56 protein-coding genes and 1 pseudogene (2 of these 57 running past the window's edge) are annotated in these 57671 nt (G+C 39.9%); 8 read left to right on the top strand and 49 right to left on the bottom strand.

The window, feature by feature from the left end:
* Together AB3I34_RS11055 and AB3I34_RS11050 are read right to left on the bottom strand one after the other, a co-directional pair.
* A protein-coding gene (locus AB3I34_RS11055; protein WP_002375557.1) for an ABC transporter permease crosses the window boundary here: on the bottom strand, positions 1 to 202 show its beginning. 1040 nt of this gene lie to the left of the window's left edge; only the first 202 of its 1242 coding nucleotides appear in the window; the start codon lies at positions 200 to 202; the stop codon falls past the left edge of the window.
* A complete protein-coding gene (locus AB3I34_RS11050; RefSeq protein ID WP_002415653.1) occupies positions 195 to 1085 on the bottom strand; it encodes an ABC transporter ATP-binding protein in 891 nt (296 codons plus the stop codon). The genes AB3I34_RS11055 and AB3I34_RS11050 overlap by 8 nt, the downstream gene beginning before the upstream one ends.
* 284 nt (positions 1086 to 1369) lie before the next feature.
* Here AB3I34_RS11050 and rpmB point away from each other — a divergent pair, with 284 nt between their 5' ends.
* The gene (rpmB, locus tag AB3I34_RS11045; RefSeq protein WP_002354928.1) at positions 1370 to 1558 is read left to right on the top strand and encodes a 50S ribosomal protein L28; all 189 of its coding nucleotides are present in this window, start codon (positions 1370 to 1372) and stop codon (positions 1556 to 1558) included.
* A gap of 100 nt (positions 1559 to 1658) precedes the next feature.
* On the opposite strand, the gene AB3I34_RS11040 is transcribed toward rpmB, so the two are convergent.
* The 11 genes from AB3I34_RS11040 to gmk form a co-directional block, all read right to left on the bottom strand.
* Positions 1659 to 2303, bottom strand: a complete 645-nt coding sequence (locus AB3I34_RS11040) for a thiamine diphosphokinase (protein WP_002415652.1) — start codon at positions 2301 to 2303, stop codon at positions 1659 to 1661.
* Complete coding sequence (rpe, locus tag AB3I34_RS11035; protein ID WP_002354925.1) at positions 2300 to 2953, bottom strand: ribulose-phosphate 3-epimerase; 654 nt, start codon at positions 2951 to 2953, stop codon at positions 2300 to 2302. The genes AB3I34_RS11040 and rpe overlap by 4 nt, the downstream gene beginning before the upstream one ends.
* Before the next feature lie 23 nt (positions 2954 to 2976).
* Complete coding sequence (gene rsgA, locus AB3I34_RS11030; RefSeq protein WP_002359046.1) at positions 2977 to 3870, bottom strand: ribosome small subunit-dependent GTPase A; 894 nt, start codon at positions 3868 to 3870, stop codon at positions 2977 to 2979.
* 248 nt (positions 3871 to 4118) lie between these two features.
* Positions 4119 to 6275, bottom strand: coding sequence for a serine/threonine protein kinase IreK (gene ireK, locus AB3I34_RS11025; protein WP_002370103.1), 2157 nt, complete (start codon positions 6273 to 6275; stop codon positions 4119 to 4121).
* Positions 6272 to 7021: a Stp1/IreP family PP2C-type Ser/Thr phosphatase gene (locus AB3I34_RS11020; protein WP_002375547.1), complete on the bottom strand. Its 750-nt coding sequence runs from the start codon at positions 7019 to 7021 to the stop codon at positions 6272 to 6274. The genes ireK and AB3I34_RS11020 overlap by 4 nt, the downstream gene beginning before the upstream one ends.
* A 1-nt stretch (position 7022) precedes the next feature.
* Positions 7023 to 8402 carry a 16S rRNA (cytosine(967)-C(5))-methyltransferase RsmB gene (rsmB, locus tag AB3I34_RS11015; protein WP_002354921.1) on the bottom strand — a complete coding sequence of 460 codons (1380 nt, stop codon included), beginning with the start codon at positions 8400 to 8402 and terminating at the stop codon, positions 7023 to 7025.
* Positions 8403 to 8407: 5 nt separating this feature from the next.
* Positions 8408 to 9349 carry a methionyl-tRNA formyltransferase gene (gene fmt / locus AB3I34_RS11010; RefSeq protein WP_002365369.1) on the bottom strand — a complete coding sequence of 314 codons (942 nt, stop codon included), beginning with the start codon at positions 9347 to 9349 and terminating at the stop codon, positions 8408 to 8410.
* Positions 9342 to 9836, bottom strand: a complete 495-nt coding sequence (def, locus tag AB3I34_RS11005; protein WP_002371656.1) for a peptide deformylase — start codon at positions 9834 to 9836, stop codon at positions 9342 to 9344. Before def ends, fmt begins: the two co-directional genes overlap by 8 nt.
* A 26-nt stretch (positions 9837 to 9862) precedes the next feature.
* Complete coding sequence (gene priA / locus AB3I34_RS11000) at positions 9863 to 12295, bottom strand: primosomal protein N' (RefSeq protein WP_085444182.1); 2433 nt, start codon at positions 12293 to 12295, stop codon at positions 9863 to 9865.
* Positions 12296 to 12449: 154 nt separating this feature from the next.
* Positions 12450 to 12752 carry a DNA-directed RNA polymerase subunit omega gene (gene rpoZ, locus AB3I34_RS10995; RefSeq protein ID WP_002354916.1) on the bottom strand — a complete coding sequence of 101 codons (303 nt, stop codon included), beginning with the start codon at positions 12750 to 12752 and terminating at the stop codon, positions 12450 to 12452.
* Positions 12753 to 12756: 4 nt separating this feature from the next.
* Entirely contained in the window at positions 12757 to 13371 is a 615-nt protein-coding gene (gene gmk / locus AB3I34_RS10990; protein ID WP_002354915.1) for a guanylate kinase, read from the bottom strand.
* Between the two features lie 222 nt (positions 13372 to 13593).
* Between gmk and AB3I34_RS10985 the strand changes: the two genes are divergently transcribed.
* Entirely contained in the window at positions 13594 to 15075 is a 1482-nt protein-coding gene (locus AB3I34_RS10985; protein ID WP_002415650.1) for a DUF1958 domain-containing protein, read from the top strand.
* 43 nt (positions 15076 to 15118) lie between these two features.
* Here the strand turns inward: AB3I34_RS10985 and AB3I34_RS10980 are convergent, their stop codons facing one another.
* From AB3I34_RS10980 to gnd, 13 genes are all read right to left on the bottom strand, one after another.
* On the bottom strand, positions 15119 to 15424 hold the full coding sequence (locus AB3I34_RS10980; protein ID WP_002383233.1) for a hypothetical protein: 306 nt from the start codon (positions 15422 to 15424) through the stop codon (positions 15119 to 15121).
* Positions 15425 to 15479: 55 nt separating this feature from the next.
* Positions 15480 to 16364 carry a YicC/YloC family endoribonuclease gene (locus tag AB3I34_RS10975; protein ID WP_002367442.1) on the bottom strand — a complete coding sequence of 295 codons (885 nt, stop codon included), beginning with the start codon at positions 16362 to 16364 and terminating at the stop codon, positions 15480 to 15482.
* A gap of 16 nt (positions 16365 to 16380) precedes the next feature.
* Positions 16381 to 16599 (bottom strand): YdbC family protein, encoded by a 219-nt coding sequence (locus tag AB3I34_RS10970; RefSeq protein ID WP_002381076.1) that lies wholly within the window; start codon positions 16597 to 16599, stop codon positions 16381 to 16383.
* Positions 16600 to 16774: 175 nt separating this feature from the next.
* Entirely contained in the window at positions 16775 to 17245 is a 471-nt protein-coding gene (locus tag AB3I34_RS10965) for an ASCH domain-containing protein (RefSeq protein WP_002368453.1), read from the bottom strand.
* A gap of 168 nt (positions 17246 to 17413) precedes the next feature.
* Entirely contained in the window at positions 17414 to 18067 is a 654-nt protein-coding gene (locus AB3I34_RS10960) for a bifunctional 4-hydroxy-2-oxoglutarate aldolase/2-dehydro-3-deoxy-phosphogluconate aldolase (RefSeq protein ID WP_002354907.1), read from the bottom strand.
* A gap of 4 nt (positions 18068 to 18071) precedes the next feature.
* Positions 18072 to 19145, bottom strand: coding sequence for a mannonate dehydratase (gene uxuA / locus AB3I34_RS10955; protein ID WP_010712897.1), 1074 nt, complete (start codon positions 19143 to 19145; stop codon positions 18072 to 18074).
* Between the two features lie 23 nt (positions 19146 to 19168).
* Positions 19169 to 19621, bottom strand: a complete 453-nt coding sequence (locus tag AB3I34_RS10950; RefSeq protein WP_002381074.1) for a PTS sugar transporter subunit IIA — start codon at positions 19619 to 19621, stop codon at positions 19169 to 19171.
* A gap of 77 nt (positions 19622 to 19698) precedes the next feature.
* Positions 19699 to 20205 (bottom strand): PTS sugar transporter subunit IIB, encoded by a 507-nt coding sequence (locus AB3I34_RS10945; RefSeq protein ID WP_002354904.1) that lies wholly within the window; start codon positions 20203 to 20205, stop codon positions 19699 to 19701.
* 21 nt (positions 20206 to 20226) lie between these two features.
* Positions 20227 to 21099, bottom strand: coding sequence for a PTS system mannose/fructose/sorbose family transporter subunit IID (locus AB3I34_RS10940; protein ID WP_002354903.1), 873 nt, complete (start codon positions 21097 to 21099; stop codon positions 20227 to 20229).
* A 20-nt stretch (positions 21100 to 21119) separates the two neighbouring features.
* Entirely contained in the window at positions 21120 to 21956 is an 837-nt protein-coding gene (locus AB3I34_RS10935; protein ID WP_002354902.1) for a PTS sugar transporter subunit IIC, read from the bottom strand.
* A gap of 12 nt (positions 21957 to 21968) precedes the next feature.
* Entirely contained in the window at positions 21969 to 23075 is a 1107-nt protein-coding gene (locus AB3I34_RS10930; protein WP_002359028.1) for an iron-containing alcohol dehydrogenase family protein, read from the bottom strand.
* Positions 23076 to 23089: 14 nt separating this feature from the next.
* A complete protein-coding gene (locus AB3I34_RS10925; protein ID WP_002375530.1) occupies positions 23090 to 24091 on the bottom strand; it encodes a D-isomer specific 2-hydroxyacid dehydrogenase family protein in 1002 nt (333 codons plus the stop codon).
* Between the two features lie 12 nt (positions 24092 to 24103).
* A complete protein-coding gene (gnd, locus tag AB3I34_RS10920; protein WP_002415649.1) occupies positions 24104 to 25039 on the bottom strand; it encodes a phosphogluconate dehydrogenase (NAD(+)-dependent, decarboxylating) in 936 nt (311 codons plus the stop codon).
* A gap of 375 nt (positions 25040 to 25414) precedes the next feature.
* Here gnd and AB3I34_RS10915 point away from each other — a divergent pair, with 375 nt between their 5' ends.
* Positions 25415 to 26302, top strand: coding sequence for a MurR/RpiR family transcriptional regulator (locus tag AB3I34_RS10915; RefSeq protein WP_002383224.1), 888 nt, complete (start codon positions 25415 to 25417; stop codon positions 26300 to 26302).
* Positions 26303 to 26817: 515 nt separating this feature from the next.
* On the opposite strand, the gene AB3I34_RS10910 is transcribed toward AB3I34_RS10915, so the two are convergent.
* The 8 genes and pseudogenes from AB3I34_RS10910 to AB3I34_RS10875 form a co-directional block, all read right to left on the bottom strand.
* Positions 26818 to 28602 carry an ABC transporter ATP-binding protein gene (locus tag AB3I34_RS10910; RefSeq protein ID WP_002370114.1) on the bottom strand — a complete coding sequence of 595 codons (1785 nt, stop codon included), beginning with the start codon at positions 28600 to 28602 and terminating at the stop codon, positions 26818 to 26820.
* Entirely contained in the window at positions 28602 to 29201 is a 600-nt protein-coding gene (locus AB3I34_RS10905) for a MarR family winged helix-turn-helix transcriptional regulator (RefSeq protein WP_002359022.1), read from the bottom strand. The genes AB3I34_RS10910 and AB3I34_RS10905 overlap by 1 nt, the downstream gene beginning before the upstream one ends.
* A gap of 248 nt (positions 29202 to 29449) precedes the next feature.
* On the bottom strand, positions 29450 to 30028 hold the full coding sequence (gene pgsA, locus AB3I34_RS10900) for a CDP-diacylglycerol--glycerol-3-phosphate 3-phosphatidyltransferase (RefSeq protein ID WP_002365382.1): 579 nt from the start codon (positions 30026 to 30028) through the stop codon (positions 29450 to 29452).
* 124 nt (positions 30029 to 30152) lie between these two features.
* On the bottom strand, positions 30153 to 31019 hold the full coding sequence (locus AB3I34_RS10895; protein WP_002415636.1) for a RodZ family helix-turn-helix domain-containing protein: 867 nt from the start codon (positions 31017 to 31019) through the stop codon (positions 30153 to 30155).
* Between the two features lie 167 nt (positions 31020 to 31186).
* The gene (locus AB3I34_RS10890; protein ID WP_002415635.1) at positions 31187 to 32491 is read right to left on the bottom strand and encodes a pitrilysin family protein; all 1305 of its coding nucleotides are present in this window, start codon (positions 32489 to 32491) and stop codon (positions 31187 to 31189) included.
* Between the two features lie 202 nt (positions 32492 to 32693).
* Positions 32694 to 33830: an RNA-guided endonuclease TnpB family protein gene (locus tag AB3I34_RS10885; RefSeq protein WP_002375521.1), complete on the bottom strand. Its 1137-nt coding sequence runs from the start codon at positions 33828 to 33830 to the stop codon at positions 32694 to 32696.
* Positions 33793 to 34421, bottom strand: a pseudogene (locus AB3I34_RS10880) (IS607 family transposase). The gene AB3I34_RS10885 and the pseudogene AB3I34_RS10880 overlap by 38 nt, the downstream one beginning before the upstream one ends.
* Positions 34422 to 34506: 85 nt before the next feature.
* Entirely contained in the window at positions 34507 to 35760 is a 1254-nt protein-coding gene (locus AB3I34_RS10875) for a pitrilysin family protein (protein WP_002415632.1), read from the bottom strand.
* A 208-nt stretch (positions 35761 to 35968) separates the two neighbouring features.
* Between AB3I34_RS10875 and mscL the strand changes: the two genes are divergently transcribed.
* Entirely contained in the window at positions 35969 to 36418 is a 450-nt protein-coding gene (mscL, locus tag AB3I34_RS10870) for a large conductance mechanosensitive channel protein MscL (RefSeq protein WP_002354883.1), read from the top strand.
* Positions 36419 to 36458: 40 nt separating this feature from the next.
* Here mscL and AB3I34_RS10865 read toward each other — a convergent pair whose 3' ends face one another.
* The 3 genes from AB3I34_RS10865 to AB3I34_RS10855 form a co-directional block, all read right to left on the bottom strand.
* Positions 36459 to 37175 (bottom strand): WxL domain-containing protein, encoded by a 717-nt coding sequence (locus tag AB3I34_RS10865; RefSeq protein ID WP_010712899.1) that lies wholly within the window; start codon positions 37173 to 37175, stop codon positions 36459 to 36461.
* A gap of 396 nt (positions 37176 to 37571) precedes the next feature.
* Positions 37572 to 38285: a trehalose operon repressor gene (gene treR, locus AB3I34_RS10860; RefSeq protein ID WP_002415630.1), complete on the bottom strand. Its 714-nt coding sequence runs from the start codon at positions 38283 to 38285 to the stop codon at positions 37572 to 37574.
* Positions 38286 to 38387: 102 nt separating this feature from the next.
* The gene (locus tag AB3I34_RS10855) at positions 38388 to 38522 is read right to left on the bottom strand and encodes a hypothetical protein (protein ID WP_002415629.1); all 135 of its coding nucleotides are present in this window, start codon (positions 38520 to 38522) and stop codon (positions 38388 to 38390) included.
* Between the two features lie 55 nt (positions 38523 to 38577).
* Here AB3I34_RS10855 and AB3I34_RS10850 point away from each other — a divergent pair, with 55 nt between their 5' ends.
* Positions 38578 to 41289, top strand: a complete 2712-nt coding sequence (locus AB3I34_RS10850) for a glycoside hydrolase family 65 protein (RefSeq protein WP_010712900.1) — start codon at positions 38578 to 38580, stop codon at positions 41287 to 41289.
* Between the two features lie 14 nt (positions 41290 to 41303).
* Positions 41304 to 41954 (top strand): beta-phosphoglucomutase, encoded by a 651-nt coding sequence (gene pgmB, locus AB3I34_RS10845; RefSeq protein WP_002415627.1) that lies wholly within the window; start codon positions 41304 to 41306, stop codon positions 41952 to 41954.
* Positions 41955 to 42278: 324 nt separating this feature from the next.
* Here pgmB and pepG1 read toward each other — a convergent pair whose 3' ends face one another.
* Together pepG1 and AB3I34_RS10835 are read right to left on the bottom strand one after the other, a co-directional pair.
* A complete protein-coding gene (gene pepG1 / locus AB3I34_RS10840; protein ID WP_002367458.1) occupies positions 42279 to 42422 on the bottom strand; it encodes a type I toxin-antitoxin system toxin PepG1 in 144 nt (47 codons plus the stop codon).
* A gap of 343 nt (positions 42423 to 42765) precedes the next feature.
* A complete protein-coding gene (locus tag AB3I34_RS10835) occupies positions 42766 to 42891 on the bottom strand; it encodes a hypothetical protein (RefSeq protein WP_002383214.1) in 126 nt (41 codons plus the stop codon).
* 438 nt (positions 42892 to 43329) lie between these two features.
* Between AB3I34_RS10835 and AB3I34_RS10830 the strand changes: the two genes are divergently transcribed.
* The gene (locus AB3I34_RS10830; protein WP_368027847.1) at positions 43330 to 43707 is read left to right on the top strand and encodes a CPBP family intramembrane glutamic endopeptidase; all 378 of its coding nucleotides are present in this window, start codon (positions 43330 to 43332) and stop codon (positions 43705 to 43707) included.
* Between the two features lie 53 nt (positions 43708 to 43760).
* Here AB3I34_RS10830 and AB3I34_RS10825 read toward each other — a convergent pair whose 3' ends face one another.
* From AB3I34_RS10825 to AB3I34_RS10780, 10 genes are all read right to left on the bottom strand, one after another.
* Complete coding sequence (locus tag AB3I34_RS10825; RefSeq protein WP_002381060.1) at positions 43761 to 44732, bottom strand: ribose-phosphate diphosphokinase; 972 nt, start codon at positions 44730 to 44732, stop codon at positions 43761 to 43763.
* Positions 44733 to 44906: 174 nt separating this feature from the next.
* Complete coding sequence (msrB, locus tag AB3I34_RS10820; protein WP_002354871.1) at positions 44907 to 45344, bottom strand: peptide-methionine (R)-S-oxide reductase MsrB; 438 nt, start codon at positions 45342 to 45344, stop codon at positions 44907 to 44909.
* A 132-nt stretch (positions 45345 to 45476) separates the two neighbouring features.
* Complete coding sequence (locus AB3I34_RS10815) at positions 45477 to 46031, bottom strand: nucleoside triphosphate pyrophosphatase (protein ID WP_002354869.1); 555 nt, start codon at positions 46029 to 46031, stop codon at positions 45477 to 45479.
* Positions 46032 to 46055: 24 nt separating this feature from the next.
* A complete protein-coding gene (mutL, locus tag AB3I34_RS10810) occupies positions 46056 to 48188 on the bottom strand; it encodes a DNA mismatch repair endonuclease MutL (protein ID WP_002415625.1) in 2133 nt (710 codons plus the stop codon).
* A gap of 31 nt (positions 48189 to 48219) precedes the next feature.
* Positions 48220 to 50796 carry a DNA mismatch repair protein MutS gene (gene mutS / locus AB3I34_RS10805; protein ID WP_002354867.1) on the bottom strand — a complete coding sequence of 859 codons (2577 nt, stop codon included), beginning with the start codon at positions 50794 to 50796 and terminating at the stop codon, positions 48220 to 48222.
* Positions 50797 to 51183: a RicAFT regulatory complex protein RicA family protein gene (locus AB3I34_RS10800; protein ID WP_002359008.1), complete on the bottom strand. Its 387-nt coding sequence runs from the start codon at positions 51181 to 51183 to the stop codon at positions 50797 to 50799.
* 73 nt (positions 51184 to 51256) lie between these two features.
* Entirely contained in the window at positions 51257 to 52054 is a 798-nt protein-coding gene (locus tag AB3I34_RS10795; protein WP_002354864.1) for a TIGR00282 family metallophosphoesterase, read from the bottom strand.
* A gap of 159 nt (positions 52055 to 52213) precedes the next feature.
* A complete protein-coding gene (gene rny / locus AB3I34_RS10790; RefSeq protein ID WP_002354863.1) occupies positions 52214 to 53770 on the bottom strand; it encodes a ribonuclease Y in 1557 nt (518 codons plus the stop codon).
* A gap of 396 nt (positions 53771 to 54166) precedes the next feature.
* Positions 54167 to 55213: a recombinase RecA gene (recA, locus tag AB3I34_RS10785; RefSeq protein ID WP_002354860.1), complete on the bottom strand. Its 1047-nt coding sequence runs from the start codon at positions 55211 to 55213 to the stop codon at positions 54167 to 54169.
* Between the two features lie 113 nt (positions 55214 to 55326).
* Positions 55327 to 56571, bottom strand: coding sequence for a competence/damage-inducible protein A (locus tag AB3I34_RS10780; protein WP_010712903.1), 1245 nt, complete (start codon positions 56569 to 56571; stop codon positions 55327 to 55329).
* 191 nt (positions 56572 to 56762) lie between these two features.
* On the opposite strand from AB3I34_RS10780, the gene AB3I34_RS10775 reads away from it, so the two are divergent.
* Positions 56763 to 57671, top strand: the 5' portion of a protein-coding gene (locus tag AB3I34_RS10775; protein WP_002415623.1) for a hypothetical protein. It continues 291 nt past the right edge of the window; 909 of the gene's 1200 nt are visible here — the first part of the coding sequence; it begins with the start codon at positions 56763 to 56765; its stop codon lies beyond the right edge, outside the window.

Genomic DNA, 57671 nt, shown 5'->3' with positions numbered 1-57671 from the left:
GCATAGTAACAGTCTCTTGATTATTTGAAACAACAAGGATGGTTTCTTTACTTGGTTCCTCTTTTTTTAGAATCCCTTCATAATTCATTCCCAAAAATGTCCCTACCATCAAAACCAACAGTATAATAACAAACACTTTTGACACGACTTTTTGTTTGTATGTTTCTAAAGCAATCGTCACTATATTTTTCACTTTACTCACCCACTCTTTCTAGAAAAATATCATTTAACGAAATTGGCTCAATTCTGAATTGCTGAATATTTTCTGATTGAAAAATAAATTTTTGAATTTTCTTCGCAGTACATTCATCTTTTACATAAAAAGAAATAACATCATTTTCTTCTTTATACGATTCTATTTCAAAATCTTGCTTTAATATTTCTCTGTCAAAATCAGCCTGAACAATCACTTTTCTTTTATCCGTTTCATCTTTGATTTCTTTTAAATTTCCTTCTAAAAGAACCTCACCCTTTTTCATCATACAAATGTTTTCACAGATTTCTTCTACGTTTGCCATTTGATGAGAGCTGAAAATTATCGTAGCACTATTTTCCTTCAAAAAAAGAATTGCTTCTTTTAGTTGATTCGCATTAATCGGGTCTAGCCCAGAGAATGGTTCATCCAAAATGACAAGCTTGGGTCCATGAATGATCGACGCAATAAATTGAATCTTTTGTTGATTCCCTTTTGACAATTCACTAATTTTTCGATCTACGTTCTTTTGTATCTTAAAAAAATCCAGCCAAAAGAGGATACTTTTTTCAATTTCTTTCTTTTTCATTTTACGGAGCTTCCCAAAGAAAGTTAATTGTTGTCTCACCGTTCTTTTCGGATATAGTCCACGCTCTTCTGGAAGATAACCGACTTCTTTAGCATCAAAGCGATCAACTTTACGTCCCTGCCATGTTATTTCCCCTTCATCAGGAGAGTAGATGCCTAAAATATGGCGGAAAATAGTAGTTTTACCTGCACCGTTTGCGCCTAAGAAGCCATAAATTTCTCCTTCTGGAATAGTCAAATTGATTCCTTTAATAATTTCCTGCTCATCCATTTTCTTTTTCAACTTTTTGATTTCTAAGCTCATATTTTCCTCCTTTTTCAATTATCTAAGTACTTTAATTATATTAATCAAACACGAACCACTACATTTTTTTCTTGAACTCTTAAATTTTCGTCTTTATCGTCTTACGTTTGTGCATGGATTTCTTAAGTATTTAAAATCAGACAATGAAAAACTATCACCTGACAAGCTACTTTTGTTGTTAGTCACTAAAAATCTTCTTGCAAATCAGTGCCTAATATGATAAATTAAGTTAGTATGAGCTGAATATTATCGCTCCAAGATCAAGGCAAAGGAGGAAACTTAAAATGGCAAAAGTATGTTACTTCACTGGTCGTAAGACTTCAAGTGGTAATAACCGTTCACATGCGATGAACTCAACAAAACGCACTGTGAAACCTAACTTACAAAAAGTTCGCGTATTAATCGATGGTAAACCTAAAAAAGTTTGGGTGTCAACTCGTGCTTTGAAATCTGGTAAAATCGAACGTGTTTAATAAACTTAAATAAGCAAAGCTGGACGTTCGTTGTTCGGCTTTTTTTATTGCATAAAAAGAAGTTGGACCTTCATCACTTTGATGAAGGTCCAACTTCTTTTTACTTGTCTTTACTTTGAATAACTGCAATCATCCCTGCATCGAAGGAAAAAGCAGCGGCTTCTTCGATAAATTCATTACTTGCATACGATGTTGGATAAGGAACATCTTGATTGGTTAATAAATATTTACTGCGTCGTAGCGTCAAGTTTTCTACAGGCGTCAAACAGCAGTAGGCCAGATATTCTTTATCTGGCTCTTTCGGTACGATATACGAACCAGGGGCGTAATACTGGATGCTATTTTGACGATCGCATAGACGGATTTGGCGAAGTACGCCTTGAAATCGTGGTTCAAAGGGTAACCAAAGATTGGCTAATAAGTGGTCAATTCTGCCCCCTGTCGCACCGATAATCGTCATCTCTGCTTGTGGAAATCGTTGTAAAGCTTCTTGAAGCGCTAATTGTGTATCTGTATCATCTTTTTCAGCAGGTGCTTGGATAAGTGTTTCGGCAGTTTCTTGGACAAAATGGTATTCTTCTCGTGATAATGAATCAAAATCGCCCACTGCTAATTGTAACGGTAAATCGGCCTCTAATAAATGGAGACAGCCGCGATCAATACCTACGAAATAATCATACGTAGCTGGTTCAATGGTTGGCCAATCACTTGGCTCGCCGCCAGCTACCAGTAAGACACGACTCATTTGTCTAGCACTGCTCTCAGTGCATCGATTCGTTCTTGAGGATTTTCAGCATTATAAATGTAGGAGCCTGCAACAAACACTTCCGCACCGGCTTCTTTACAGCGTGCGGCAGTTTCAGGAACAATCCCGCCATCGACTTCAATTTCATAGGTGTATCCTTTTGTTTCTTTCCATTCTTTTAATTGAGCAATTTTTTCTAGTGAGTTTTCAATAAATGATTGTCCGCCAAAGCCTGGATTGACAGTCATTACCAAGACTTGGTCTGCTAAGTCTAATACATTTTCAATCATCGAAAGTGGTGTCCCAGGATTGATGGTTACGCCAGCTTTCACACCCGCATTTTTAATCATTTGTAAGGCACGATGAATATGGGGTGTTGCTTCTTGATGGACAGTAATAATATCCGCACCGGCTTCCGCAAAGGCATTGATATAGTTTTCAGGTTGTACAATCATCAAATGAACATCCAATGGTAGTTTTGTCACTGGACGAATCGCTGAAACGATATTCGGTCCTAAGGTAATGTTGGGCACAAATTGACCGTCCATGACATCAACATGAATATAATCTGCTCCTAATTCTTCTACTAAACGGATATCTCTTTCTAAATTGGCAAAATCGGCACTTAAAATGGATGGTGCTAGTTTCATTTGGCTCGCTCCCTTTATATTTGCTATGATTTTTTCTTATAAACAGGTCGTCGATTCTCGATTTCCATTAAAAACTGTAAATAATTTTCGTAACGACTCGTCGCAATGGTTCCCGCTTCCACTTGGCGTTTCACTTCACAACCAGGTTCTTTGTGGTGCATACATTCACGAAACTTACAGTGAGAGGCCGCGGCAACAAATTCAGGAAATTGCTTTGGTAATTCCACTGCTTCCATCTCCAAGAAATCGATGGCACTAAATCCTGGTGTATCAGCAACCAAACCGTCGTATAACGGAATCAATTCCACGTGACGGGTCGTATGTTTGCCCCGTCCTAAAGATTGGGAAATTTCCGCAGTTGCTAGTTGTAATTCTGGTGAAATTTGATTCAACAATGTTGATTTTCCAGCGCCTGATTGTCCCATAAAAACAGTCAACCGTTCTGGGAAAAAGCGTTCTAATTCTTTGGTGGCTTCTACGTCTTCCGAAGCGATCACCGCATAACCTAACGCTTCATAAATCTGTTTAATTTCAGTGACTTCTTGACGTTGCGGCTCATCTAATAGATCAACTTTCGTTAAATAAATAACTGGTTCTATATCCTTATACTCTAAGCTGACTAAGAAACGATCCAACAAATTAAACGAAAAATTTGGCGAAACCATACTCATGACAACCACACCTAGATCCACATTTGCAACAGGCGGGCGCACTAATTCATTTCGTCTTGGTAAAATTTCCAACACATAACCATCTGTTAAATTATCGCTTTCAAAAAGTACTTCATCTCCCACGAGTGGCGTAATTTTTCGATTACGAAAATTCCCTCGCGCTCTTGTTTGATATGTTTCTCCATCTGCGTATACATAATAAAAACCGCTTAACGCTTTTCTGATTTGACCTTTCAGATAAACCACTCCTAACTACTTTCGAATATACAGGATAGTGGCAGAGAAATCAAGGGAGCCTCTCGATTCTATTAATTAAAAAGAGCCTAGGACATAAGTCGAAATGACTTACCTTCCTAGACCTAAATCTTAAGATAAATGGCGGGGCAGGAGCGGCTTCTTCTTATTGCTGAGAAACACTATTTGAAAAGCAAATAGATGTTAAACAGTACCTACTTGGTTCTTGAAGCTAAACACTCCTGTCCCAACCTCTTGTCTTAATTACTCGTACTACTTTCACTAGTGGTGCTTTTTGAATCATTTGCTTTTGAATAATAAACCGTAACAGAGTCGCCTTTTTTGACTTTGCTGCCAGCGGATGGGCTAGTTCGTTCAACGACTTGGCCATCGCCAGAGCCAGATAATCCTTGTTCATTGATTTTAAGGCCAGCGTTATTGATGCTGTCTTCTGCAGCTTTTGGCGAATAACCTGAAATATCGGGAACAGTTACTGAGTCGCTGCCTTTGCTGACATGTAAAGTAATCGTGTCATTTTTCGGATCAACAGCGGTACCAGAAGCTGGCTCTTGACTAATCACGGTATCTTTTTCAACTTTGTCGCTTTCTTCGTCCACTCGTTTAATTTGAGATTCTGGGATACCTAAAGCAATTAAGCGACTTACCGCATTATCGTAAGAAATTCCGCTATAATCAGAAAGTGTCACTTTGTCGCTACCTTTACTTACATATAACGTCACTTGACCATTTTTAGGTGTCACGGTGCCCCCTGGTGCGGGGTCTTGCGTAATGACTAAACCTGGTTCTACCGTATCGCTTGCTTGGTCGACACGCGTAATTTGAGATTCAGAAATACCTAATTGTGCCAGTGCATTTACTGCATTTGTGTAAGAATAACCGGCGTAACTAGGCAAAGTAACCGCTTCTGGTCCTTCACTGACCGTTAAAGTGACGTTGTCTTTTTTCGGATCAACTTTTTTACCTGCAGCTGGTTTTTGTTTAATAATGTTATCTGTAGACACAGAATCACTGTATTCTTTTTTTGTTGTAATTTGGTCTTCTGAAAACCCTAGTTTTTTCAAGGCTTCGACAGCAGATTCATACGATTCGTTTGTATAATCGGCCATCTCAATTTTTTCTGTTCCAGAGCTGATGTATAAAGTAACAGATCGGCCTTTTTTCACAGATGATTTTGCTTCGGGGTCTGTTTTGACCACCTTGCCTTCTTCAATCTTATCGTCGGGAATTTTTTTGGTCTCACTATCGACTTTCAGCCCGGCACTTTGTAGCGCTTGTGAAGCGTCCGCTTTCGTTTCATTTGTAACATCAGGAACTTCAACGTCTTTACCACCCGACATTGCAAAGGCTAAGCCACCTATTGCTAAAGCAATTAATGCCGCAATTGCTAAGCCAATCCACAATTTTTTGCGGTTTTTCTTCGGTGGTTGTTCAGCTAAAATGTCATCTGCGATATCTTCTGGGACTTCGACAGGCGTTGTCTCTTCCGGTTCAGCGATATCTTCGGGAATCGGAGTTAGTACTTTCGTTTCTCCTAATAAAGCCGTTGGTTCCCACGCAGGTTCGTTTAAACGACTGGCTGACAAGGACGTGTATAAGTCTTCTGCCATCTCATTCGCTGTTTTGTAGCGGTCGCTTGGGTCTTTTGCGGTTGCGTGACGAACCACATTTTCCAATGATTGAGGAATCCCTGGATCAAACATTTTAACAGAGGGAATTTCTTCTTGAAAATGTTTTAAGGCAATCGTTACGGCTGATTCACCATCAAAAGGTACATTCCCTGTTAGCATTTCATAGAGAATAATTCCCACAGCGTAAATATCTGATTGGTTGGTCGCCATGCTTCCGCGCGCTTGTTCTGGCGATAAGTAATGCACCGAACCTAACATTGTGTTCGTTTGCGTAATTGACGTTTCTGACAAAGCAATCGCAATCCCAAAGTCAGTAATTTTGACTGTGCCGTGTTCGTCAATCAGAATGTTTTGCGGTTTTAAATCCCGGTGAATAATTCTATGTTCATGTGCCATTGCGACAGCAGATAAAATTTGTTGCGTAATGTCCACAACTGTGGAATAAGGGATTGGGAAATGCGTTTGGATGTAACGTTTTAAGTCCATTCCTTTCACATATTCCATGACTAAATATTGTAGTCCATCTTCTTCGCCTACATCGTACACACTGACGATATTCGGGTGAACCAGCTCAGTTGCGGCTAGTGCTTCACGCTGAAAACGTCGGATGGCGGCTTGATCGTTTTGGAAGTCAAAGCGCAAGACTTTTACTGCAACGTCTCGGTCTAAAATTAAATCGTGTGCTAAATAGACGTTGGCCATGCCGCCGCTTCCGATGCTGCCAATAATGTGATATCGACCATTCAGCTTCTTGCCGATTTCTATCATTGGTTTTCCTCCTTCTGTTCGTCAAAGTGTATCACTAACACGGTAATGTTATCTAAACCACCCGCTTCATTTGCTTGGGCAACGAGTTGGCTTAATTTGGATTCTAAGGGGTCTGACGTCTCTAAAATTTCTAAAATTTTTGTCTCAGAAACCATATTGGTTAAGCCGTCCGAACATAACAGTAAATAGTCATTAGGCAGCCATTCATGATTGGTTACATCGACTTCGACAGTACCAGGCATTCCCAAAGAACGTGTTAGGACATTTTTTCGTGGATGATTTGCAGCCATCTCACGAGTAATCTCCCCTGATTTTACTAGTTCATTCACTAAAGAATGATCTTCTGTTAATTGTAACATGTGTTGGTCACGAACTAAATAAGCACGACTGTCCCCCACATTTGCTAAGACAAATGAATCCGGTAAAAGGATGGCACCAACCACGGTTGTCCCCATTCCTAAATACTCTGGTTTCGATTGTCCGCGTTCATAAATTTTTTCATTTTCCTTTTGAATTGCTTGAATTAACCACTGTGCAGATTTTTCAGCTGAGTCGACAGACGCATTGGACCAACTCTCACCTAAATTATTGACTGCCATTTGGCTAGCGACATCACCTGCTTGGTGACCACCCATGCCATCTGCTAAAACAGCAAAGGTTATGTGTTGTTGGTTCTCAAAAACGTTGGCATAATCTTGGTTCGTATTTCTTTTGCGACCGACATCTGATTGAACGTTGATTTCCAAATTATTTCACCTCATTTGAACTAACTTTCCGCATACAGCAAATAAAGAAGCCATCTGTCATGTATTGATGGGGATACAGAACCAGTTCTTGCTCTTTTACTACTGCTTGGACGTTTTCATTTGCAACAATTTCAATTTTTTCAAATTCAGGGTGTTTGGCTAAAAAGGCTGCCACCACTTCCTGATTTTCTTCTGGCGTAATAGTACAAGTGCTATAGACCATTATACCCCATTGTTTTAGTGTTGGGGCAACACTTTCTAAGATTTCTAACTGAATTTTAGGTAAATTTTGAAAATCATTGGCCGTTTTATGGTATTTAATGTCTGGTTTACGGCGCATCAGCCCTAAGCCTGAACATGGCGCATCAACTAAAATCCGATCAAAGGTTTCTGCGGGAAATTCTTCTGCCACTTGTCGCGCATCAAGCTTTTCTGCTTGGACGACATCCGCCACATGGAGGCGCTGCGCATTTTCATTAATTAGCTTAATTTTGTGCGCATGAATATCTAAAGAAGTCACACGACCACCTGCTTCAGCCTCTAAAAAAGTTGCGATATGAGTCGTTTTGCCACCAGGAGCCGCGCAGGCATCCAAAACACGATGATGCGGTTCAATTTGCATCGCTGGAGCCACGAGCATAGAGCTTTCATCTTGAATGGTTAAACAACCGTTAATAAACAGTTCACTGCCAGCTAAGTAGCCTTTTTCAGCGACAACACCATAAGGGGAAAGTTGACTTTCCTTCGCGGCAATCCCTGTTTCTTGTAATTCTTCCAGCGCTTCTTCTCGTGAAATAAACCGTGTGTTTACTCGGCCACTCGCATGGCTTTTTTCAAATAATGACAAACCCAACTGCCGTGTTTCTTCTTCGCCTAATTGGGCAAGTAATTTTTCTGTTAACCAACGTGGCATGCTAATTTCCGTGGCTAAACGATCAACTGGATCGCTAATTGCGGCCAAACTAGGTGCTCCATTTCGTTGGAACGCCCGCAGCACGCCATTCACGAATTTACCAATCCCAGGATTGCCACGACGTTTGCCAATTTCAACCGCTTCATTAATGACTGCATGATCGGGTACTTTATCTAAATAAAGTAATTGATATAACGATAAAATCAATAAATTTTTCACCCAATTATCGACTTTTTGCGGTTTCTTAACAAATGGTGTTAAGTAGTATTCCAACAATAATTTGCGACTAATTGTGCCGTAGACAAGTTCTGTAAACAAGCGGCCATCTTTCTCGCTTAGTTCTGATTTTGTCATCATTTCATTAAGTAAAAGATTGGAGTACGCCCCACCTTTATCCACACGTTCGATGGTTTCTAAAGCAACGTATCGAACAGAACGTTTTAATTTCTTGGGGATTTTTTCAGCCATTTTTGTTAGTCCACCTTATCTTTTTCTGCGACATTTTGACCAACGCCATTTAAAAATTCTTGAATCGTTAATTGACCTTTACCTGCTGGTTGCAGGCGATCAATTTGAAGAACTGTCCCTTCGCCACAAGCAATCCATAGCGCTTTTTTACTACGTTGGATAATCGTTCCTGGGGCGCTGGTTGTTGTTTCAGTCAGTGGTGTCACTGCCCAAATTTTCCAGTTGGTCCCTTGATAGGTTGTGAACGCTGTTGGCCAAGGACGCATACCACGCACTTGGTTATCAATTGCCTCAGCAGTTTTTTGCCAGTCAATTCGTTCTTGTTCTCGGGTAATATTGGGTGAAAAAGTAGCCTCTTCTTCCACTTGTGGAATAGGCGTAATTTCGCCAGCAATTAGCTTAGGTAACGTTTCTAATAAAAGTTCTTTTCCTAGAATGCTTAATTTTTCAAACATGGTGCCTACATCATCTTGTTTCGTAATCGGAATTGCACGTTGCGATAAAATCGCGCCAGCATCCATTTTTTTCACCATTTCCATAATCGTGACGCCTGTTTCTTTTTCTCCTTCAATAATCGAGTAATGTACAGGTGCGCCGCCACGATATTTTGGTAAAAGTGAGGCATGGACATTAATCGCACCTAGTTTGGGCGCTTTTAAGATTTTCTCTGGTAAAAATTGACCAAAGGCTGCTGTCACAATTAAATCTGGTGCTAAGTCAATCACTTTTTCCATTTCAGGAGAACCTGAAATTTTCTCTGGTTGTAAGACTAATAAGTTATGTTTTAAAGCTGCTTCTTTGACAGGCGTTGGGGTAATCACTTTTTTTCGGCCAACTGGTCGATCTGGTTGCGTGACAACCGCTTGAACGTCATAGCCTGCCTCGATTAAACTTTCTAAAATCGGAACAGAAAAGGCTGGTGTGCCCATAAATACAATTTTAGTCATCAAAATGTTCCTCCATATACGCTTCTAAATCTTCTGGTGCAATTTTCTCAATCATTTTATCGATAAATAACTCGCCATTCAAATGATCAATTTCGTGTTGAAAAGCTCGAGCTAAATAGCCGTAAGCCGTAACTTCCATTTCTTCACCTTCACGGTCAAAATAACGGACAGTCACTTCATCTGCTCGTTCAACGGTTCCATATGTTTCTGGAATACTTAAACAGCCTTCCACATCAATACTGGTTCCTTTTTTTTCAATAATCACAGGATTAATTAGTTCAAAACGACCAGATTCTTCATCGATTTCAATCACTGCCATTTGCAAATTTTTCCCAATTTGCGGGGCTGCTAAGCCAATCCCATCATGGGCCAGCATTGTTTCATACATATCCTCTAGTAATTGCACAATTTCATCGGTAATAATCGTCACAGGTTGAGCCTTCATTTTTAAGTGTTCGTTCGGGTGAATCACAACTGGATAGCGCATAAGTGCTCCTTTCAAAGCTGTATTTTTTAAATAAAATTCATGGGTTCTGCATCAATGGAAAGCTTTAAGCCACGAGCCGTTGCTCGTTGTGTATCGGTTAAAATTTCTTTCAATAATGGTTGAAGCATTGGTTCTTGTTTATACTTGATAATCACTTGATAAAAGTAACGATTATTGACACGCATGATTGCGTTGGGCGTTGGTCCCAACAAAATAGCTTGCGGCGATAAGCCTTGTTTTAATTTCGTCGCAATTTGAAACATTTGTTTCGCTGCTTCATTCTCTTCAGGATGACTGGCCGTAATTTGGACCGTAAAATAGTACGGTGGATAATCCCCACGATGGCGGATATACATTTCTTTTGTATAAAAATCTTCATAATCTTGGGCTTTTGCCAATTGTATCGCATAATGCTCGGGGTTAAAAGATTGAATGATGACTTCCCCAGGTTTTTCAGCGCGACCAGCTCGACCGCTGACCTGTGTCAATAATTGGAAGGTCCGTTCACTGGAACGAAAATCGGGTAAATTCAAGGCGGTATCAGCATTTAAGACACCGACTAACGTCACATTTGGAAAGTCCAGTCCTTTGGCAATCATTTGTGTGCCTAATAAGATATCCGCTTGTCCTTCACCAAATGTTCGCAAAATCTTTTCATGCGCACCTTTGCGACGGGTCGTATCAACATCCATTCGGAGAATGCGACTGTCTGGTAACAACGTTTGTAATTCTTCTTCTACTTTTTGTGTGCCTGTTCCGTAGTAGCGAATTTTATCTTGGCCACAGTTAGGACAGCGATAAGGAATCCGCTCTTCATGCCCACAATAATGACATTTCATTGTTTTGCTATCCATATGCAAAGTTAAGGAAATATCACAATTCGGACACGGCAACACATAGCCACAATCGCGACACATCACAAATGACGAATAGCCACGGCGATTAAGTAGGAGAACACTTTGTTCGTTTTTCTCTAAGCGTTCTTGGAGTTTTTCTTGCAACGACATGGAAAAAGAAGAGACATTGCCATTTTCTACTTCTTGCCGCATATCCACTACATCAATCGTAGGCAAGGTTGCCGCTTGATTGGCCCTCTGTGTTAATCGTAACCGCTGATAAACATTTTTTTGTGCGCGAGCGCGTGATTCCAAGGACGGCGTGGCACTGCCTAAAACAACAGGGCAATGATGATACTCTGAACGCCAAATCGCTAAATCTCTCGCGTGGTAGCGGGGGGTTTCTTCTTGTTTATAACTTACCTCGTGTTCTTCATCAATAATGATCACACCGATGTTTTCGATTGGCGCAAAAATGGCTGAACGCGCACCAACCACAACTTCCGCTTCTCCTCGTTCAATCTTCCGCCACTCATCATATTTTTCACCTTGCGATAAGCCACTGTGCATTACAGCAACATGTTCGCCAAAGCGACTTTTAAAGCGTTGCACCATTTGCGGAGTTAAAGAAATTTCAGGGACAAGCATAATGGCTGTTTTGCCTTGGTTAAGTACTTCTGCAATGACCTGTAGATAAACTTCTGTTTTCCCACTTCCTGTAATACCTTCCAATAAGTAGGTTTGGCTTTGCTGTTCTTGGACCGATTGTAAGATTGTTTCCACAGCCACCTGTTGTTCTGCATTCAAAGATAACGCAGTCGTTTTTTCAAACGTCTGATTAGCAAACGGATCACGATACGCTTCTTTTTCAACGAACGTTAACCAACCATTTTTGGCCGCTTCATTTAAAAGTGCGGTACTGAAACCTAATTCTTTCATTTCCTTCACGGCGGTGACTTTTTCAGTACCCAAGCGTTGTAAATAGTAAAGAAGTTGCTCTTTCTTCTTAGCTCCCTTGCGTAAACCCAAACGAATTTCCTCTAATTGTTCAAATTCCTTAGCGGCTTGAATAAAGCGGACCATTTTGACTTTATTTCTCGTCGTAACTTCGTAGCGAATATCGACTTTTTGCTGTTTACGCAACGCCATTAGTTGAGGCAAAATCCCACGTTCTTGCGCTTGGTCCCACGAAATTTCCTCTAAACCATAAAATAACTGATCTTGTAATTCTTCAGAAAGCTCATCCGTTAAATAAATATATTTTTGGTAATCGGCACGCATTACGCTAGGCAACATGGTTTGCAAACAAGTGATTTTAAAGGCAAACGTTTTTTCCTTCATATAATCTGCTAAAGCCAACATTTCTGTATTTAAGACAGGTTTTAAATCCAACACCGCCACTAGTTCTTTCAACTGAACATTGGTTTCGTCAAGAACCGTTGCAGCCATTGGTTCAATGGCTAGAACAAACCCTTGAACATGCCGATTACCATTACCAAAAGGCACTTCTACACGCATGCCGACAGCCAATTGCTCATTTAAATTTTCAGGAACTAAATAAGTGAATGGTTGATCGGTTTGCATCGTTGGTACATCCACAATAACTTTGGCTACTTTTTGCATGGTGCGTCCTCCTTTTTATGTAAATTCTCTTTGCCTATTGTACTAAAGATTGACTGATTTGTCTTGTGTGTCTCGCTGGCACCTTTCAGAATAAACGAAGAGAAAGCCTCTGAAATAGACAGACGGCTTTCTCCATTCGTTGACAATCATTCAATTAATTTTTTTCGTCACGTAAACGGTTTTCTAATTCTTTTTGTTCTTGTTCACGTTGGCGTTTGCGTTCTTCACGTTCAATGCGTAGACGTTCGCGTTTTTCTTCAGGATTTGGATCACTGATCACTGTTCCTGCTTCGATTTCTTCTAACGCACGGCCCACACTTTTTACAGAATCAAAGGATTCAACGGTTGGTTGAACGCCTTCATCTAATTCATGCGCACGTTTGCTTGCTAAAATAACCAAAGAATATTTTGAAGGGACTTCTTTTAACAATGAGTCAATTGACGGTTTTAACATCATAAGGCTACATCTCCTCTAACATTTTAATATATTTTCCAATTACACGGTCAACACGGAAGTGCTCACTCGCGATAATGTCTTTAATTCGTTGCACGGCTAAAGGAACTTCATCATTCACTACCGCATAATCATACAGCGCCATCATTTCGATTTCTTCTCTGGCCACAGCCATTCGTTCTTCAATCACAGACATTTCGTCTGTTCCGCGGCCAATAATTCTTGATTTTAATTCCGCTAAATCGGGGGGTGTCAAAAAGATAAATACGCCATCAGGCACTTTGTCTTTGACTTGTTTAGCCCCTTGGACTTCGATTTCTAAAAAGACGTCTTTGCCTTCATCTAGCGTCTGGTTAACATACGTTAATGGTGTCCCATAATAGTTACCAACATATTCCGCATATTCCAACATTTCTCCAGCTTCAATCATCGCTTCAAATTCTTCTCTTGAACGGAAATAGTAATCTACTCCATCCACTTCGCCTTCTCGCTGTTTCCGAGTGGTCATTGAGATTGAATATTGAAAATCATTTTCTTCACTGTCGAAAATAGCCTTTCTTACAGTCCCTTTCCCCACTCCTGAAGGACCTGACAATACGATTAATAACCCGCGCTCTGACATAACGACTTCCTTTCAAAACATAATTTCACAGTATTAGTTCTATTTTGCACTTTTTTTCTGCAATTTTCAAGACTTTCTTGGAGATTCACTGAAAAAATAACATTTCTTCTTTAATTTGGCTTTCATAACTTGTTCTTTTTTTAAACAAATTACCTAGAATTCCTATACAGGCAGCCATTTTTTAAGTAAAATGAAGTGATGACTCCTTTAGGATGAAAAAACGTGAATAAGAAAGGACTGAGAAACATCGCACGAATTAAACCATTTACATTGTTTCTGCTAGGCTTAGTTGTCAGTTGTGGGGCCTTTTTTGCCCAACCTACTGTGACTCACGCAGAAGAAGATATTACCGCGATTGCTAAAAAAATGGGGACGACCCTGAAAGCGGATGGCATTCCCAAAGCAGCCATCGTTGTTGATGCTGATTCTGGAGAAATTCTCTGGTCGCAGCAACCAGATTTAGCGTGGAATCCTGCCAGTATTGCCAAAGTGATGACCATGTACTTGGCCTTTGAAGCAATGGAGCAAGGAAAATTTACAATGGATACGACTGTGACTGCTACACAAAAAGATGTCGATATTTCTAAAATATATGCCATTAGTAATAACAAAATTACGTTAGGTGTTGCTTATCCAGTCCGTGAACTGTTAAAAATGATTGCTGTCCCCTCTTCTAATGTGGCGACTCTCATGTTGGCAAACTTAATTTCAGGGAACCAGCCTACTGACTTTGTTCATTTAATGAATCAAAAAGCGACTGAACTAGGGATGACAAATACTACCTATTACAACTGCAGTGGAGCGCAAGCAAGTGCCTTTAACGGCCTGTATCAAATGCAAGGAATTGACCCAAATGGCGATAACGTCTCTACAGCTAGAGATTTAGCTTCACTAACCTATCATTTTCTGAAAAATTATCCAGAAATTTTAGAAATCACCAATAAGCCAGTGGTGAAAACAATGGTCGGCACGCCTTACGAGGAAACTTTTGAAGCGTACAATTATTCTTTACCAGGAGCTAAGTATGGCTACCAAGGCGTGGATGGTTTAAAAACAGGCTCTAGTCCAACAGGCGGCTTTAACTATATTGCGACTGTCAAACAAGGAGATTTCCGTTTAATTGAAGTCATTTTAGGCGTTGGTAATTGGCAAAACCAAGATGGTGAATACGAACGGCATGTGGCTGGAAATGCTTTGCTGGACTATGCCTATACGACATACGAACGCAAAAAACTTTTAGACAAAGGACCACAAACCATTGATCACAAAAAAGTCACTTTAGCTAATGATTTATACGGTGTCGTTCCCAAAGGCAGTCAGCCTACTTTTAAATTAGTAGCAGGGCAAGTGCAAGTCGACACGCCCTTGACATTATTAAATAGTACGGTTCAAGCGCCAAAAGTGGCTTACCAAGAAGTTAAGCCAAAACAAACAACAGCGGAAGCTGCGGAAGAATCAAACGAACATTCTGGGGACACCACCGTTGCAGAACCGAATCATTTTATTCCCAAATCGATTGCCACAAGTGTTTTAGTCCTTTTCGGGCTGATTTTCTCAGTAATTACCCGTCAGCTTCAAAAACGTTTAGAACGTCAGAAAAAACACGGCAAAGAAAGCAGTAAAACTGCATCCATGCGGACAATCTTTTTAAGTGCCGCAGTCCTTTCTTTCCTTTGCGCCATTGGCTTGTTTCTTTTATTCTAATTCTTAAAAATACCACCAAGCGTGAAATGCTTGGTGGTATTTTTTATAAGCCCATATTAGAAAGCGTATTGACCACGTTCATCAATTCATCGCGACGACGAACTTGTTTGTCGACAGGGCCGTCAACTTCTTTTACGTCAATGCGAACAACAAAGTGACGATTTAAAGTTACAAACGTGTCTTCGTTAATTTGGATATTTAATTCTGTTTCAGAATAGCTTGCACAAGCATCTTGCCAGACGTCAAATGGTTCTCTGTCTGAAGCGACTTCTGTTTTTACCACAGAACGACCACTTAATTCTTGAAAGGTTACATCATAAAATTTAGTCATTGCTTTCACCTCTGTCATTTATTCGTTACTTCTATATTATAGCGTTTTCTGGAAAAACACGAAACCATTTTCTCTATTCGACATTTTGAATTTGTTCACGAATCTTTTCTAAGGTTGTTTTCATTTGAACGACACTATTTTTTATTTCAATTGGACTTGATTTCGAACCAATCGTATTGACTTCACGGTTCATTTCTTGAATTAAGAAATCTAGTTCTCGGCCCACTGGTTCTGTTTCGTCAAGCAACTGATGCAACTTATCAATATGGATATCCAAACGATCCAATTCTTCATGAATATCGCCTTTTTCCAATAAAATGGCCATTTCTGTTAATAAGCGTGTTTCATCCACTTGGCTACCTAACCATTCGTTTAATTTCGCTTCAAAACGTTGACGGTATTCTTGTTCAAAAACGCCCACAAACGCTTGCAGCTCTTGAATTGATTGGGTCAACACTGCTACATAGTCAAGCAGGACTTGTTTAATTTGCGTTCCTTCTTGCACACGGCTTTGGTCAAGACTAGCGATGGCTGCTTCAAATGCTTGAACAAGAAATGGTTCAAATGTCTGATCAGCAATTTCTGCTTCCACTATTTCGACAAAATCATTTTGCTTTAATAAATGGTTGACCGTGTCCCCTGCATCAAACGTTGCTTCCGGATAGTTTTCCTTTAAATGTTGATCTACCGAAGTTAATAATTGATCAATTAAGTCCCACTGCACGCGAACTTCTTTTTGATTGTTGCCGATTTTTTGGAGATTTACATAGACTTCCACACGTCCACGTTTTAACGTGCGTTTGATTACTTGCCGAATCACCAGTTCATAGGCATTCAGTTCCTTTGGCATACGCAACTGAATATCTAAAAACCGCTGGTTGACACTTTTGACTTCGACATCCAATTGATAATTTTCATTTTGAATGGTCTTTTTTCCAAATCCAGTCATACTTTTCATTGACAGGGTGCTCCTTTTACATGGATTTAATTGTTTTGCTTAATTCAGCAAATTCTTCGTTAGTTAAGGTGATGCCTTTACCCATTTTTTCGTGATCAGGGGCCCACTCACGCAAATCAAATTTTGGTGGACGACCATTCCAACTAATTAAATTCAATTCTTTACGCCAGCCACGAGCATTCTCAGATAACACAGCGACTTCTTCTAAAATTTCATATGAAAATTCTTCTTTCATAACATTCACTCCTTGTTAGTATTCCTTAGGTTATTGTACCATCTTTTCCTCGACACTTAAAATACACATCTCTTTTCTATCACCCTGTCTATATAAACATACGCAACTTTTTCAAAAAATCAGTAAAAAAAGCGACGACTGCTCGTTTCAATCGTGTCAGTCACCGCTTCTCTGTTTATTCTTTTTCTGTATAAAGATCCACCACTTCAAAGCTTTGGCAAACTAACAGCATGTCGGGATAAAATTGTAGCTGATAGGGGGCCAGTTCTTCTTTAAAGAACCGCGCATGCTCTTCATACCAATAATCCAATGTCAAATCTCCTTCACCTTCTGCTTGCGCAAAAGATTCTGAGACCTTGTTCATGGGCATAATTTCAACTTTGGTTGTTCGAATAATAGCCAGCGGTTGAGACTGACCATCTAAAATTATGTCGTATTGACCAGCTTTAGGGAGTTGTTCTCCTTCCATCTTATAAATATCTAAAGAAGAACATGTCGCTGTCTTACGACCAGAAACAACCAATTGACCCAAACGATTACCCATCTCAGAAGAGCCATCACCAAACATCCACACATCGGGCATCAGCATATCTAATTCATGTTTATCTAAAAAGTTTTGCCAGAACACTTCTACATTTTTTAACATCCTTTGCTCTCCTTTTTATTTTTACTTCACGCAACCTTCTTTCACTAATTATACATAACTGATTGCTTTTCTCCTATACTATTTTTACAAAATGAAAACTAAAATAATGTCAGTAGTATTTGGACAGAAAAAAAAAGAGGACTAAGTAACAAAACTTAGCCCATCTTTTTATTTTGCTTGTCGTTCTTTGATTTTCGTGAGTAAAGATTGAACATGCTGGCGTGCCGAAGCTTCATCTTCTTGAAGCATCTTTTCTGATAAAATAAAGGAACCGCCCACTGCTAATACTTCTTTGGCTTCCACATACTCTATAAAGTTTGTTTCATCAATCCCACCAGTTGGTAAAAATTGAACATCATAAAACGGGCCACTTAAACTTTTGATGGCTTTTAACCCGCCGTAAATATCGGCTGGGAAAAATTTAACCACTCGTAAGCCATACGCCAGCGCTCGCTGAATCTCCCCAGGCGTAGCTGTTCCTGGAAAAATAGGCACCTCATTTGCCAGACAAAAATCAATGACTTCTGGAACAATCGCTGGGGAAACAATGAACTGTGCACCGTTCGCTACTGCCTCTTGGGCTTCTTTCAAGGTTCGAACAGTTCCTGCGCCTACTATTAAATTCCCTGAAGCAGCAAGTTGTTTGATGGCAGGCAAGGCCAGCTGACTCCGAAAAGTGACTTCAATAAACGGTAATTCGTTTTCTACTAAGACTGATTCTACTTGTGGCAAATAGCGTAAATCTGTTGCAGTGTATAGTGGTAAAAGTTTACATGTCGCTAATTGTTGATACAGTTGATTTTTTTCAACTTTTGTTTCCATTCTGTCACTTCCTATTTCGTTTGGCTTTGGTTGCTTCGTACAGTCCTTGAATATAGGTCAACCCCATTGCTCGATCATATAAACCATAACCAGGCATCGCTTTTTCATCCCAAATTGCCCGCCCATGGTCAGGGCGAATAACGCCTTCATACCCTACGTCTACCAGTGCTTGCATTAATTCCGCCATATCTAACGAACCAGCGACACTCGGATGCGCCGTTTCTTCAAAACGATGCTCGCCTAAATACTTCACATTGCGGAAATGAACAAAATTAATTCTGTGACCTATTTCACGAATCATAGCAGGCAAATCATTCGTCGGATCCGCACCAAGGGAACCTGTACAAAATGTAATCCCATTTGCTGGTGAGTCCACCAAGGAAAGGATCCGTTTTAAATCCGCTAAATTTTTAGTGATTCTTGGCAAACCAAAAATTTCCCAAGGTGGATCATCGGGGTGAATCCCCATTTTGATATTTTCTTCTTCACAGACAGGAATCACACGTTCTAAAAAGTAGCGCAAATTTTCGACCAAATCTTCTTCTGTTACGCCGGCATACATGGCTTTCAATTCTTGAAATTGTTGCAAACGCTCCTCTTCCCAACCTGGTAACCGGAATCCTTTTGACTGACTGTGAATTAATTGATACATGTCTTCTGGCTGCATGTTCTCTACCACAGCTTGATCAAATAACAACGATAAGCTGCCATCTTCATTCTCATACGCCAAGTCCGTTTTAGCCCAACCAAAAATAGGCTTGAAACTGTAGCACACTAAGGAAATTCCACATTTCCCCAAGTTACGTAACGTTTGGCGATAATTATCAATATAATGGTCTCGTTGATCCGTTCCCGCTTTAATGGCATCATGAATAGCGACACTTTCAATTCCTAAAAGTGCCAATCCTTCTTGTTCTACCGATTGTTTAAGTGCCTGAATTTCGGCTACAGTCCAAACATCGCCTGGTAGTTTATTTAACAAGGTACCGACAACGCCAGTAATTCCTGGAATCTGTCGAATGTGTTTTAATGGAATAGCATCGCCTGCCGCTCCGTACCATCTAAATCCCCATTTCATTGCTTTCACCCTTTACTACATTCTTAAAAATCATCGTCCTCATCCTCTTCATCCTCAAATGAAGTCATAGAAATATCCCATGCTTGCACACTTTCTTTGCCTTGCGCAACAATCGCTTGCGCCGCTTCAGCAATCGGTGTGCCCAATAATTGATGGTTTATCGCTTCTAAGACCATTGGTAGGTTGGTACCACTCACCACAAAGATTTTCTTTTGTAGTGCTGGTTCGAGTTCGTTAATCACCAAAACTGCCTGATTGTAAGGACTTGCACTTAATAAGTCAACCATGACCAACACGCCATCCCCTTGTTGGACGTTCTCAATCGCTGTTTTAATTTGTCCGCCTAGTGCTTGGACATCGTCTCCACTATTTAGATTAACAGTTTCGATATTTTCGGTTGTGCCCATAATCACGGTAGCTGCGTCTTTTGCACCGTCACTTAGTGCACCATGTGTAGCAATCACAATCCCTAACATAAAAGTTCCTCCTTCAATCCAGCGGCTCGAGTCATTGCTTCAAACAGTCATGCAATGACTCAAGCGACTGGCTTTTTTTATAAATTAAATTTGCCTAAAACCTCTTTTAAACTAGTTTTTGGTGCAGAAGGCGTTGCTTGGAAATAAATATCTTCTACGCCATACACCTCATGTAGTTCTTTTAATTTTTCAGCATCTTCTTTGTTTAAATAAACAGATTTGGTTACTAATAAATCTTTTTCTGGATTTTTCTGTGCGATACCGCCGATGTTTAACTCCTTCATAGGGACTCCGTGTTTTACTAAGTCATAAATTACAGAGACGGTTTTAGCGATTAAAATACAGTTATACTCTTTGAATTGGTATTCATCCCAATAAAATTTGGCTTTTTCCGGCGTAATGACAATGGTTTTTTGTCCTGTCCGACTGCCTGCACTTTTGTATAAATCACGCATAAATTTATCCTTTGCCACCACTTCATCGACAACGAAAATGGAATTAACGCCACTTTTTTGGGACAAGGTCACCATCACTTGTCCATGAATTAATCGTTCATCTACTCTTGCTAAATTTACTACGCCCATCTGATTCACGTCCTTTTCTTTTTATAAAATACCGACTGTTGCTAAGACAATTAAAATACCTGTTAACCACAATAATGCTTGCGTAACTTTCAAACCTTTTTTCGTATAGAACCAATACACGCCCATTACGACAGCTAGCGGCAAGAGTCCTGGGACAATCTGATCAAGGATATCTTGGACCACAAACTCACGGCCAGAAAGTTTAAATTGAAGAGTTGAAGAAACTTTGACATAATTACCAGCTAAAATTCCCATCATGAACAACCCTAAAACAGATAACATTTCAATGGCTTTTTGAATCCCCGCACTTTGCATTAAGCCTGTGGCATTCCGCCCCATTTTGAAGGATTGTCTCGCAAAGAACACACCTAACAGTACTTGATAAAGGGCAAACGCCACAAATGGGAAAATCGCACCTAATGCGCTACCTTGTTGCGCCCACGGCACCGCAATCGCAATAAAAATATATTGAACCGTACCTGAGTCAATCGCATCACCAATCCCCGCTAACGCGCCCATCAATCCAGCTTTGGTGTTATACATTAAATCATCTTGCATCATGATTTCGCGGCCTTCATGTTCTTCTTTGGCCCGCTCTTGTTCCATAGAAGCCATCAACCCAGTAATGACCCCGCCGCCCCAACTTAACTGCGTATTGAAAAACAGCAGTTGACGCATATAAGCGGCTTTTAATTGTTCATCGTCTTTATATAATTTCTTTAAAAGTGGCATCATTGCGTACAATAACGAAGGCGCCAAGTAACGTTCAAAGGAATGGGGAATTTCATTGGCAAAATGCCAACGGAGATAGGCTTTTGTAACATCTTTATTGGTAATTTCTTCTGGTGCTAAATTCGTTGTTTTCGGCACGACTTTTTCTGTTGTTTCCGTCATTTCAGTTCCTCCTTTTTCTTTTAAAACCCGTCATCGTAATCGTCATCATCATCAAAATCAGTGGTGGCACTGGCGGAACCAGCACTTTCTGCTACAGGTTTGCCTTTTTGGACTTGCACAAAAATTAACGCAATAATTACGCCAAAGATGGCATACGTTACCATGGTAATTTCCAATGACTTAAAGACGATACTCATGAAGTATGCAAGGAAAAAGAAAACCAAGAAATCTTTTCGACCAATGACATAGACCGTTGTCGCAATCCCAATTGCGGCTAAACCACCACCGACTACTTCTAACACGTGAATCACAACGGTTCCTTCTAATGCTTTAATAATATCGGCAATGACTGGTGCCCCTAAATAAAGAGCAAAAAAGACTAATGGAACGAATAAAATAAATGAGGCAATCGTTGGATACCAGATAATTGAGCGGGCAATTTTTTTAGAATTTAGTTCAGCCACCGCACGATCGGTATACTTCCCTAAAAACGTGTTAATAAAGAAACGGAATTGATATAAATAACTTCCTAAAAGACCGACAGGAACCGCTACGGCGATAGCTGCTTCCGGCTTCAAATTCCCTAGCAACGCAACTGGCACAGCAATCGCTGCCGCAATTGATGGTTCTGCTGGCATAGAGCCACCTGGTGAAAAAACACCCATGTAAATCATTTGTAATGCTGCGGTGACAATCATCGCTTTCGGGACATCGCCCATCACTAAACCTGCTACTAACCCTGTCATTAAGGGCGAGAAACGCAACGTTAACGTTGCTCCTCCTCCAAGCCATCTGGACATAATTGCTGCCACCCAAAGCGCCATTATCAAACTTTGTAAAACACTTAACGTTTCCATAGTTCCTCCTTCTTATCCTTGGTTTTGGATATACTTTTCTAGCTCTTCAATCCCTTGACGTAAACGTTCTTCCGAAATCTCAATAGGAATTAAATGAACCTTTTCTTTTGAATCAATAAATTGAACCATTGCATCGAGTACTGCTTCTTCTTCTGGGTAAAGGCCCATTTGTCGTAACGACATGGGCAAGTTTAGCTCTTGATAAAAAGGGATTAATGCGTCTATGATGGCCCACCTTTTTTCCAATGCTAATTGATAGAAGATGCCGTAAGCTACTTTTTCGCCGTGTAAATAGTCATGACTTTTGGGTAAAAATTTACTCATAGCATCATGCATGGCGTGTGCTGCTGCATTGCGGGCGTATTTGTCACCGAAGCCGCCGACTAATCCGGAAACGGCGAAAACAATTTCTGAAAGATGGACAAATTCAGGCGTGAGTTTGCCCTCGTCCATCGCTGCTAAGGCTGCTTTTGAGTCCCGCATAATCGCTTCTTGCGAAAGCTTGGCGGTCGCTCCCGCTAATTGTAAAAAGGGTTCCCCTTGCAAATGGGCTTGGCGTAAAATGGTCTCTGATTCATACCATTTCGCTAACGTATCAGCTAAACCAGCGACAAAATAATCACGGGGTGCATCCAGAAGCAACTTAGGATCGGTGATTAAAAACGCAGCTTGGCGAAAGAAATGTTCCGTTTTGCCTTCGGCCGCGCCATTTTCTTGATACATCACAGCTAACGGTGTCCACGGCGCACAGTTACTAGCCAAAGTGGGGACCAAGCCAAAATTCAGATTGTTTAAATGGGCGCTGTAGCCCACTAAATCGGCTAACTTACCGCCGCCGACTCCCAGAAGAAAGTCAATCTGGTGTTCCTTTATTTGCTGTGAAATTTGTTCGGCGCCAAAATAACTACATTCTCCTGTGTAAGTGTGATAGAAGAATTGATACTCTGAATCTGCCAAGAATGGCAAAAATGGCTGAGCTTTTTCAAAGGATACGGTGCCATGCACCACCAAAATTCGTTGGGCGTGATATTCCTTGAAAAGTGACGGCACCGAAGCTAAGGCGCCTTCGTGGTAACGATAAAATTGCGGTCCAACTTTCACTTTTAAATCAGTTAACATGCTCCTCCTCCTTCTTAACTAACGTAACGACTGACTTCTTGCACTGCCCGTTGAGGTAAAATACCTTGCACCACGTCTTCCACATCTTGCACGCATTTTTCTCCCATCGCTTGCAGGCATTCCATGGTATAAGCGGAGGTGTGCGGCGTCATTACTACATTTTCAAACGCAAGATAAGGATGATTTTTCCGACCTGGTTCCTCTTCTAAAACATCTGTCCCAAGCCCAGCAATTTTGCCCGATTGCAAACCGGCAATCATGGCTTCTTCATCAATCAAGGCGCCTCGTGCGCTATTGGAAAGATAGACGCCATCTTTCATCTTGGCAATTTCCGCCGAGCCAATCATGTGATAACTTTCTTCAGTTAAATTGGCACATAAACAAATGATGTCAGCTGAAGCTAGCAACGTATCTAAGTCTACTTTTTTGGCTCCATAACTTTGCAGATAAGTGGCGGATTTATAGGGATCATACGCTAACACGTCACAGCGAAATCCGTTTCGTAACGTCTCCACGACACAACTTCCTGTGTTCCCAACACCAATGACACCCACAGTTTTGTTAAATAACGTCCGACCGACAAAATTCGCTCGTTTTTCCCATTGATCCGCTTTAACGCTGGCATCTGCAGCCACGGTTTGTCGTAAAACAGCTAGTAAATTTGTGACATTGTTTTCCGCCACGGCATCTCGTTCTACTAAAGCTGGGATGATGGAAACAATTGTGTCGTGCTGTTTTGCAGCGTCTAAATCGATGTTGTTATACCCAATACCATGGCGAGAAATCAGCAATAATTCATCTTTATGTTCAAAAAATTCTTTCGTGAAAAATGGCGTCACGCTAGCAATAATAATCGTATATCCTTGTAAACGTTCCGCTAACTCTTTGCCACCAATTTCACTGTCGACTGTAAAATGCTTCACGGTGCCTATCTTTTCTAAGCGCGTTAAGTGTTCAGGAAAAATTTGACCAAAACTACTGGAATTCACTATGGCAATTTTTTGTTTTTTTAACATGACTAAACTCCTTTACTGACTTTTTACGACTTCATGCCCGCCAAATCCTTGTCGCAAAGAAGCGACCACTTTGTTTGAAAAATGATTTGCTAGCATACTTTCATTTCGAGTAAATAAGGACAATGCCGTAGTTGGGACGGGCATCTCCAAACGCAATGCTTCTTCAATCATCCATTTGGCTTCGCCATTTGCTGCAACTTTCCCTTCTAGATTGGCTAACGTAGGATTTTCCGCAAAAACCTCTTTCGCTAAGCCCATCAAGCGAGCTTCAATAATCGAGCCGTGATTCCACACATCGGCTACTTTCTCCAACGCAAAATCATATTCGGCAGCTTCTAATAAATTGAATCCTTCTCCCATGGCTTGCATCATGACGTACTCAATCCCGTTATGCACCATTTTCAAATAGTGACCAGCTCCTGATTTTCCAGCATAAAGATACCCTTGTTCACAAGCTAAATCTTCAAAAAATGGGGTTAACGCCTTGACAGCTTCAGGCGCACCGCCAACCATTAAACACGCTCCTTCCCGCGCTCCTTTGATGCCACCAGAAGTACCACAATCAATAAAATAAATTCCTTTTTCCTTAGCAAGCTGAGCATTCGCAACACTATCATGAAAATTTGAATTGCCACTATCCACAATGATATCCTCTGGCGCTAATTGCTCTACCAATTCTGCCACTAATTGATTGGTAATCTGACCAGCGGGAGTACTTAAAAAAATCACCTTCCTTTTATTAAGCGCTTTCAATAATTCCGGCAACGAATCTACAACGGAAAGACCCTGTTCTCTAGCAGCCGCTCTTGCTTCCTTTGTCACATCAAAGCCAATAATAGGCCAGCCTTGTTCGTGAACATTTAACGCCATGTTCAAACCCATTTTCCCAAGTCCAATAAAGCCAATGTCCATTTTTCTTTCACCTGCCTCTTTTGATACTTCAATCATAAAGGATAAAAAAAATAATGTAAACGATTACACTAATTAAAAAATATTTTTTATTTTTTAGCAAAAATCTTGCCTACTCAAAAGGTAAAACGTTTTTATTTTTAAGGAGCTTTCATACAAAAAACACAAGTAAATCTCTTGGTATCACGTTCTTTTTACTGGCTACTTTCTTTAGTTGAGAGAAGTCTTTTCAAGACCCCTTCATTTTTCAGAAAAAAGATTATTTATTTTTTTTGGCTTTTTTTAAAGAATTTCTTTTTTGTGGAGAAAAAGAGAAATTGTATTTGTCCTCTTTTTCCACTATAATCAGTCTATACCAGCAATGAAAAGGCATTCATTCTATTTTTAAAAAAATAAGATTGGAGGAACGTGTTAATGAAAAACCACTATTTGGATCAACGGATTCGGATCAAAAAACCGAATTTGAGCCTCACAGAAAAGAAAATTTCCGATTACTTTGTTCATTCTGAATCATTATTGACACAAATGACGTTAGAAAGTCTTGCCAACGAAATTGGCGTCTCCCAATCTTCCGTGTATCAATTTGTAAAAAAGATTGGCTATTCTGGGTTCCAAGAATTTAAAATTGATATCGCCAGGAATTCTAATTATCAGCCGACTTTTCAAAACGTCAATAGCGTGAATGGCGCCGATGATATTTCACCAGATGATGATAGTATTACGATTGCTAAAAAAGTCTTACAAGCCAATATTTATTCCCTCAGTAACGCCACACAGTTCTTAACAAAGGAGCTGTTAGATAACGTGTTGGCTTTGATGTACTCTGCCAAAACGCTTCATTTTTTTGGGCAAGGCGGGTCCTCGATTGTGGCTTTTGATAGTTTCCATAAATTCATTCGGACCAACTATCGGTGTAACTACATTTTTGATTACCACATGCAGTTAAGCTTTGTCACAAAATTAACCAGTGAAGATTGCGTGTTTATTTTTTCCCATTCAGGCAAAACCAAAGAATCAATCAACCTAGCACGACAAGTTAAAAAAACCAACGCAAAAATGATTACGTTAACCGGTAACAGCGGTTCAGAATTGGCAGGCTTGTCCGACGAAGCAATTATTGTCGTCACCGAAGAAGGCTTGTTTCGTGCGGAATCCTTGGCTTCACGGATTAGTTACTTAACGGTAATGGATATTTTATATACAAATACGATGTATCACAATTTTGATCAAAATGCCGATTCCTTGAAAAAAATCCGTGATAACATTAGCACGACTAAGACCGATCCGCATTACTTGTCGTAAAGATCTGAATGGTGCTTATTTTTGTAATATCGGTCCTCGCAAATTGGCTTTATACCGTGACTCTACATTTTATGAAGTAAGTGAGCTATCATGGAGGTATTTAAAGAGGTCGGGACAGAAGTGTTTAACTCCGAGAAATAAGAAGGAATTTCCGAAAATTGTTCTTTAATTTTTGGAGACCAAGTAGGTATTGTTCATCATCGAAACACTACGTTCTTCGTGATTCTCAACAATTTCGGCTTATTTCCGAAGGACCTTCAACTCTTAGAGCTTTAGCTCTTAGAAGTTGTTGAGATCGAAGCAACGCGTAGTGTTGCTTCTGTTCCCGCCGTTTATTAGTTTTTGAGCGTAGAGCAAAAATCCAAAGTGATTTTTGTCCCACGCTTTTTATCTTGTGGGTAAAAATAAGTTAGAAAAAAGAACTTGGGGGTTATGTCCAAGTTCTTTCTAAATCTTAAGACAATTAGTTAAATGCATGTGTTGTCTTAGCTTTATTTTAAATTTGCTTATTTCGTTCATTCCGTTACTTTAAATTGTTCGGACACATATTTAGCGTAAGTTTTATGTTTACTTACTAGCTCATCATGTTTTCCTGAACCAGTTACTTTCCCTTTTTCAACAAAGTAAATGCTATCCGCATCAACAATTGTCGACAATCTATGGGCAATAACCAATGTCGTTCGGCCCTTCATTAAATTGGACAATGCCTCTTGAACCTTCATCTCAGATTCTGAATCTAGGCTAGCAGTAGCTTCATCTAACATTAGAATCTTGGGATTCCGCAAGAATGCACGAGCAATTGCAATACGCTGTCTTTGCCCTCCAGAAATTTTAACGCCACGTTCACCGACTTCCGTATTCAATTTATCTGGCATTTCTTCTACAAATTTTCGCGCATATGCTAGTTCCAAGACATCCCATAGTTGTTCATCTGAGAAGTTTTCTGCTAAGCCATACGTTAGATTATCTCTGATTGTCCCTGCCATAATCGCAGAATCCTGTGATACAAAGCCGATTTGACGACGATAATCTGATAATTTGATATCTTTTATGTCAATATCTCCAAATTTAATTTGTCCTTCTGTAGGTTCATAAAACCTTTCAATTAAACTAAAAATCGTCGATTTCCCGCCACCTGATGGGCCAGCAAAAGCAATTACTTGGTTTGGCTGAGCAGTAAAAGAAATGTCTGTTAAGATAGGTTCCTCTGGTGCATCTTCATAAGAAAATTTTACATTTTTAACTGATAAAGTCTTTTCCGATAAATCAATATCTTGTCCACTTTCAAAGTCTTCAGGTTCTCTAGATAACAATTCTTGCACTCGTCGCGTTGATCCTGCTGCTTTAGCTACTTCAGAAAATAACGTCGCAATGATTGGCATGGCGCCAATAAGATTAAATAGATACATTAAGAAACTCATCAATGTTCCGATTGTCATCACACCAATGGCAATTCGATGCATCCCATATGCTAATAGCCCAAATACCATACTCATAAAGACCATCATCATAATTGGTTGCATAGATGCATCAAATATTGCTTCTTTTTTCCCTACATTAAATAACCGATCCACTTCATTTGCAGCACGAACCTGCGCCTGAGATTCAGCATTAGAAGTTTTGACTAAACGAATTTCACTCAACGTTTCAGTAGCAAGTCCGTTAAATTGACTCATAGCATCTTGGCGAATGTGACTAACTTTTGAACCAAATGCCATTACTGGAATCATACAAAGGATTACAACAGGAACAGCAATTACCATAGCAAGCGACATATGCCAATCCATTTTAATCATCATATATACCGTACCAATAACTGTAATCACACTGGCAACTGTTTGAGGAAAAGTAACGGCTAACAATTGCTTAACTTGATTAGTATCATTTACGACCCGGCTGGATATTTCACCCGCTTTAACAGAGTCAAAATAAGAAACTTTTAGAATAGTTAATTTATTCCATAAGCGTTTACGCATATTTTGGATGACATTTTCACCAAAAATACCTAAAATTGTGCCTCCTAATGCAGAAACGAGTGCTGAAAATATAAATAATCCAACAACTTTACCTAATAAACTATAATCTACTCCCTTTTGAAAATTATTGACTAAACTTGAAGCAAGTTTTGGAACGTACACTTGGATACTAGAAGAAATCACAAGAAATATCATCCCAATGCCAAGCAGTAAATAGTTAGGCTCTGTCATCTTGATTAAGCCTAAAAATTCTTTAAACGAAAATTTTGTTTTATCTGCTCGGATAGAATCATGACTATTTTTGCCGCCTCCACCTACTGCCATTATCTTCTCCGACCTCTCTTCCATCCTTCAAAGCCACCGTATTCACCGTTGAATTCACCAAATCTACCAAAGCCATCATGTCCCATCATCTGTTCTCTAGCTCTACCATATCTAGCTGATATTTTTCTGAAATGTTCCCAATTTTTATCGTCGCCAAAAATTGTTTCAATTTTATCTAAAAATTCTTCACTAGAAATATTCTTTTCTATACGTTCTAAATAATTATTTAAAGACTCTAGTTCTTCCTCTGAAAAGCCCTTAAACATTTCTTCATTAAATCCATTAGAAATATTTCCTTGAGTACTTAAACTTTCTCGTCCCTTATCAGTCAATACAACAAATGTGACCCGAGCATCTGATTCATTTTTGACTCGTTTAACTGCTTTAACAGACTCTAATTTTTTTATGATTTGTGTCACACTAGAAGGTTTTATATCTAAATATTCAGCGATTCTTCCAGCTGTTACATTTTCTTCAGAAGCAAGCAATTTTAACGTTTCAAAAGTGTTATCTGGTTTCTCCTCTATGCTAGAAGCAAAGATTAAGTAGGGTTGTTGAGCAATTTTTAATAGTTTATTTAAAATATCTGTTTTTTTCATAATTTCCTCCAAAAAATTTATTTAGTTTATATATAAGATAACGAACTAAATAGTAATCTATTTAGTTTACTTTGTCAACAACAAACTAATTATTTGCATGTAGATATAACCAAAATGAAAAATAGCATAAAGAAATTACCGATTTGTTTTATCGATTCATCTGTTCCTCTACTTAAAAATCTATTTGCCGATTCAATCATGAATACTAAAAAAACGCTTGGCACAAGCCAAGCGTTTTGATTCTCTCTTTACATCGAACCTTTAAAAACATCTTTATTCTTAGCAAAATAATCAACACCAGAGTAAATGGTGAAAATCAAGCAGGCATATAGCATGATTTGATCTAGTGGTAGATGAAGTGCTGAAAATGGAATGTTGTTAATGAACAGTAAAATAATTGCAACCATTTGGGTAGCTGTTTTTACTTTTCCCGGCCAAGCTGCGGCCATTACTTCGCCATGTTCGACTAATAACAACCGTAAACCAGTTACTGCCAATTCACGACAAACAATAATTGCTACAATCCAAGCGGGTACTTTGCCTTGACCAACTAAGACGATAAAAGCGGTCATCACTAGCATTTTGTCCGCTAATGGGTCCGCAAATTTTCCGAAGTTCGTCACCAAGCCTTGCGCACGGGCAATTTTGCCATCCAACCAGTCTGTAAAACTAGCAACTGCAAAAATAATCGCGCCCACTAATTGGGTAACGGCTAACGTTGTGTCGCCAAAACTAATCGTTCCCCAGTCCATTGGCACTGACACAATAATAATAAAAATCGGAATCATAAATATTCTTAAAACTGTTAATTTATTTGGTAAATTCACTTCAATTGCCCCTTCCTTCTCCTGTTCTATTTTACGTTATCTTGCTGGCAGTGTCACGAAAAAAAGAAAAGAATCTGGAATAATTGCCGTTTGACAGTTTATCCAGATTCTTCTTACACCATTTCTAACGATACGTAATCCCTAATGTAACATCCTTACGAATTAAAACTGGCGTTTTTTCCAGTGTTAAATCGGCGCCATCGACTTGAATGGCGACGTTATTTGAGGCGCCTAAAATCAGTGTTGCATTGGCGGCATTCGCAGGTAAAGCTGTTGTTTGGGTCTCTCCTGCTTGCAGGGTGTGTTGGTACGTATAGTTGCCATCGACCATCACGCCAATCCAGCAAGAGCCTTCAGTCCCTTTAAAGGTAATGTTGATTGGACTATTCGCATCTTTAACCGTTGCAGTTACTTGATTGTTGGCATCACTCACCACAGCCACAGCTGTTTTCTTCTCTGGTTCGCTTGAAGAAGACGGCGGTGTACTACTTTGTGTGCTACTTTCTGGGGCTTGACTTGATTCTTTGGGTTTTTCCACACTGGCACTAGTTGCCGGTGTTTGAATAATCGGTTCGGCTTTTTGATCTTGCCACATAATGTACAGCACCACGACCGCAATGGCTAAACCAATTAACGAAAAGGCAATGGCTGGTAAGTTCCGCAGTAACCAACTGGATTGCTTTTCTTCGTCATGCAATTGCTTACGTGATCCTTCAAGCTCTTCATACACTGGCTTGGGATCTTCGACAATTTCAGGCTCTTTGCCATCATAGATATCTACCAATTGATTGCCATCTAAGCCGACCGCACTTGCATATTGGCGGATAAACGCCCGCACATAAAAGGTGCCTGGTAAGGACTCAAAATCGTTTTGTTCAATAATTTCTAAATATCTTTTTTGAATTTTTGTCATTTGTTGCAGTTCATCAATTGAGATGTTCTTCTGCAATCTTGCTTCTTTTAGTGTTTCTCCAATATTTACGCTGGCCACTCGTCCATCTTCTCCAGTCTATTTTGTTAATTTATCGATTGTCTCATCAGTCTTTTTCAATTGCCAAGGGAAACATTCCCGTCCTTTAAGAATACCACAAAAGAAGCCAACTGAGGATAACAAAATTGAAAGATTTCAAAGATTTTTCTTTTTCTTAAACAGTTGGTTTATTGCTCGGTTTCTCCTTTAGGATACATGTAGAAACGGCTCAATCCTTCTTCACGAATCAAGGTCTCTGCTACTTGGCGGACGTCGGCTAATTGAATGCTTTCAATGACTTCAATCTTATCAAACAGCGTGGTTTCCCCAAACAATGATTGTGAAAATTGGTTAGCGATATACTCTAAAGAGTTTAAGGATTGGAAATATTTACCAATCATTTTTTTCTTCAATAAGGACAAATTTTCTTCCGTTAATTCTGGACTTGTTGTGGCAGATAATAAAATAGCTTCAATTCGTTCTGCTAAGACTTCTGGTTGCTCACTATCGCCGCCAATATCCGCAAAATGGAAACTGCGATCTAAATTAAAGTCATAACTAAAACTATCATCTAACAAGCCTTCATCATAAAGAGCCAAATAGTTTTGAGAGGTATTACCAAACAATAATTGTAATAACAAGTTCACGGTGACTTGATATTTCATTAAGTCACGACCCGTTGTTGGCACTTCATCTAAGCCTTTCAAGCCAACAAGCACTTTTGCCCGTGTGACTGCCATTTCAATGGCGCTCTCTTTGACAATGTCAGCAGCTGTTTCTTCAGGAAAATGCCGACGAATAGGTTGGGCGGCAGGAAACTCTTTCGCCGCTTGATTTTCACGAATGAAGGCCATTAACGCTTCAGGATCCATTTTCCCTACCACGAATAAGGTCATATTACTTGGATGATAAAACGTATTGTAACATGTATACAAATCTTCTGCGGTAATCTCCGCAATACTTGCCACTGTGCCGGCAATATCAATATGCAATGGATGCTTCGGATAAAGGTTGCCTAAAATCCCAAAGAACAAGCGCCAGTTAGGATCATCTAAATACATTTGAATTTCTTGTCCGATGATACCTTTTTCTTTTTCGACCGTTTCCTTCGTGAAATACGGCGATTGCACGAAATCAAGCAACGTTTCTAGATTTTGTGTCACTTGATCCGTCGTTGAAAACAAATAACTCGTTTTCGTAAAACTGGTAAAGGCATTCGCTGAAGCCCCTTGTTGCCCAAATTTTTGGAAGACATCGCCATCTTCTTTTTCAAACATTTTATGTTCTAAAAAGTGGGCGATTCCGTCAGGTACTTCAATCATTTCCTCTTGACCAATTGGCACGAACGTGTTGTCAATGGAACCATAATCGGTCGTAAACAAGCCATACGTTTTTTGGAAATCATTTTTCGGCAATAGGTAAACTTTTAAACCATTCGCCAGTGTTTCTCTATACAATGTTTCTTTAATTTGTGCATAGTCTTTTTTAATCATTTTCCGTTTCTCCGTTGCCAAAAATCTATAAATATTTCTAACCAACTATAAAAGTTATCAGATTTATGTTTATTTCCTGTTTCTACGTGCCCGATTTTGCTACTTGCTCGCTACTCTCGTTTGCTATAACACTCCGCAGGCGTTAATTCGGATACAACGAATCCTACATATCTACGTTTCTGTTTCAGTAGAAGCTCGTAGATTACGCACTATAACTTGCTAAATTCAGACTTGCATTATAATCTCTATCCGCTGTATATCCGCATTCTTCACAGTGATAGGTACGGTCAGACAGTTTTAAGTCTACTTTTTTGTGTCCACATTCGTGACACAATTTAGAACTTGGATAGAACTTATCAGCTTCCACTAATTCAATACCATAATCTTCACACTTGTACTGGAGTTGTCTTTTGAACTCGTAGAATTTTTGTTGTACAACTGATTTTGCTAAGTGCTTATTTTTCATCATGCCTTTTACATTCAAGGTTTCTACAACGATTTTCGATGGTTTGGTTTTCACTATCTCCGTTGTTGTTTGATGTAAATGGTTCTGACGAATATTCGCTAGTTTTCGATGTGTATGTCGAATTTCTCTTTCTAATTTATAGATGTTACAAGTTTTGGCGAATCGGTTTCCCTCCTTATTCATATCGTATTTTCGTGAGACTTTACGTTGTAACCGACGTAATCGTTTCTCAATCTTCTTTACTTTTCCTGTTTTATTAATATTCTTGTAGACTCTGCCATTAGAAACAATCGCTAAATCTTTGATACCTAGGTCAATTCCAATAATTTCACCTGTTAAGCTCTGCGCTGGTTGTACTTCATCAATGCCAACTGATACATACCAATACTTTCCATCAAAGCTAATTCGTGGATTAAAATACTTCGTATTCACCGGCAACTTTTCACTTGTCTTTACCCAACCAATTTTTTCAAGTAAGACCGATTTATGCTTTACTTTCAGTTTGATATTGTCATTATAAAAAGCTGGTTTCGACTTCTTTCTTGCCTTGAATCGTGGCTTTTCAGCCTTTAAACGACTTTTATCTGTCATACCATCAAACCACTTTTTATAGGCGTTACAAGCATCTTTTACGGCTTGTTTAGCAATATTATTGGATACATTGTTTAACCAAGCATACTTAGGACATTGCTTCATTTTTGTGATGTGCTTTCGTAAATCGTTGTTACTGATGAACTTTCCGCCAAACCGATGGTTCATTTCTTGCATTTTTAACGTCCAATTGAAAATCCATCGTGCAGTACCAGACGATTGCCATAGTTGCTTTTCTTGTTCTTCAGTCGGGCGCAACCTTACTTTTTTCGCTCGTATCATCTTCCATCAACTCCTTAATCATCTTCTTAGCTTTATTCGCTCGTTTTCCTTGTAATCGGCAACTAAAAACTGTGACAATCTGGATTAAGTCCTCGACTAGTTCCTGTTCCTCAATCTTTTCTGTATTGTCAATGATTTCTATTTCTGTACCATATTTATTACAAAGATTTTCAATAAGTTCATAACCAAATCGGATTAAACGGTCTTTGTACAGAATCACTACCTTGTTTATTTCGCCATTAGTAATTCTATTGATTAATTGATTTAATCCTTTTTTATTGTAGTTGATTCCACTACCAATATCTTGAATAATGTCAAATTGATACCCTCGTGCAATCATGTAAGTCTTGACGTTCTAAATCGTCTTTTTGCTTATTTGAACTTACTCTACAATAACCTATAGTTATCCGATTTGGTTTCTTTCTTCCAGCGATTCCTAAGAATTGATTTCGTTGTTCTTCAGATATAATAACGAGTGCCACCTTTCGAAACATGAGCAGGTTTCAATTCCCCTTTTTTATCCCAATTTCTCAATGTTTGTGGCGTTACACCTATTTGTTTTCCAAATTCCCCTATCGAATACATAGTCATGATCTTCACATCAACATGATTATCCCATATATCGATATTCATAATAATATATTTATAGATATTTATACATTATCATTAACTGTTGTCACCCTTCCAAAAAGAAGATCGCTTGAAGTTCCAAGCGTTTGGCTACTTCTTGGATTTCTGAAATAGTCACGGCATTGATCCGTGCAATCCATTCCTCCGCCGTCAGCATCGTCTGCGGCATTAATTCGTTCAAGTATTCTTTTTCCAGCCACGCGCCTGCATTATCTAACGCTAAGATATACTGATTTTTTAACATTGCTTTCGTTTGTTCAATTTCTAATTCGCTAATCTTACCTAAACGAATATTTTCCAATTCTGTCGAAATCAAACGCAAGACCTGATTCCGATTTTTGCCATCGATCCCTGTTTGAACCGTCATGAAGCCACGGAAGGTGTCGATACTACTAGAAGCATAATACGCTAAATGTTCTTTTTCACGGACATTCATAAATAATTTAGAATGCGGGAAACCGCCAAAAATTCCATTAAACACTTGCAACGCAAAATAATAGCTATCGCCATAATAAATATCCGTGTTGTAAGCCAAGTTTAATTTCGATTGGGCTAACACCTCACGCTCGGTCCGCTCTTCAATCACGTTGCGAATTGGTTGATTGTAGAAAATCGCGGCTTTGCCTTCTTCACGAGGCGTAAACGGTAATTGCTTGAATAACGGCACTAGCTCCGCCTCTTTGACATCACCTAAAACAAAAATATCCACTTGATCTTCCGCCAGCATTTTTTGATAATACGCTGCTAATGATGCCGCTGTTTCCTCAGCTAACGCCGCAACGGTCCCGAAACTAGGGATTTTTTGATCCTCCGATTGATTAAAATAGACACTTTGAAGCGCCAAAGAGGCATAGGTTTGCTTATCCTCCACAATACTTTCCAAGTACGCTTTCAAGTTCTCTTTCTCCCGTTGGAAGGTTTCCGCCTCAAATTGGCCCGCTTGAATATTGGGGGCAAAAATAATTTCCTTCAAAAAGTCCACCGCTTCGGCGAGAACCTGACTATCCTGTAAATAATGATCATTGACAATGTTCATAGAAATATTAAACCAATGTTGATTGCCTTTTTTGGAAACGCCAATCCCAAAGCTGGCGCCGTAAAGTTCCGCCAAACGCTCACTTAACTTGACTTGATTTGGGTAATTCAAGCTGTTGGTTTCCATTAAACTGGACAACAGCGTTCTTTTTGTAATGGTTTCATGATTTAATCGTGTATTAAAGCGGACTAAAAGACGCACCGTTTTATATTTTTCTGTAGGAATGACGTGTAAATTCACGCCTTTAACTAATTGAACAGACATTGCCGCATCGCTCCTTCATTTGCTTCATCTTACCTAAAGAATGCTGTGAAATATATGTATCGCGTAAATTCTAAAGCATTTTTTAATGTTTTTTCCAATAGCTCCATTATAACACAGCTTCAGGTGCTTTCTGAATGATAAGAGTTTTTCAGTTCAAATTTTCAAGAAGATTCGGTATACTGTTTTTAAAGTGAGGAGGGAAAAAAGAATGATTAAAGAATTTAAAGAGTTTATCATGCGCGGAAGTGTCTTAGACCTAGCCGTTGGTGTTGTCATTGGTAGTGCGTTTACAGCGATTGTGACACAAGTGGTGGAAGGCTTGATTACCCCGTTAATTAGTCTGATTTTTGTCTTGACGACTGGGAAAAAGAGTGCCGACGATGCATTGGGTGCCCTTGTTTATAAAGTCGAAGGCGTTGAATTCAATATTGGTAGCGTGATTAGTGCACTTATTACATTTTTAATTACGGCCTTCGTCCTCTTCTTGATTGTCAAAGCGGCCAACAAAATGAAAAACCGTGGCAAAAAAGAAGAAGCGGCAGAAGAAGAAGTGGTACCAACGAGCGAAGATTACTTAAAAGAAATTCGCGACTTATTAGCGGCGCAAACACCGCCTGCTGAAACTGTCAAAACAGACAGCACCTTCACAGAGAAATAAGCAAAAAGTCATCCTGAGGGGATGACTTTTTTGTTTGAGCTTAGATTGATGGTCCTGCGACGAGGTTCCAAGTGATGTTGCCTGTGTAGTTACCGGCTTTGATGTTGTTCGCTGAAGTGGTGATATTTAATGCTGTGTTAAATATTGCAAATTCCCATAAGCCTTGCCCTTTTCCTGTTGTGGCATTCCCAATAAGAACAGCTGCTCCACCTAAAGGCAGCGACCAATTTGTTGCATTAACAACTTCAGGTTTGGCAACTGGATCGGCAAGATTAGCAGATAGAGAATCATACGTTTTAGTTTCCTCATCATAGATTAATGGATACAAACCAATTACACTAGTGATATTACCTGCTAAACTCTCAATGCCGAGCTTCATACCATCCGACTGAGCAGTCAGATGCCAACCTTCTTTGGTTCCTCGTATATCGCCTACACCCACGCTTTCTGTGGGCATATCCCCGACATTCCCACCATCTTTCTTATTGGGAATCGGTTTGGTTAAGTCATCAGAAAGCGATAATTTGCCAAAATCAAATTCTCTGGGAATGTATAATAAGTCAAAATTACTATTTGTAGCATCTGGATCAGGTCTTACAGTATTCGGATCCCCGCCACCATCTGGCAAACTTCCCCCTTCAAAGCCCACCGTTACCGGTGTATTCCCTGTCGTTACCGCCTGAGCCGACAGGGGTGCTAAACTAGCACCAACAACGGCGCTACCAACTAATAAACTTGCAATCATTTTCTTTTTCATATGTACGTCTCCTTTAACTGTTCTGAATTTCCAGAGTGCGCTGATCATTTCTTCTGCGCTTCTGAAGCTATAACCATATTATACAAGAATCTCATTTTCTTGTGATTTTAAATATTTAACAGCTCTGATCAAAAAACGAAATTCCTTTTAAAATCAACGTTTTATCCTTTTTTTAAACCTTTTTTTCAATACTTTTTGATATTTTCGTCTGTTATTTAATGCATTTTTGGGCGAATCCTTTTAATAAACAACGAGAAAACGTCACAAAGTAGAGGTTCACCTCTAACATTGTGACGTTTTCTCCTAAAATCTTATACATTTATTCGCGGTTGCGGCGAAAAAACCGTAAAATTTCATTTAATGACAGCCATTTTTGCATTGGCTAGTCGCCAAGACTTACAACTTGCGGCGGCGAGCGAATTCCACAAACTTAAATTTGTTTAAGCGGTGACGGGATTCCGTATACCCAAAACAGCGGGTATCTTCCAAGTTCATGATACTGCGGACCACGACAACATGATTGCCTTCCACTTCACCAATCAGCTGCTTGTCCATCTCTGTGAGCGGTTCCACGGTAATTTCTTTCTGGGCGTAACTAATCGCCAAGCCAAGGTCGTTTTCCAAATAATCGAAAATCGAATCTTCGGCACGATGCTTCGGCAGTTCTGGGACAATCTCTTTAATCAAGTAATCAATATCTAAAATATCGACTTCCCCTTCAATCTCCCGTTGCCGGACTAAGCGCCAAACAGGGGCCCCTTCCCTCCAGCCAGTCAACTGAGCCAAGTTGCGCTCCACAGGAATTTCTTCTAAGGAAACCACATGGGTATGACTTTCAATATGCTGAGTTTGTTGTAACTCCTTGTAACTGGTCACCCCTGAAATAGGAAAATTAAATTTTTTAAAGTTGAGCACAATCGAGCCTTTGCCTTGTTTTTTCTGAATGTAGCCAGCGTTAATCAGTAAATTCAAGGCTTTCCGAATTGTTTCACGGGAAACATTGTAGGTTTCCACTAATTGATTTTCACTAGGTAATAAATCGCCCGGCTGATACTCACCTTGGACAATTTGTTGTTCTAATTCTAAAAATATGTCATGAAACTTGTTCATGCCGATCCTCCTCTACCAACAATTTCTTTTCTAAAAGCATAGCATATTCCCTCCGAAAAACCTAGAGCTGGTCAGAAAAATCCCCCGCACTTTCTGCCTTGCTTACGCCACAAACTCCCCCAGCCAAACCACTGCTTGACCGCCTTTTTTCGGAACCAGTGTAGTCTGTTGCAGCCACGTTGTAGAAAAGTTTTCCCAAGAATCTAGGGAAAATCCTTGTAATTCTGATTCGTTCATACTATACTGTAGTCAAACGCAACATGTCTATACAAGTTTACAAGGAGGCGCAAACATGACCATTTTAGAATTAACATTCGCAACGAACCAACTAACGACGACTTTTTTTAACCATAAATTGGAACCGCTTCACCAAAAAACGTTCCCTTTTGAAGCTTTGACTATCGAAGAAACGGTTCCTGAACTGTGCCAATTGATTTTGGCAGAGGCTACGCCGATTCTGGGAGGGATTGTGGCTGAGTTCCCAGCGGACTTCTTTTCGCCAGAGGAAACGTTGGCGCTGTTTCCGCAAGCGGTGATTCAAGCATTCGCGGAACAGTTGAACACGCCACTTTTAACGGCAGCCGAACAAGCGGCGGCACCGAATCTGCTAGAAGCATTTGAAGAAAAACGGCAGTATTTGGCTTGGCATTTGGACTATTATGGCTACGTGCCTGGGAAAAATGAATATGCGGTGGAGTCCCTGTTAACTGTCGGCAATGGCTTTTTAGGCTTGCGCGGCACAACACCTGAGATGACGATTTCTGATGATCATTATCCAGCGACCTATATTGCGGGACTTTATAATACAGCGGCTTCGGAAGTTGCGGGTCAAGTAGTGGAAAATGAAGATTTCGTCAATGCTCCTGACAACCAACACATCGCTTTAAAAATTGGCGATGCCACCGACTGGTTAACGATTTCTCCAGACACGCTACAACAATTACATCGTCAATTGAACTTGAAAACGGGGTTGTTTGTCGCAGAAATGATATTGAAAGATGCGGACAATCAGCAAATTAAATTAACCACGAAAAAAATTGCCAATATGGCACAGCCGAATGACTATCATCTGCAATATACGTTTGAGCCGTTAAACTTTTCGGCCCCGATTACTTTGAAAACCGTCACGGATGGCAGTGTCTACAACTACAACGTGGCGCGGTATCGTAACTTAACAGCCAAACATTTTCAGGTGACAGCATTAAGCGCGCAGGAAAACAAAACCGTGATTGAGGTTTGTACCAATCAATCCAACTTGAGTGTCCGAGAAACGGCCTTGATAACCGGTGATTTTTTTGAAAAAGAAGCCATTATGATTCAAGAAGAAGCGGAAAAAATCGCCCAAGTGGTGACCGTGATGGCGCACCAAGGAACGCGTTATACGCTAGAAAAACAAGTATTTGTGCAAGCCAGCCACGCCGAACAAAGTTGGCAGGTACCGTTTACGCCGAAGGACTCTTTTGCGGCCGCCGCTCAGGAAAGCGCCCGCGCTTGGCAAACTCTTTGGCAACAAGCCAACATTACCGTGACAGGCGATTTGATGTCTCAAAAACTTTTACGGATTCACAGTTATCACTTGCTGGCTTCGGCTTCGCCTTTTAGTAACCAAGCCCAAGCATTGGACGTCTCGATTACCGCCCGAGGCTTGCATGGTGAAGCGTATCGTGGACATATTTTCTGGGATGAAATTTTTATTTTACCTTTTTATATTCAACATTATCCTGACACAGCGAAACAATTGTTGCTGTATCGTTACCACCGATTAGAGAAAGCGAAGGAGAATGCGGCGGCCAGCCAGTATCGTGGCGCAATGTATCCGTGGCAATCAGGGCGTGACGGGCGTGAAACCACGCAAAAACTTCACTTAAATCCGTTGAATGGACATTGGGGCGAGGATCATAGTATTTTGCAACGGCATGTGTCCCTAGCGATTGCTTACAATGCTTGGTTGTATTGGCATAGTACACAGGATCATGAATTTATGAAACAATATGGCGGCGAAATGTTGTTAGAAATCGCTCAATTTTGGAACAGCGCTGCGACGTTAGATGACGCAACAGGACGGTTCTTTATTGATAAAGTGATGGGACCTGATGAGTTTCACGAGGGCTATCCAGACCAAGCGGAAAGCGGCTTGAAAAACAACGCCTATACGAATTTGATGGTGGTTTGGCTATTCGAAGAATTAACCAACATTTTGGCACTTTTCTCTGAGGAAGAACAGGCACAACTTTTTGCCAAAACGCAGACCACTTCGGATGATTTAGCCCGCATGCAGCAAATTCAAAATTCACTGGAAATTGAAGTTAATTCTGACGGCATTATTGCGCAATATGAAGGGTATTTCGGCTTAAAAGAGATTGACTGGACAGCGATGAAAGAGAAATACGGCAATATTTACCGCATGGATCGGATTTTAAAAGCCGAAGGAGAATCCCCCGATGATTACAAAGTGGCAAAACAAGCCGACACATTAATGTTGTTCTACAACTTAGACAAAACTCGAGTGGATCAAATTTTAGAAGATTTAGGGTATCAATTGCCTGCGGATTATTTGGAAAAAAATCTTTTGTATTATCTAAAACGGACGTCTCATGGTTCGACTTTGTCACGAATTGTTCATGCCCAATTGGCAGAAATGGCGCAATTCCATGAGCTATCTTGGCAACTTTATCAAGAAGCGTTGTATTCCGATTATCGTGACATTCAAGGTGGCACGACCGCTGAAGGGATTCATACAGGGGTCATGGCTGCGACGATTCACGTTACTTTAGCGACGTATGCAGGCGTTGACACGCGCCAGAAAGAGTTATCAATTTGTCCAAACTTACCTGAACATTGGCAAGCGCTGGCGTTCCAGTTTATTCATCAAGGCGTGACCTATCAATTTTCATTAACACAAACCAGTGTCACGATTACAGCAGATAAAGACACACAATTATTAGTTCAGGGCGCGTTGATTCCGTTAACCGCCGAACGACCAAAAGAAGTACACTATCAATAAAGGAGCGGACCACAATGACGATTGGATTTATTTTTGATTTGGATGGTGTCATTACTGACACCGCCAAATTTCATTATCAAGCTTGGAAAGCGTTGGCCGATTCGCTAGGTATTCCCATTGACGAAACCTTCAACGAAACATTGAAAGGCATTAGTCGGATGGATTCCTTGGACCGCATTTTAGCCCATGGCCACCTTGAAAATGCGTTTACTCCAGCAGAAAAAGAAGCCTTAGCTCAGCAAAAAAATGACCACTACGTTCAATTATTAGAACATTTAACGACAGAAGATGTTTTACCTGGTGTCGTGCCATTGCTACAGCAAGCCCAAGCACGTCACATTCCCTGTGCCGTGGCTTCGGCTTCAAAAAACGCGCCCCTGATTTTGGAAAAATTAGGCGTGCGCGCGTACTTCGCCACAATTGTCGATCCCGACTCGTTAAGCAAAGGCAAACCTGATCCTGAAATCTTTTTAGCCGCCGCTGACAGTATTGGCGTGCTACCGCAAAACGCCATTGGCTTTGAAGATGCACAATCAGGCATTGACGGCTTGAAAGCCGCGGGCATCTATGCCGTCGGCTTGTCGGCCAACCAACCCTTACTCGGAGCCGACATGCAAGTCTCTGAAATGACTGAACTAAGCGTTGATGCACTGCTCAATCGCTAAAGAATGACAAGAACCTTTAGCAGCAGGCACCTCTTTTCATCTACATTGTATCTATGCTAGAATGTAGATGAAAAGAGAGATATGCTTCAACATACCTCTCTAGTGTAGAGCCGTTTAAGACGGTGACCAATTTTTTATTGTCATTTTTAACAGCTTTTAGGATTTCACGGATTAACGCTAAATTTATTCGTACTATTTGGGAAAATGTGCTATAATGAAAACGAAAAGAGAGATATGCGTCAACATACCTCTCTGATGTAGAGCCGTTTAAGACGGTGACCAATTGTATTATTTAAAAATAACCGTACTGGTCAAAGTAGACGGTTATTTTTTCTTGTCATTTTTAAGCAATTTCACAATCAGTGCAATCAAAGCAATGGTAAACATACCAAAACCTAGGATCGTCTGAATTGTCTCATATGCTGACAAAAGGCCTCTCCTTTCTGTAAATTTTGGAAGTACGCTCATACGCACCACCTCACTTTCAGATTAGATAGCCACCGCCATAACTTCTCTACACTTAGATTATACCATGTAAAACTAAAAAATAATTAGTTTCAAATATATTTTTTTAGGGAATTGTGCTATAATAAAAACGAAAAGAGAGATATGCGTCAACATACCTCTCTGATGTAGAGCCGTTTAAGACGGTGACCGATTTTGTTACAAAAAATAACCGTACTCAGTCAAAGTAAACGGTTATTTTTTATTGTCATTTTTAACAGCTTTTTAGTTTCCAAGGACCAATACTTTACTATTAGCAACGAAGTTCACGGTCCTTTGTACTTGTCTCCACGTTCATTTCTTTTGCTTATTGTTTAAATCCTACTAACGGAAAAATGAAATCAACGAATTTTATCCCCGCATAAAAACATAAGGCAAACATCAAAATCTTAATTAAGATTTTGACAATTGGTCGTTCAGTTATCTTTTTCATTTGTATACTCCTTTCCAATATTTTTAAAGCTCCAACCTTTTTAATCTTTTTGACATCTATATTTTATCTAATTATAATAAAACTCACAATAGAGGAAGCATCATTTTTTCATTTCCTTTTTATTCCTTGATTAGTAGTTCAGTTTGTAAACATATCATTCTGACAAAATAGAAAAGGGGGTTGTTATAGTATCGAAACAAAATTATCTACAAAGAAAAAAACACTTCTTTATCTCCTGTTCACTTTTTTGACAGCCCTACCCAGCATAGAAGCATTAACTGGAATGAGCTTAATAGCTATAAAAAATAACGAAAAAGCCTTGATTATCTTTGATAGTGTACTATCTTTAATTATTATTATCGTGCTGTCAGTTTTCTATAAAAAAATAGTAAAGAAAAAAAACAAGCTATCTTTAAAAGTCTATTACTAGCTATTGGCATGTTCTTATTTTCTATTATTCTAAATTTACTTTTCTCACGCATGTCTACTCCAGAAAATCAACATTATATTAATGAAGTCCGAAATGTAGCACCTGTTTTAATGGCCCTTCATACTAGACTCTTTTCACCTATAATAGAAGAACTCTTGACTCGTGGCATTTTTATGAACTTATTTTTTATAAAAAACTCCTCTCGAAGTGTCTTATGTAAAATATTTTTTTCTGGTCTTTTTTTTGGTCTTAGCCATGGACTATTACCATCAATTTCCATGCTTTTTTATTGTGGAATGGACTGGGTTTTAGCCTCTACCTATTATTTCTGTAATAACAATCTCATGTATCCTCTTGCTATTCATTTGCTATTAAATAATTTATAATACACTAAAAAAACCGCCCACATCAGAAAAATGATGTGGGCGGTTTTTTGTAATTATTTATTTTTTGTTTCAAATAACGGACTAACTGGTTTGTTTTCGTGGATACGTTTAATCGCATCTCCGATTAATTCACCAACGCTGACTTCGTCAATTTTTGCAATTTTACGATCATCAGATAGGTAAATAGAGTCTGTTACAACTAAGCGTTCAATTGCTGAATCTTCAATACGTTGTAAGGCTGGTCCTGATAAAACGGGATGTGTACAAGAAGCGTAAACGTCTTTTGCTCCGGCTTCTTTCAATGCGTTTGCAGCAAGAGAAATTGTCCCTGCTGTGTCAATCATGTCATCAATTAAGACACATGTTTTGCCTTCCACATGACCAATGATATTCATTACTTCTGCTACGTTCGCTTTTGGACGACGTTTGTCAATGATCGCAATTGGTGCTTTTAAGAATTCTGCCAATTTACGCGCACGCGTTACACCACCATGGTCAGGGGAAACAACAACGACGTCATCGCCTTGAATGCCGTGTTCGATGAAGTAATCGGCAATTAATGGTGCACCCATCAAATGATCCACTGGAATATCAAAGAATCCTTGAATTTGGACCGCATGTAAGTCCAATGTCAACATTCTTGTTGCACCAGCTTTTTCAATCATGTTTGCAACAAGTTTAGCAGTGATTGGTTCCCGGGCACGTGCTTTACGGTCTTGACGTGCATACCCATAATAAGGCATAACCACGTTAATTGTTTTAGCACTCGCACGTTTTAACGCATCAATCATGATTAATAGTTCCATTAAGTTATCGTTAACAGGGCTACTTGTTGATTGAATGACGTAAACATGTGCACCACGAATACTTTCTTCAATATTCACTTGAATTTCGCCATCACTAAATTGTGTTACAGAGCACTTTCCTAGCTCCACACCCACAGCATCCGCAATTTTTTCTGCTAAGGGACGATTAGAGTTCAAAGAAAAGATTTTCAATCTTGGATCAAAATAATGTTTCGACATTAGAACCTCCACTTTCTATTTCAGCCAATTCGTTAAAACTGAACAATACTTTCCTTCTAAAATAATAGTAGTCCTAGCCAAATAAATCAAGAGATTTTCTGTATTTCATACAAGATATTCATCAAAAGTCGCTTTCTTCTAACTATTTTATCGTATTTGTCTAAAAAATGAGGATTATTTGAATAAAGAAAGGTACTCGCCATAGCCTTCTTTTTCTAAATCTGCCACTGGCACAAATCTCAAAGCTGCCGCATTAATGCAATAACGTAAGCCGCCTTCTTGGAGTGGGCCATCAGTGAAAACATGCCCTAAATGTGAATCCGCTTCTTGACTGCGAACTTCTACTCGGTGCATGCCGTGACTAAAATCAGCTTTTTCTTTGACGCCACGTTTTTCAATTGGTTTGGTAAAGGATGGCCAGCCGCAACCAGCATCGTATTTGTCTAGGGAGCTAAACAACGGTTCGCCACTAACAATGTCTACATAGATTCCGTCTTGGTAAAAGTCATCATATTCTCCTGAAAAAGGGCGTTCTGTTGCGTTTTCTTGTGTGACGGCATATTGAAGATCCGTCAAGGTTTGTTTTAATTCTTCTTCTGTTGGTTTTGTCATTCTGTCCACTCCTTTTCTTCTGTTCAATTTATTGGGTTCAATGATACCACGTTTGCCAAACAGGCACCTAATAGTTTGCATAGTAAAAGACAGTCCTTTCTCTTTTTGACGAATGAAAAGGACTGTCTTATATTAGTTGAATTCTTTTAGTAGTCGGGCTACTTTGGCAATTGGTAAACCCATAATGGCGTAATAATCGCCGGCGATTGCTTCAATTAGTAATGCCCCTTGTCCTTGGATACCATAAGCGCCTGCTTTGTCGGCATATTCTGCGGTATCTAAGTAAGCATGGATTTCCGTGTCTGTCAGTGGATAAAACGTCACGGTTGAATGAACTGTCGCGGAGCGCTCTTTTTCCCCTTGTTTCAACGTCACACTTGTATACACGTCATGTGTTTTGCCACTTAGGAGGCGCAACATGCGATAGCCGTCTTCCCGAGAAGTCGGTTTACCGAGGATTTCTCCCGCCAATGCCACAATTGTATCGCAGCCAATGACTAGTGCTTCGGGGGATTGCTCTGCTATAGCCGCTGCTTTTTGGGCAGCCATTTGCGCCACATATTCTGCTGGTAAGCCGTCTTTGCCAACAGTTTCATCGATGTCGGCTGGTGCAATCGTAAAAGTTGGAACCACACGCTTTAATAACTCCTGACGGCGAGGAGATTGGGATGCTAAAATAATTTGCATAAATTGATGACGCCTCGTTTCTTTTTAATGGGGGTCTTGAATGCGTTTAAACATTCGTTCCATATCTGAATTCGTAAAATGAATCAGCACCGGACGTCCATGCGGACAATTAAACGGATTTTCGCACAAGGCTAAATCTTTTAATAGCACGCGTGCTTGTTGCTCATTGAGGTAATGATTGGCTTTGATGGATCGCTTACAGCTCATCATAATGGCAGTTGCTTCACGGAATTTTTTCACGCTGACCGAGCCAGTTGTTAGCAACATGTCAATCATCTCGCGAACAATGCTTTCCTCTTCGCCTGCAGGATACCAAGTTGGGTGCGCCCGCACAATGAAACTATTTTGTCCAAAGTCTTCCAAATGGATGCCGACTTCCGCAAGGGTTTCTTTCTGCTCTTTAATTTTCAAGGCATCGCTATTTGGATAATCAATAACGATTGGTACCAATAGCTCTTGTAAATCGTCACTGACTTCGCCAATTTTTTCACGGAAATACTCGTATTTAATTCGTTCTTGGGCAGCGTGTTGGTCGATAATAAACAGGCCATCTTTGCTTTGTGCGAATAAATAAGTTCCGTGCATTTGACCGAAGTATTCTAGCTCAGGAAAACGTTCTGTCGGTCGTTCTTCTTCCAACTTGTTCAAGGCTTGTTTCAGTTCTCTTTGACTCGCAGCGCTATTGGCATCGAATTCCGGGTGAAGTTTCATTTCTTCTTGGAAAACCTCGTCAGCAGCCTCTGATGAACGCAGAGAAGGTTCTGAATCAGATACTTCAGTTATTTTCGTTTCTTCGGCTATTACCTGTTGCTCATTACTAGCTGTTTCCCACTGATTTGCGGAATCAACATCTGCCGAAGAGGTTTCGTAAGCTGACGTTTCTTCTGCTATACTCGTTGATTCTGGCACTGGCGGCGCAAATGGATCGTCCATTGGGTCCACTGCTCTTTCTGTCTGGTTGACAGCTTCAGGGGCGCTTGAGGCTGGTGTTTCGTCTGTCGCATGTTCCGCATAGAAGCGACCCGTTGCGGGATTATAGCTTAAGCTGCCCGGTCGTTGTTTTACCGCAGGTTGTTCAGTCGATAAAGGAATTTCCATTTGTTCGGCTTTAGGTTCTGGCGGTAGTTTCTTTTTAAAACGCAAATTGTCTGCCGCATTGGGAATCAACTGTTCTTGGCTCAACACTTCTTGAATCGCCTGTTCAATTAATGCCATTAAATCTTTTTCTTTACTTAAACGAACTTCTTGCTTAGTAGGATGGACATTGACATCAACTAACAGCGGATCCATTTCAATTTCTAACACAGCAATTGGAAAACGCCCCACCATTAGTTTCGAACCATAGCCGGCTACAATTGCTTTATTTAACGCGAAATTTTTAATATAACGACCATTGATAATCGTTGATAAATAGTTACGGCTGGCCCGTGTGACTTCTGGCAATGAAACATACCCTGTCAAAGTAAAATCAAGGTCTTTTCCTTCAATTTTCAACATTTTCTTTGCGGTGCTAATGCCATAAATCCCCGCAATCGTTTGTTTTAAATCACCATTGCCTGTTGTACTCATCATTTTGTGGCCATCATGAACTAAGCGAAAAGCAACTTTAGGGTGACTTAACGCCAGACGATTGACAATGTCACCGATATTGGCCAATTCCGTTTGGATCGTTTTGACGTATTTCAAACGAGCGGGCGTATTATAAAATAAATTAGAAACGGTCATTTTTGTGCCTTTACGGAGGGCTGCTGGTCGGTTTTCTTCGACCTTGCCCCCTTTTAGAATCACATAGCTGCCTTCTTCTTCCTCAGCTGTGGCAGTTTCGACAATCATTTCAGAAACTGAGGCAATACTTGGTAAGGCTTCGCCTCGGAACCCCAAGCTGCGAATTCGGAACAAATCATCTCTTGTATGAATTTTGCTTGTGGCATGGCGTTTGAAGGCATTCAGTACATCTTCTTTGGCAATTCCTTCACCATTATCAATAATTTGAATGGTTTTCAAGCCAGCTTCTTCAATAAAAATATCAATTTGGGTGCTTCCTGCATCCAATGCATTTTCCACCAATTCTTTGACGACAGAAGCGGGACGTTCAACAACTTCACCAGCAGCAATCTGGTTGGCTAGTTGTTCGGATAGTTCTTGAATTTTCCCCATTTCACGACCTCCTAACCGGTTCGGTTCCTAATTAGATACGTTTTTGCAATTGATGAAGCATGTTTAACGCATCTAGTGGTGTCATTTCTAATAGATTCATTTTCTTCAATGTGTCAATGACACTTAATTCTTCTGTTGAAACTTCTTTAAATAATGAAAGTTGCTCGGTTTCTTCATGGACTTCTGAAACTTCTTCATGATGAACTGAACTTGGAATCGTTGTTTCTTCCGCTTCTAAAGCGGATAAAATGGTGGCTGCTCGTTCTAAAAGCGGGCTTGGTAAACCAGCGATTTTAGCAACATGTATCCCATAGCTCTTATCAGCAGGTCCTTCCATCATTTTATGAAGAAAGACCACTTCGCCATCTTTTTCGACAGCGCCCACGTGAATATTCTTCAAGCCTTTTAAGGTTTCATCTAGAACAGTTAGTTCATGATAATGTGTAGAGAATAGCGTTTTGGCTTGTACTTCACGATGGATATATTCAATGATGGCTTGCGCTAGCGCCATCCCATCATAGGTTGCTGTGCCGCGTCCTAATTCATCAAATAAAATTAGGCTGTTAGGCGTGGCGTGCCGCAGTGCTTGGTTGGCTTCCATCATTTCTACCATAAAGGTACTTTGCCCTGCAATTAGATCATCAGAGGCCCCAATCCGTGTAAAAATTTGATCGAAAATTGGCATTTCAGCACTTTCCGCTGGTACAAAACAGCCAATTTGCGCCATGACCACCGTCAAAGCCAATTGACGCATGTAGGTACTTTTCCCTGACATGTTTGGTCCAGTAATCAAGAGAATATCTGTTTCTGGGTTCATGCGGATACTGTTTGGAATGTATTCTTGGTGCCCTAAAACTTTTTCCACGACTGGGTGTCGTCCTTCGACAATCGCCAAATTTTTCGTGTTACTTCTTAACGTTGGTCGAACGTATTGATACCGTTCACTAATTGTTGCAAAAGATTGTAAAACATCAACCGCACTAATGGTTTTAGCCAGTGTTTGCAATCGATCAATATTCGTTTTTACTTGTTCTCTCACGGCCAAGAACAATTGATATTCTAGTTCAACTGATTTTTCTTCAGCTTCTAAGATTAAACGCTCTAGTTCTTTTAGTTCGGGCGTAATAAAGCGCTCCGCATTAGCTAATGTTTGCTTACGCTCGTATTTTCCTTCTTCTAAATTCGCTAAATTTGACTTAGTGATTTCAATGAAATAACCAAAGACACGATTGTAGCCAATCTTCAAGTTTTTAATCCCTGTTTCTTGGCGTTCTTTCGCTTCTAACTCCGCTAACCATTGCTTACCATTGCGCATGGCATCACGGTATTCATCTAATTGGTCGTTATAGCCGTCTTTAATAACATTTCCTTCAGTAATTTGTAAAGGGGCTTCTTCATTAATCGCCGTCGCAATCAATGCCACTAAATCTTCAACGGGGTTTAAGTCGACTAACAAATCATCCCATTCCCCTTGATTGATCCCGACAATTAACTGTCGAATCGTTGGTACTTGTTCTAAAGAGGTCCGTAATTGAATTAAATCACGCCCATTCACACTGCCGAATGCCACGCGTCCTGCTAACCGCTCTAAATCATAAACGTTCGTCAATGCTGCTTGCAAATCTAAGCGTTCAAAATAGGCATTTAATAAGGATTGCACCATTTCTTGACGCGCCTTAATTTGACGTTCCTGAATTAGCGGACGATCCAACCATTGTTTTAATAAACGGCCGCCCATAGCTGTTTTCGTTTCATCTAATAGCCACAAAAGAGTCCCTTTTTTCTGTCCTGTTCGAATCGACTGACTCAATTCTAAATTGAATTTAGAATAATGATCCATTTTCAAGAAATGATCTGGCTGATATTCCACAGCTTTCTGAATATGGGACAAGCTCCGCTTTTGGGTAACGGATAAATAAGATAATAATTTGCCTGTAATTTCAATTTCTAATGGATTAATCAGTTCATTGGTTAAAAAACTAAACTCGGCATTTTCTTCCACCGTTTCTTGTGTCGAAAAGATAATATTTAAACGTAAACTTAAGTTCTCTTTTAACGATTCAGGAATCCCTGAACCTAGGACCATTTCTTTTGTTTGCAACGCAGAAGCTTCGTTTAAAACGCCCTCTTCATCAGCCAAGACTGCTGTTTTTAATTCGCCTGTACTCAAATCTACATAGGCAAAACCAAACTGATTACCATCTGTTAGCACAGCAGTTAAGTAATTATTGTCTTTGGCTTCCAAGCCTTTACTATTCATCACCGTTCCTGGCGTTACCAACTGGACCACTTCTCGTTTGACCATGCCCTTGGTAGTCTTTGGATCTTCCACTTGCTCACAAATCGCTACTTTATAGCCTTGCTCAATCAACGTATCAATGTAGCCTTGCGCGGCATGATAAGGAACGCCACACATAGGAATCGGATCATCCGCATTGCGGTTACGACTGGTTAACGTCAATTCTAAGATTTGCGCTGCATTGATAGCATCTTCATAAAATAATTCATAAAAATCACCTAAGCGATAAAATAAAAACGCATCCTTGTATTGGGCCTTAATGGACAAATATTGTTCCATCATGGGTGTATTTTTTGTCTTTTGTGGCATTTAATTCCCTTCCTTCTCTAGCTCTTCGTTCACGCGGTATTGAATGAGCGCCGTGACATGTTGGACTAAGTCATTGGCTTCGATCAGTTGTTCGCGGTAGGCTACAACGAGTGGGTGCTCATCAAATTCTTTTGTTTTCGCATCAGCTCGTTGAATGGCTTCTTTTTCAGCAGTTGGTTTGCCATAGTGAGCAAATTGAACCGCATCTTTTTGCGCAGCTTTAATTTCTTCCACTAATTCTGTCAGCTTTTTGTTTTTCTTTACCTTTTCTTCAATCGCTTGGTAGCGCTGAATGACTTCATCTTGTCCAATTAAATGTAACAATTTTTCTAATTCTTTATTACTTTGTGCATCTAAATTCAACGGCTCCATTTTTTTCACCTTCATCTTTCACCGGCACTTTTTCTATAAGAGCAGAAAAAGTTAACCTCTTAATGATCCGAGATTAACTTTTCTTCTATTATTCTTGAAACGGGCGATCTTCGCTAATCTGAATCGGCTCAATCATCTTCGCTTGGCCCGTTTGGTCATCAATCTCTAAAATACAGGCAGATAAAATTGTCCGCCCTGTTTCGACTACCTCAAAGCGCTTCGGCAATGCTGTCATAAACTTCTCAATAATCGGTTCACGCTTCATTCCTAGAATCCCATCATAAGGTCCGGTCATACCGACATCACTTAAGAAGGCTGTCCCTTTCGGTAAAATCCGAGCATCATTTGTTTGAACATGCGTATGTGTTCCAACAACGGCTGAAACTTGGCCATCTAAAAACCAGCTCATGGCTTGTTTTTCACTCGTCGTTTCGCCATGAAAATCCACAAAAATGAGCGGTGTCCGTTTGCGAGCGATAGCCACTAGCTCGGCGGCTTTCTTGAAAGGATCTTCCAATGGCACCATAAATGTGCGGGCCTGTAAATTAATCACCGCTAGTTCCAATTGATTGACTTTCACAAAAACCATTCCTTGACCAGGCACATCTTCTGGAAAGTTCGCTGGACGAACCATTTTCTTCGCATCATCAATGAATTCAAAGATATCCTTGTTGTCCCACGTATGGTTACCCATCGTAACAACATCGACACCATCTTGCAAAAATTTCTTATAAATCTTGCCAGTAATTCCCCGACCAGATGCCGCATTTTCACCATTGGCAATGGTCACTTGTGGACGATATTTTTTCTTTAATTTAGGGACATACGTTGCTAGGGCTTCTCTTCCTAAAGAACCGACAACATCTCCTATAAATAATATACGCAAAAAGGTTCCTCTTCTCTTTTTAACATCTCTTGTTTATTATAGTTGTTTTCGCTTTGAAAAGAAAGTTTTGGTTTTAAAAGATTAAAAAAAGTGTCTCAACGAACAATCCTTGCAATTGTTCGTTGAGACACTACACGCGATACTTATTCGCTTTTTATTTTATTTCGCATAGTCAACGGCACGTGTTTCACGGATAACCGTTACTTTGATATGTCCTGGATAATCCAAGTCATCTTCAATTTTCTTCCGAATGTCTCGAACTAAACGAACAGATTCTAAATCAGAAATTTCTTCTGGTTTCACCATGACACGAACTTCACGTCCTGCTTGAACAGCAAAACTTGAATCAACGCCTTCAAAACTATTAGAAATATTTTCTAAGTTTTCTAAGCGGCGAATGTAGTTTTCTAACGATTCACTACGTGCACCTGGACGCGCTGCAGATAACGCATCTGCGGCTGCCACTAAAACAGAAATAACTGAGGTTGCTTCCACATCACCATGATGCGAGGCAATGGCATTAATAACTACTGAATTTTCTTTATATTTCGCAGCTAATTCTGCGCCAATCTCAACGTGAGAACCTTCAATTTCATGATCCAATGCTTTCCCAATATCATGTAGTAAACCTGCACGTTTGGCTAATTGAACATCTTCGCCTAATTCGGCGGCTAAAACGCCAGCCAGTTTTGCTACTTCGATTGAGTGGTTCAAGACATTTTGACCATAACTTGTTCTGAAACGTAAACGGCCTAAAATTTTAATTAAATCAGGATGTAACGTATGAGCACCTACTTCAAAGGCTGCTTGTTCTCCGTATTCACGAATCCGTTCATCCATTTCTTTACGTGATTTTTCTACCATTTCTTCGATACGAGCGGGATGAATTCGACCATCTTGGATTAATTTTTCCAAGGTCATTCGAGCGATTTCTCGTCTGATTGGATCAAATCCGGATAACACAACCGCTTCTGGCGTATCATCAATGATTAAGTCAATCCCTGTTAATGTTTCCAATGTACGAATATTACGTCCTTCACGACCAATAATGCGACCTTTCATCTCATCATTTGGTAAAGTGACCACGGAAACAGTTGTTTCAGAAACAGAATCGGCGGCGCAACGTTGAATTGCTAGGGAAAGCAAGTTCTTCGCTTTGCGATCAGATTCTTCTTTGGCACGTTGTTCTGACTCCTTGACCATCAAGGTTAGTTCATGATTCAACTCTTCTTCTGTTGACTTCATAATAATCGATTTTGCTTCTTCTTTTGAAAGGGAAGCAATTCGTTCTAATTCTTGATGTTGCTGATTAATTAAGTTTTCTACTTCTTTTTCTCGCTCATCAATTAATTGCTGTCTAGCACCAAGTTTCTCTTCTTTTTCTTCCAGTGAGCCTTCACGTTTTTCAAGAGAGTCATCTTTACGATCCAACGTTTGTTCCCGTTGAATTAAACGATTTTCTTGAGATTTAAGTTCTAATCTGCTTTCTTTCAACTCACTTTCAATTTCTGAACGATACTTCTGGTTCTCTTCCTTAGCTTCTAGCAATGCTTCTTTTTTCAGTGTTTCTGATTCTTTCCGAGCGTTCTCGAGAATACTCGACGCTGAAATTTTTGCACCATTTATTGCTTTATCATGACGTGACTTTGCAATAACAAATCCTAAACCAAGACCGACAATCAAACCGACGATAGCGAGGAGAATATTTAAAACCATATTTCCACCTCCATACTATCTTTTTGTTAATTCATATCTTGTAGTTTTTTGATAAACTAAAATCAATTATCAATATGCCTACTTGCATATTTGTGCATACACACAATTTTATTCTAATGTTTGTCGCGAAAGGTGTCAACTTAAAAAAGCCCTTTCTTTTGGAAAGGGCAGCAAATATTAGACAACGTCACATTTTTAGGTTTCCGCCGTCACGAATTGTTTAAATTTTAGAACAAACGCCGCATAGTCTGCTGTTTGACTAAGCTGCTTGATGTGGATGGGTTCGGACATGGACAACAGTCTATTTAACAATTTAGTTCTAAACAAAAAAAGACAACACCTGTCCTGTTCAGTAAGTGTTGTCTTTCTTCTTAACGAGTCGTATTCACTCGTTATTTATTCGTCTAAGGGTAATTCTTCTTGACCTTCTGCTTCTTCTGTAATGGTTGAACCGTCACCGATGCCGTATGCATCACGGACCAATTTAGACACTTCTGCCATCATTTCAGGATGATCCGCCATGTATTGTTTGGCATTTTCACGGCCTTGGCCAATTCGTTCTTCTTTGTAGCCATACCAAGCACCACTTTTACTGATAAGGTCTTTTTCCACAGCCATATCTAGTAATTCGCCTTCTTGGGAAATCCCTTGGCCATACATGATATCAACTTCTGCCACTTTAAATGGTGGCGCCACTTTGTTTTTAACGACTTTAATTTTTGTGCGGTTACCGACGATGTCTGTTCCTTGTTTTAACTGTTCTGCACGACGGACTTCTAGACGAACCGTTGCGTAGAATTTCAATGCACGTCCACCAGGAGTTGTTTCAGGATTTCCGAACATCACGCCAACTTTTTCACGAATTTGGTTAATGAAAATAGCAATTGTTTTTGTCTTATTAATTGAGCCTGATAATTTACGTAGTGCTTGAGACATTAGTCGAGCTTGTAAGCCGACATGGCTCGCTCCCATCTCACCATCAATCTCTGCACGAGGAACTAACGCAGCAACCGAGTCGATGACAACGATGTCAATCGCACCACTTGAAACTAAGGCATCGGCAATCTCTAAGCCTTGCTCACCCGTATCTGGTTGAGATAAAAGTAATTCATCAATGTTAACGCCTAGTTTCTCCGCATATTGAGGATCCAATGCATGCTCAGCATCGATAAAAGCGGCTGTTCCACCATTTCGTTGCACTTCTGCAATTGCGTGTAAAGAAACAGTTGTTTTACCTGAACTCTCAGGACCATATACTTCAATAATTCGGCCACGTGGATACCCACCTACGCCCAATGCAACATCTAACGCTAAAGAACCACTAGGGATAGTTGAAATTTTTTGATCAGCTTTTTCGCCTAATTTCATAATAGAGCCTTTCCCAAAGTTCTTTTCAATTTTTTTCAGTGCGGCATCTAAAGCCACTTTACGATCATCTGCCAATGGATAATCCTCCTTTAATTTATATAAACTTATTTTTCATTTCCTGTTAGTAGGTCTATCATATCTCTTTTGTACCAAAAAAGCAAGAAAAAACCGAACAAACATTCGCATATTTATTTTTTATTAATGATTCGGCGCCGCAAAAGATCTAATCCTCGCATAACCGCACTCTGTCTAATATAATTTCGGTCACGGTTAAAATGGAAACATTCTGCAACGGTTGGTTGGCCTTCTTCCGCCAGCCCAATCCAAACAGTGCCTGTCGGTTGGCCTTCGATTGGGTCACCAGCGACCCCAGTAAATGATAAACCATAGTTAGATTTAGCTAACTGACGCGCTTTCTCTGCCATTTCTTTGGCACACGCTTCACTTACCGTGCCATGCTCTTCTAAAAGTTCATGAGAAATTCCTAAAAAGTTCTCTTTTGTTTCTTGCGAATACGTCACGAAGCCTCCCTTAAAAATCTTCGAAGCACCCGCAATTTCCCCCAGTGTACTTTGGAATAGGCCAGCAGTGAGGCTCTCAGCAGCCGTGACGGTTTGTCCGTTTTGTAATAACAAATCCACTGTTACCTTGGCTAAACTATTGTCATCCCCATACCCATAAAAATAGTCCCCCACTTTAGCTAAAACCTTTTCTTCCGTCGCTGTTAATAATTCTTCGCCAGCTACTAAGTCTTTTGTTTTAACTGTTAAACGAAGTGTCACTTCATTAGGCTTAGCATAAGGCGCAATGGTTGGATTCGTTTGGTGCACAATCAACGATTGAATCTCGGTCACCAGCTGTGATTCACCAATCCCATAAAAACGCAAGACTCTTGAAATCAATTGTTCTTCTTGTGGAAACGCATCAATCAATAAAGGTCGTGCCGCTTGTTGGAACATCGGAATTAATTCATTGGGTGGTCCTGGTAAGAGCAAATAGCTTGTTGTGCCTTCTGTTACGAAAGAACCAACCGCTAATCCTGTCGGGTTTTGAAGAACTTGTCCACCTTCAATGGCTAACACTTGTCGTAGATTATTTTCCGTCATTGGCCGCTTAGACTGTTGGAAAAACTGGTGCAAGCGGTTCAATCCTTCTTGATCTTCTACTAATGATTTATGGAGATGTTGTGCGACAACTTGCTTGGTTAAATCGTCTTCTGTAGGTCCTAGCCCTCCACATAGGACAATTAAATCACTTCTTTGTTCTGCTTCTGTTAGTAGCGTTTCTAAGCGGCCGCCGTTATCTCCAACAACGGTCTGATAGTAAACATCGATGCCTAGCGCAGCTAACTCTTCTGATAAAAAGGTGGCGTTGGTATTCACTACTTGTCCCAGTAATAACTCTGTTCCGACTGCAATGATCTCTGCTTTCATTGATTTCCCCTTCTCTAATAACATACGTAGTTAAACTCACTTTCCATTTTAGCACAACAAAATTTTTACAAAAGAATTTGAGCTTCAGGAAATAATTTTTTTATCAGGAAATTTATTAATTATTACGAAAAAAATGTTCATTTTCTCACAATCCGTTGTATAATAACGTTATATCGAAAGGAGAGAAATGAATGAGTGTAGTAGTAGGACTTTTGGGTCTATTAGGGTTACTTGTCAGCGGGGGACTGACTATCAAAGCATTAATTAAGAAACAACCGAAAAAACAATATGGCTATGCCGCATTAGCAAGTGCCGCTCTATTTATTGGTGGGGTTGCCACGACAGATTCTTCCCCAACGCTTTCACTTGATGCAGAGAGTGTTGAAACCGATGCCAATGGCTCAGCCACCATCAAAGGCGAATACGATGGCAACAGCAAACTAACGGCCAATGGCAAGGAAGTAAAAACGAAAGACAAAACGTTTGCTTACAAAGTAAAACTGTCCGATGAAAAAACGCAAAAAATCACTTTTGTTGCTGAGAAGAAAGATACCAAAGTTGAAAAATCAGTCGAAGTCACACCGTCAAAAGAATTTATTGCAAGCATCACAGATTCTGAGCAAGAATTGGCCAAAACAGAAAAAGCCTTAGCTTACGCTGAAAAGCAACCTTCTCAGAAAAACTATGATGAAGCCGCAACCTTAGTATCTTCATTAAGTCAAGAATACGAGGAATACAATGATCGCCTTGAAAAAATCAAAGAAGCAGTACCTGTTGATGAAGCAGTTACAACTGCTGAAAAATCTAAAAGTAAAAGCGATTATCAAGCAGCTGAAAAATTAGTAGCTGCTGCCCCAGTTGGCAAAGAAGGATTTCAACAACGATTAACGACTGTTCAAACCGCTATCGCTGAAAAAGAAAAAAATGAACAATTAGTCGCCAGTGCGACAGCCGCTGTTGAAAAAGCTGAACAAGAACCAACCAATGAAGCTTACTATAATGAAGCGATCAAACAAATTGACGCTTTAAACTCCCCAAATCAAGCTTTAACAAAACGGGTAGCCGTTGTTAAAACTCAATTAGATGCCCACAAAGAAAAA

This window comes from Enterococcus sp. C102(2024) (genome assembly GCF_040888205.1).
Lineage (GTDB): Bacteria > Bacillota > Bacilli > Lactobacillales > Enterococcaceae > Enterococcus > Enterococcus faecalis.
This window is presented reverse-complemented; position numbering and strand designations above follow the sequence as displayed.

Bases quoted from the DNA above. Each gene is read 5' to 3' on its own strand.
- AB3I34_RS11050 (WP_002415653.1), bottom strand. From the start codon at position 1,085: ATGAGCTTAGAAATCAAAAAGTTGAAAAAGAAAATGGATGAGCAGGAA.
- rpmB (WP_002354928.1), top strand. From the start codon at position 1,370: ATGGCAAAAGTATGTTACTTCACTGGTCGTAAGACTTCAAGTGGTAAT.
- AB3I34_RS11040 (WP_002415652.1), bottom strand. From the start codon at position 2,303: ATGAGTCGTGTCTTACTGGTAGCTGGCGGCGAGCCAAGTGATTGGCCA.
- rpe (WP_002354925.1), bottom strand. From the start codon at position 2,953: ATGAAACTAGCACCATCCATTTTAAGTGCCGATTTTGCCAATTTAGAA.
- ireK (WP_002370103.1), bottom strand. From the start codon at position 6,275: ATGATAGAAATCGGCAAGAAGCTGAATGGTCGATATCACATTATTGGC.
- rsmB (WP_002354921.1), bottom strand. From the start codon at position 8,402: ATGGCTGAAAAAATCCCCAAGAAATTAAAACGTTCTGTTCGATACGTT.
- fmt (WP_002365369.1), bottom strand. From the start codon at position 9,349: ATGACTAAAATTGTATTTATGGGCACACCAGCCTTTTCTGTTCCGATT.
- def (WP_002371656.1), bottom strand. From the start codon at position 9,836: ATGCGCTATCCAGTTGTGATTCACCCGAACGAACACTTAAAAATGAAG.
- priA (WP_085444182.1), bottom strand. From the start codon at position 12,295: ATGCAAAAAGTAGCCAAAGTTATTGTGGATGTACCAACGATGCAAACC.
- rpoZ (WP_002354916.1), bottom strand. From the start codon at position 12,752: ATGATGTTAAAACCGTCAATTGACTCATTGTTAAAAGAAGTCCCTTCA.
- gmk (WP_002354915.1), bottom strand. From the start codon at position 13,371: ATGTCAGAGCGCGGGTTATTAATCGTATTGTCAGGTCCTTCAGGAGTG.
- AB3I34_RS10980 (WP_002383233.1), bottom strand. From the start codon at position 15,424: ATGACAGAGGTGAAAGCAATGACTAAATTTTATGATGTAACCTTTCAA.
- AB3I34_RS10975 (WP_002367442.1), bottom strand. From the start codon at position 16,364: ATGAAAAGTATGACTGGATTTGGAAAAAAGACCATTCAAAATGAAAAT.
- AB3I34_RS10970 (WP_002381076.1), bottom strand. From the start codon at position 16,599: ATGAAAGAAGAATTTTCATATGAAATTTTAGAAGAAGTCGCTGTGTTA.
- AB3I34_RS10965 (WP_002368453.1), bottom strand. From the start codon at position 17,245: ATGTTAAAAAATGTAGAAGTGTTCTGGCAAAACTTTTTAGATAAACAT.
- AB3I34_RS10960 (WP_002354907.1), bottom strand. From the start codon at position 18,067: ATGGAAACAAAAGTTGAAAAAAATCAACTGTATCAACAATTAGCGACA.
- uxuA (WP_010712897.1), bottom strand. From the start codon at position 19,145: ATGAAATGGGGATTTAGATGGTACGGAGCGGCAGGCGATGCTATTCCA.
- AB3I34_RS10950 (WP_002381074.1), bottom strand. From the start codon at position 19,621: ATGTTAGGGATTGTGATTGCTACACATGGTGCACTAAGTGACGGTGCA.
- AB3I34_RS10945 (WP_002354904.1), bottom strand. From the start codon at position 20,205: ATGGGCGTAGTAAATTTAGCAAGAGTAGATGAACGATTAATTCATGGA.
- AB3I34_RS10940 (WP_002354903.1), bottom strand. From the start codon at position 21,099: ATGACGGAAACAACAGAAAAAGTCGTGCCGAAAACAACGAATTTAGCA.
- AB3I34_RS10935 (WP_002354902.1), bottom strand. From the start codon at position 21,956: ATGGAAACGTTAAGTGTTTTACAAAGTTTGATAATGGCGCTTTGGGTG.
- AB3I34_RS10930 (WP_002359028.1), bottom strand. From the start codon at position 23,075: ATGTTAACTGATTTAAAAGTGAAAGTTGGACCGCAATTTTATCGTTAC.
- AB3I34_RS10925 (WP_002375530.1), bottom strand. From the start codon at position 24,091: ATGTTAAAAAAACAAAAAATTGCCATAGTGAATTCCAGTAGTTTTGGT.
- gnd (WP_002415649.1), bottom strand. From the start codon at position 25,039: ATGATTGAAGTATCAAAAGAGGCAGGTGAAAGAAAAATGGACATTGGC.
- AB3I34_RS10915 (WP_002383224.1), top strand. From the start codon at position 25,415: ATGAAAAACCACTATTTGGATCAACGGATTCGGATCAAAAAACCGAAT.
- AB3I34_RS10910 (WP_002370114.1), bottom strand. From the start codon at position 28,602: ATGGCAGTAGGTGGAGGCGGCAAAAATAGTCATGATTCTATCCGAGCA.
- AB3I34_RS10905 (WP_002359022.1), bottom strand. From the start codon at position 29,201: ATGAAAAAAACAGATATTTTAAATAAACTATTAAAAATTGCTCAACAA.
- AB3I34_RS10890 (WP_002415635.1), bottom strand. From the start codon at position 32,491: ATGATTAAAAAAGACTATGCACAAATTAAAGAAACATTGTATAGAGAA.
- AB3I34_RS10885 (WP_002375521.1), bottom strand. From the start codon at position 33,830: ATGATACGAGCGAAAAAAGTAAGGTTGCGCCCGACTGAAGAACAAGAA.
- AB3I34_RS10875 (WP_002415632.1), bottom strand. From the start codon at position 35,760: ATGTCTGTTCAATTAGTTAAAGGCGTGAATTTACACGTCATTCCTACA.
- mscL (WP_002354883.1), top strand. From the start codon at position 35,969: ATGATTAAAGAATTTAAAGAGTTTATCATGCGCGGAAGTGTCTTAGAC.
- AB3I34_RS10865 (WP_010712899.1), bottom strand. From the start codon at position 37,175: ATGAAAAAGAAAATGATTGCAAGTTTATTAGTTGGTAGCGCCGTTGTT.
- treR (WP_002415630.1), bottom strand. From the start codon at position 38,285: ATGAACAAGTTTCATGACATATTTTTAGAATTAGAACAACAAATTGTC.
- AB3I34_RS10855 (WP_002415629.1), bottom strand. From the start codon at position 38,522: ATGAACGAATCAGAATTACAAGGATTTTCCCTAGATTCTTGGGAAAAC.
- AB3I34_RS10850 (WP_010712900.1), top strand. From the start codon at position 38,578: ATGACCATTTTAGAATTAACATTCGCAACGAACCAACTAACGACGACT.
- pgmB (WP_002415627.1), top strand. From the start codon at position 41,304: ATGACGATTGGATTTATTTTTGATTTGGATGGTGTCATTACTGACACC.
- pepG1 (WP_002367458.1), bottom strand. From the start codon at position 42,422: ATGAGCGTACTTCCAAAATTTACAGAAAGGAGAGGCCTTTTGTCAGCA.
- AB3I34_RS10835 (WP_002383214.1), bottom strand. From the start codon at position 42,891: ATGAAAAAGATAACTGAACGACCAATTGTCAAAATCTTAATTAAGATT.
- AB3I34_RS10830 (WP_368027847.1), top strand. From the start codon at position 43,330: ATGTTCTTATTTTCTATTATTCTAAATTTACTTTTCTCACGCATGTCT.
- AB3I34_RS10825 (WP_002381060.1), bottom strand. From the start codon at position 44,732: ATGTCGAAACATTATTTTGATCCAAGATTGAAAATCTTTTCTTTGAAC.
- msrB (WP_002354871.1), bottom strand. From the start codon at position 45,344: ATGACAAAACCAACAGAAGAAGAATTAAAACAAACCTTGACGGATCTT.
- AB3I34_RS10815 (WP_002354869.1), bottom strand. From the start codon at position 46,031: ATGCAAATTATTTTAGCATCCCAATCTCCTCGCCGTCAGGAGTTATTA.
- mutL (WP_002415625.1), bottom strand. From the start codon at position 48,188: ATGGGGAAAATTCAAGAACTATCCGAACAACTAGCCAACCAGATTGCT.
- mutS (WP_002354867.1), bottom strand. From the start codon at position 50,796: ATGCCACAAAAGACAAAAAATACACCCATGATGGAACAATATTTGTCC.
- AB3I34_RS10800 (WP_002359008.1), bottom strand. From the start codon at position 51,183: ATGAAGGTGAAAAAAATGGAGCCGTTGAATTTAGATGCACAAAGTAAT.
- rny (WP_002354863.1), bottom strand. From the start codon at position 53,770: ATGGTTTTAAATATTCTCCTCGCTATCGTCGGTTTGATTGTCGGTCTT.
- AB3I34_RS10780 (WP_010712903.1), bottom strand. From the start codon at position 56,571: ATGAAAGCAGAGATCATTGCAGTCGGAACAGAGTTATTACTGGGACAA.